The organism is Streptomyces sp. NBC_01317, assembly GCF_035961655.1.
GTDB lineage: Bacteria > Actinomycetota > Actinomycetes > Streptomycetales > Streptomycetaceae > Streptomyces.
Genome location: NZ_CP108393.1, coordinates 6,111,692 through 6,168,886, shown reverse-complemented (window position 1 = coordinate 6,168,886; position 57,195 = coordinate 6,111,692). Strand labels below are relative to the sequence as shown.

The window sequence follows — 57,195 nt, the reverse complement described above, 5'->3', positions numbered from 1 at the left end:
GCCCATCGAGCCCCCCATGGACCCGTTGCCCATGGAGCCGTTGCCCATCGACCCGTTGCCCATGGAGTGCCCCATCGCACCCGCGCCGGCCGGAGCCATCGAGGGCGACGGCGGCAGCGAGGGCGCCGTCGGCGTACGCGGCGGTGCGAGCGAGTCGTCCGCCTGGGTCTCCAGCTGGCGCAGCTGGCTCTCCAGGTAGGACTTCAGCCGCGTGCGGTACTCCCGCTCGAAGCCCCTGAGGTCCTCGACCTTGCGCTCCAGCGTGGCGCGCGCGGACTCCAGGGAGCCCATCGCCACGCGGTGCTTCTCCTGGGCGTCCCGCTCCAGCGCGTCCGCCTTGGCACGGGCGTCCCGCTCCAGACCCTCGGCGCGGCTGCGTGCCTCACCGACGATCTTGTTGGCCTCGGAACGTGCCTCGGCGATCGCCTGGTCGGCGGTCTGCTGCGCCAGCGAGAGCACACGGGCCGCGCTGTCGCCGCCGGGACCCTGACCGAGCTGTTGCTGCTGCGGGTGACCGCCCATGGGGCCGCCCATCGGTCCGCCCATGGGACCGCCCTGCATCTGGCCCTGCATGGGTCCGCCCTGCATCTGACCCTGCATCGGGCCACCCTGCATCTGGCCCTGCATGGGACCGCCCTGCATCGGGCCGCCCTGCATCTGACCCTGCATGGGGCCCTGCATCTGGCCCATGGGGCCGCCCTGCATGGGACCGGGGCCGTGCTGGCCCTGCTGGGGGCCGTGACCCTGGGGACCACCGTGGCCGGGGTGCGCGCTCGGACCCGCGGGAAGCTGCGGAGCACCACCGGGCAGCTGGGGCGGGCCCATCTGCGGGGGCTGCTGCTGCTGCGGCGGTCCGGATATGGCGGCGGGCACCGGGGCGCCGGGCCGATCCTGCTGTTCGGGAGGCTTGCGCATCCCTTGCTGCTGCTGGTTCTGCGCGGCGGCCCGCGTGGCGGCGGCCAGCTTGGCGCGCAGATCCTCGTTCTCACGAAGGAGGCGCGTCAGTTCGGCCTCGACCTCGTCGAGAAAGGCATCGACCTCGTCCTCGTCATAGCCTTCTCGGAGGCGGACGGTCGTGAACTGCTTGTTCCGCACGTCCTCGGGGGTCAACGGCATCTCTTCTTCACCTCTACGTAGTCGTCGGCAGTCGGCAAGACCGTATCGTTCACATTCCCCTCACCAGGTCGCTCACGTCGCGAGACCGCTCACGACCGTGATGAGGATGTACACGATGATCATCAGAACGAAGAAGGACAGGTCGAGTGCCACGCCCCCGAGACGCAGCGGCGGAATGAACCGCCGCAGAAGCTTGAGCGGTGGATCGGTGACAGTGTAGGTGGCCTCCAGGACGACCACCATCGCCTTGCCGGGTTGCCACGAGCGGGCGAACTGGAAGACGTAGTCCATGACCAGCCGGAAAATAAGCACGACGAGGAAACACACCAGAACGATGTAGATCACCTCTAGTGCGACGCCCATCCCGTGCTTCCCTCTCCCCTGGTCCCCGGTCCGGCCTTGCGACCGGATCGTTCCCGCCCTGCGACCGGGTCGTTCCCGGTGCCGTGTTCTCAGCTCTGGTTGAAGAATCCGCCCTCTGCGATGCGGGCCTTGTCCTCCGCCGTGACATCGACGTTAGCAGGAGACAGCAGGAACACCTTCTGCGTCACCCGTTCAATGCTGCCATGGAGACCGAAGACAAGACCCGCGGCGAAGTCGACAAGTCGCTTCGCGTCCGTGTCGTCCATCTCCGTGAGATTCATGATGACAGGAGTGCCCTCACGGAAGTGTTCCCCGATGGTACGGGCCTCGTTGTAGGTCCTCGGGTGCAACGTGGTGATGCGGTAGGGCTCCCGCTCGGACACGACCTTGGGCATGATCACCGGTGCGTTCTTCTCCAGGCTCGGACGTTCAGGTGTGATGGATGCCACGGGGGCGATTCGCGCCGGACGTCCGTTTTCTACCGCTAGGGGCACCGGCTCGCGCTCGCGCTGCGCGGGTGGTTGGACCATCCGCACCGGTTCTTCCCGCTCCTGCTGGTGCACGGGCTGGTGGCGCCGGTGCTCCCGCTCGGGCTCCGGCTCGGGTTCGAAATCGTCGTCGGGGTCAAAGCCCCGGCCGTCGTACCCATCGTCCTCCACGAGGCCGAGGTAGACCGCCATCTTGCGCATCGCGCCGGCCATGCTCTGAGTCCTCCGCTCTGTGGTGGATCGGCCTCGTCACCAAGTGCCCGCGATCCACTCGGTCCACCCGTCTATCGGCGGGAATGACCATATTTTCTGCTGTGGTCCGACTTGCTTCGCGACGTTACCCGAGCCGAGGTCGGTCTCCGAGCACCGCCGTACCGACGCGTACATGTGTCGCTCCGGCCATGACGGCTGCTTCGAGGTCCGCACTCATCCCTGCTGACACCATGTTCGCAGCCGGATGGTCCGCGCGCAGGCGGGATGAGAATTCCAGCAGCCGCTCGAACGCCTCCTGTTGCCGTCCCGCGTACGGTCCGGCCAGCGGCGCCACGGTCATCAGACCGCCGAGCCGCAGACCCGGCGCACCGGCCAGCGCGGTGGCCAACTCCTCGATCCCGCCGGGCGCCACACCCCCTCTCGCGCCGCGCTCGCCCGAACCGGCGTCGAGCGCGACCTGGATCAGGCAGACCAGTTCGCGCTCCGCCCGGACCGCCGCGGCGGAGAGGGCGGAAACGAGCTTCACCCGGTCGACAGACTGCACGACATCGGCGTAACCGGCCACGGAACGAACCTTGTTCGTCTGCAACTGACCGACGAAGTGCCACGTCAACGACAAATCCTGACAGGCGGCGGCCTTGGGCCCGGCGTCCTGGTCGCGGTTCTCGGCGACCTCCCGCACCCCCAACTCGTGCAGGATCCGGACGTCGCTCGCGGGGTAGGTCTTGGTGACCACGATCAGGGTCACCTCCTCCCGCGCGCGCCCGGCGGCGGCGCAGGCGCCGGCGATCCGGTCCTCCACCTTCGCGAGGTTGTCCGCGAGTTCGGTTCCGCGGTCCGTCATGCCGGACCGCCCAGGCCGCTCGGGCCGCCAAGGGCGTCCAGCCAGACATAGCCGGCGAGCCGGCCCGTGGTCCGGTCGCGGCGGTACGAGAAGTGGTCGCCCGACTCGCGCGTGCAGAAGTCCGACCGCCCCCGGTCCTCGATCCCGAGCGCGGCGAGCTGCGCGTGCACCCCCGCGACGACGTCGACGGCCGGGGTGCCCCACCCGGTCTCGGCCCAGGACTCCGGTACGACCGCGGCGACGTCGTCGCGCAGCGCAGCCGGGACCTCGTAGCAGCGTCCGCAGACGGCCGGTCCGGTACGGGCGGTGATCCGCGACGGTTCGGCGCCGAGCGCGACCATGGCCTCGACGGCGGCCGGGACGACCCCGGCGACCAGCCCGGGGCGTCCGGCGTGGGCGGCGGACGCGATCCCGGCGACCGGGTCGGCCAGCAGCACGGGCACGCAGTCCGCGGTGAGGACGGCGAGGGCGAGTCCGCCGCGCGCGGTGACCAGCGCGTCGACCGGCGGAATGCCGGAGAGGGATACGGGGACCGAGGGGCTCGCGGGGGTCGTCGCGTCCGCCGCGTGCCAAGGGCCGTCCACGACCGCCACCTCGCGGCCGTGCACCTGGTTCATCCAGACCACCTGCCCCGGATCGAGGCCCAGGGACTTCGCCGCCAGTTCGCGGTTGGTCCGTACGGCGGCCGGGTCGTCGCCGACCGCCCCGCCCAGATTGAGCTGTTCGTACGGAACGGCGCTCACCCCGCCCCACTTGTCGGTGAAGGCGAAGTGCGCGCCGCTCTCGGTGTCCTGCCGCTCTATCACTTCAAGAAGTCCGGAACATCCAGCTCTTCGACCTGGGTGTCCTGGTACGGACGGGCCGGCGGGACGTGCGGCGAGCTGATCGGCGGGAGCGGCTTCTCGTTGACCGCCTGCGCCGGTTCCGGCTTGGCCGGGCTGTCGTCGCGCGGCGGGACCGTACCGAGTCCGCCGGTGGACCTGCCGCTGTCCACGGACCGCGGCGGGGCCTGCTGCTCCTCGCGCTTGCCGGCGCCGAGCACGGTCTCGCGGCGCGTCGGCGGCTGTCCGCCGTCGAAGCCCGCCGCGATCACGGTGACCCGCACCTCGTCGCCCAGGGCGTCGTCGATGACGGCACCGAAGATGATGTTGGCCTCGGGGTGGGCGGCCTCGCTCACGAGCTGCGCGGCCTCGTTGATCTCGAAGAGACCGAGGTCGGAGCCGCCGGAGATGGAGAGCAGGACACCGCGGGCGCCGTCGATGGACGCTTCGAGCAGGGGCGAGGAGATCGCCATCTCGGCGGCGGCCACCGCGCGGTCGTCGCCGCGGGCCGAGCCGATGCCCATGAGCGCCGATCCGGCCTCGGACATCACGGACTTGACGTCGGCGAAGTCGAGGTTGATCAGACCCGGTGTGGTGATCAGATCGGTGATGCCCTGGACACCCGAGAGCAGCACCTGGTCGGCCGACTTGAAGGCGTCCAGCACGCTGACCTGACGGTCCGAGATGGACAGCAGCCGGTCGTTGGGGATGACGATGAGGGTGTCGACCTCTTCGCGGAGTTCGGCGATCCCGTCCTCCGCCTGGTTCGCGCGGCGGCGGCCCTCGAAGGTGAACGGGCGGGTGACCACACCGATCGTGAGGGCGCCCAGCGAACGCGCGATGGCGGCGACCACGGGCGCGCCACCGGTGCCGGTGCCGCCTCCCTCGCCTGCGGTGACGAAGACCATGTCGGCCCCCTTGAGGACCTCCTCGATCTCCTCACGGTGGTCCTCTGCCGCCTTGCGACCGACTGCCGGATTGGCTCCGGCGCCGAGGCCCCGGGTGAGTTCGCGGCCGACGTCGAGCTTGACGTCGGCGTCGCTCATCAACAGGGCTTGCGCGTCAGTGTTGATCGCGATGAACTCGACGCCCTTGAGACCGACCTCGATCATTCGGTTGATGGCATTGACACCACCGCCGCCGACACCGATGACCTTGATGACTGCGAGGTAGTTCTGCGGTGCTGCCACGTCGAAGGCCTCTCGCCTCGAGTTACGTGTCGTCGCTTCGCTGAAGTCGCGCTGCGAGACTGATGCCGATGGGACGGTCCGGAACGCCGACCCAAACCCTGACGTCGAAAGTTCAGGGTTACCTGTGTGTCCGCTTCTAGGACTCTTCCGAACAGGACACTAAGTCGACAAGTGGCGCACGTTCAACGAACACGCCGAACCTCCCGTTTTTCTTTTCACCCTATGTGATCACCCATAGCGCTGACCAACCAGGGTGCTGGCCAGCACATATGAGCGTCAACTCCGTGACGAGGCGGGCGCGGTGGGCGCGCTGACGTCGAAGTGGGCCGCCCCAGGGGCTGCTTTCATGAGAGCGGTGAGCGCACGCGCCTTGGCCGCGCCGTCCTCGCCGCTTCCCCACATCACCGTACGTCCGCCGGTCAACTCCAGCGAGATCGAGTCGTACGAACGCACCCGGACCGCCCTGGTGTCCGCGGCGACTTTCCCGGGGAGTTCGCTCCTGACGCGGACGGCTTCGCGGGTCAGCCGGCCGGCCGGAAAGCGCTGCTGTCCGGCTGACTGTTCCCCCGTCAATTTCAGTAGGGGCACGCCCTTCGGGGCCTTCCCGACCGTGGCGAAACGAGTTCCGCCGGCGTCCACTTCGATGAACTTTCCGCCCTTTTCGATCAGCAGGACCGGCTGACGTTCGGTCACTTTCAGACTGATTCCGTGCGGCCACGACCGGATCGCTTCGACCGTCTCGATCCGCGGCAGCCTCCGCCGGAGCCGCTCCTCGATCGCGCCGGTGTCCACGGAGACCAGCGGCGATCCGATCGGTACGGCCGCCGCCCGCTCCACCCGCGCGACGGTGAGCACGTCCGTGCCGGACGTGCTCACCCGCTCGACCCGCAGCCAGTGCGAGCCGTACAGCACCCAGATCCCGGCGGCGGTCAGGACGGTCCCGGCGGCCAGTGCGATCAGCACGTACCGGCCGGGGAGCCGGAAGCGGCGGCCGGGCGGGGAGCCGCCCGGTCCGGAGCGGCCGGACTCCGCCTGCGCTCGCGCGTCCCGTGCGGCGGTCGTCGGTCCGGCCACGCTCCCTGCCTCCCTGGTTCGGCGCCTCGCGGCGCGTTACGCCTGCCGGCGTGCGGCAATCGCCTCGTACACCATGCCGACAAGCAGATCATCTGCGTCCCGGCGCCCGAACTCGGCGGCCGCGCGGGACATCTCGTACAGCCGGTGCGGATCGGCCAGCACCGGCAGGATGTTGCCCTGCACCCACTGGGGCGTCAGTTCGGCGTCGTCGACGAGCAGTCCACCGCCCGCCTTCACCACCGGCTGGGCGTTGAGCCGCTGTTCGCCGTTGCCGATGGGCAACGGCACATAGGCGGCGGGCAGCCCGACGGCGGTGAGTTCGGCGACGGTCATCGCGCCCGCACGGCAGAGCATCATGTCCGCCGCCGCGTACGCGAGGTCCATCCGGTCCACATACGGTACCGGGATATAGGGCGGCATTCCGGGCATGTTGTCCACATGCGGCAATTCGTTCTTCGGGCCGACCGCGTGCAAGATCTGGATCCCGGAGCGCTGGAGCACCGGAGCGACCTGCTGCACCACCTCGTTGAGCCGGCGTGCGCCCTGCGAGCCGCCGGAGACGAGCAGTGTCGGCAGGTTGGGGTCGAGGCCGAAGGCCGCGCGCGCCTCGGGACGGACCCGGGCCCGGTCGAGGGTGGCGATCGTCCGGCGCAGCGGGATGCCGATGTAGCGGGCGCCCCGGAGCTTGCTGTCCGGCGTGGAGACGGCGACCGCCGCCGCGTACCGCGACCCGATCTTGTTGGCGAGGCCCGGCCTGGCGTTGGCCTCGTGGACGATGATCGGCACGCCCAGCCGCTTGGCGGCGAGGTAGCCGGGCAGCGCGACATAGCCGCCGAAGCCGACGACGCAGTCGGCCTTCGTGCGCTCCAGGATCTGCTCGGCGGCCTTGATCGTGCCGCGGAGCCGTCCCGGGACGGTGATCAGTTCGGGGGTGGGTCGGCGCGGCAGCGGTACGGCCGGGATGAGTCCCAGTTCGTACCCCCGCTCGGGGACGAGCCTGGTCTCCAGGCCGCGCTCCGTGCCGAGGGCCGTGATCCCCACGGTGGGGTCCTGCCTGCGCAGGGCGTCCGCGAGGGCGAGCGCGGGCTCGATGTGGCCGGCGGTCCCCCCACCGGCGAGTACGACATGCACCGAAATTCACCGCTCTCCGGACGGACGCTTCTTGACGCGCCGTCTCATCGTCTTCCATCTCACCCCGGCCCGCTTCCTGCTGAAGACAGGCTGCCGCATGGCCAGGGCCGCCTTCGCGGCGGGATCGTCCCGCGCGAAGGCGATCAGCAGCCCGACGGCGAACATGGTCGGCAGCAGAGCCGATCCTCCGTAGGAGAACAGCGGCAGCGGGACTCCGGCGATCGGCAGCAGACCGAGCACCGCACCGATGTTGACCACGGCCTGGGCCGTGATCCACGTGGTGACACCTCCCGCGGCGTACCTCACGAAGGGATCCTCCGTGCGTCCGGCCACGCGGATACCCGCATAGCCTAGAGCCGCGAACAGGGCGAGCACCGACAGCGTCCCCACCAGCCCCAGTTCCTCCCCGGTGACGGCGAAGATGAAGTCGGTGTGCGGTTCGGGAAGTTGGCCCCACTTTTCCACACTGGCGCCGAGCCCCGAACCGAACCATCCGCCGGAGGCAAGAGCATAGATGCCGTGCACGGCCTGGAAGCACTCGCCGTTGGGGCCGACATCGATCGCCCCCACGCAGGAGAACCGCGACAACCGGTTCTCGTTGGTCTTGATCAGGACGAACCCGACCACACCCGCGAGGCCCAGCACCCCGCCGAACAGCCGGGTGGGCGCCCCGGCCAGCCACAGCAGGCCGAAGAGGATCGCGGTGAGGATGATCGCCGTACCCATGTCGCCGCCGAGCATGATCAGCCCGAGCAGCATGAAGGCGACCGGGACCAGCGGCACCAGCAGGTGCTTCCACTGCGAGAGCAGCCGCTTGTCCTGCTTGCGGGCGAGCAGGTCGGCGCCCCACAGGATCAGCGCGAGCTTGCCGAACTCGCTGGGCTGGAGCTGGAAGGGGCCTCCTACGGAGAGCCAGTTCTGGTTGCCGTTGACGGACTGCCCTATCCCGGGGACCTGGACCAGGGCCATGAGGAAGACCGTGCCGACGAGCAGCGGGTAGGAGAAGGCGCGGTGGAGCTTGGCCGGCATGCGGGAGGCGATCAGCAGCAGGGCGGTGCCGATGCCGGCGGCGAACAGCTGCTTGCGGAAGAAGTACGCGCCGGGCAGCGACAGCTCCAGCGCCTTGATCATGGACGCGGAGTACACCATCACCAGTCCGAGGACGGTGATCAGCAGACTGCTGCCGAGGATCAGGTAGTACGCGGTGAGCGGGCGGTCCCAGGTGCGCCGGGCCTGTTCGAACCTGCGCCTGATCCCGCCGCCGCGGGGCGGCCTGGGGGCGCGGGGGCCGCTCCCCCGGCCGCGGGCGGCGGGGGGACGCCGTACGGGCGCTCCGGGGGCCTTGCCGCGCAGCGCGAGCCCCGGCAGGCGGGCGAGGAACGTCCTCTGGTCCGCGAACGTGGGGCGGCGGACGGGAAGGCGGACGGGCGCCGGGGCCCGTCCGGGCGCCGGGGTGCGGCCGAGGCCGGCCAGGACGGCGATCCTGGCGAGGGGCCCCCGTACCGCCAGGGACCCCGCTGCGGCCTCCGCGCCGTCGCCGGGTCCCCTGCCCGCTCCCGGCACCCCCGCGAGGGCGGGAGTGCCCGTCAGGCCCGCTCCGCGTGGCGCGGGGCGCGGGTCCCGTCCCACGGTGTCGTCGGCCGGCATCGTCGCTGTCCCCTCCAGTCGTGCCCGGCGCGGCTGCCGGAGTCCCCCAGGACCCGGCCGCGGCGCGGGTGCCGCGGCCGGGGTCCTCGGGACCGCTCGGCACGGCACCGGAGGGCCGGGCCGGTCAGGCGTGCTCAGCGGCGAGTGCGCGGACGGCGTCCGCGAACGCCTCGCCTCGTTTGTTGTAGTTGGTGAACATGTCCATCGAGGCGCAGGCGGGGGCCAGCAGTACGGTGTCCCCCGGCTGAGCGAGCCGTGCCGCTTCGCGGACGGCGGCGGGCATCGCTCCAGTGTCGGTCCGGTCGAGGTCGACCACCGGGACTTCGGGGGCGTGTCGCGCGAGGGCTTCCCGGATCAGCGCACGGTCGGCGCCGATCAGGACCACCGCGCGCAGCCGCTTCGCGGACCCGGAGACCAGGTCGTCGAAGGCCGCGCCCTTGGCGAGGCCGCCCGCGATCCAGACGATCGGGTCGTAGGCCGCCAGGGACGCCTCCGCGGCATGGGTGTTGGTCGCCTTGGAGTCGTCGATGTACGTGACGCCGCCGGTCCTGGCGACCAGTTCGATCCGGTGCGGGTCGGGCCTGAAGGCGCGCAGCCCGTCGCGTACGGCGGTGGGCCCGACGCCGTACGCGCGGGCGAGGGCCGCCGCCGCGAGGGCGTTGGCGATGTTGTGCGGGGCCGGCGGGTCGACGTCGGTGACGTGGGCCAGCTCCTGGGCCTGGTCCCGGCGGTTCTCCACGAAGGCGCGGTCGACCAGGATGCCGTCCACGACGCCGAGTTGGGAGGGACCGGGGGTGCCGAGGGTGAAGCCGATCGCCCGGCAGCCCTCCTCGACGTCGGCGGCGCGGACGAGGTCCTCGGTCGCCGGGTCGGCCGCGTTGTAGACGCACGCGATCCGGTTTCCCTCGTAGATCCGGCCCTTGTCGGCGGCGTACGCCTCCATGGACCCGTGCCAGTCGAGGTGGTCGGGGGCGAGGTTGAGCACGGCGGCGGAGTGGGCGCGCAGGCTCGGCGCCCAGTGCAGCTGGTAGCTGGAGAGTTCGACGGCGAGCACGTCGTACGTCTCGTCGCCGGCCACGGCGTCCAGGAGCGAGACGCCGATGTTGCCGACGGCGGCCGTGCGCAGTCCCGCCGCCGTCAGGATCGAGGCGAGCATCCTGACGGTGGTCGTCTTGCCGTTGGTGCCGGTGACGGCGAGCCAGGGGGCCGCGCCGGGCCCCCGCAGCCGCCAGGCCAGCTCGACGTCGCCCCAGATCTCCACCCCGGCCGCCGCGGCGGCCGTGAACAGCGGCTTGTCCGGCCGCCAGCCGGGGGCGGTGACGACCAGTTCCGTACCGGCGGGCAGGGTGTCCCCGTCGCCGAGCCGGACCGTGACGCCCAGCTTCTCCAGCTCGGCGGCCTGGGTACGGGACCGTTCGTCGTCGCCGTCGTTGACGACGGTGACCTCGGCGCCGAGGCCGCGCAGCACCCGGGCCGCCGGGATCCCGGAGACTCCGAGACCCGCGACGGTGACCCGCTTGCCCTGCCAGTTCACGTGACCGCCTTGTTCACTCGACCGTCCGGATCACTTGTCGGACCGGATCACTTGTCCGCCGCCCAGCCCGCGTAGAAGAGGCCGAGGCCCACGATCACGCACATGCCCTGGATGATCCAGAAGCGGACCACGACAAGGACCTCGGACCACCCCTTGAGTTCGAAGTGGTGCTGGAGGGGAGCCATGCGGAAGACCCGCTTGCGGGTCATCTTGAAGGAGCCGACCTGGATCACGACGGACATCGTGATCAGGACGAAGAGGCCGCCGAGGAGCGCGATCAGGAACTCCGTACGGGAGCAGATCGCGAGGCCCGCGAGGGCGCCGCCGAGCGCGAGCGACCCGGTGTCCCCCATGAAGATCTTGGCGGGTGAGGTGTTCCACCACAGGAAGCCGAAGCAGGAGCCCATCAGGGCGGAGGCGACGACCGCGAGGTCCAGGGGGTCCCGTACCTCGAAACAGGCGTTGGGGTTGGTGAGCGTCACCGCGTTGGCACAGGACTCCTGGAACTGCCAGAGCCCGATGAACGTGTACGCGCCGAAGACCATCACGGACGCGCCGGTGGCCAGGCCGTCCAGACCGTCCGTCAGGTTCACGCCGTTGGACATCGCGAGAATCATGAACAGCGCCCAGACCACGAACAGCACCGGGCCGATCGACCAGCCGAAGTCCGTGACGAACGACAGCTTGGTGGAGGCCGGGGTGAGTCCCTGGGTGTCGGCGAACTGGAGCGAGAGCACCGCGAAGGCGATGCCGACGATCAGCTGGCCCGCCATCTTGGCCTTGGCCCGCAGGCCCAGCGACCGCTGCTTCACGATCTTGATGTAGTCGTCGAGGAACCCGACCAGTCCCATCCCCGCCATCAGGAAGAGGACCAGCACACCCGAGAAGGTGGGGTTCTCGCCGGTGATCACCTTCGCCAGGGCGTAGGCGATCAGCGTGGCCAGGATGAAGGCGATGCCGCCCATGGTGGGCGTGCCCTTCTTGCTGCCGTGGCTGCGCGGGCCGTCGTCCCGGATGAACTGCCCGTATCCCTTGCGGGCCAGGAGCTTGATCAGCAGCGGTGTGCCGATCAGGGTCAGGAAGAGCCCGATGGCTCCCGCGAAGAGGATCTGCCTCATCGGCCGGAGACCTCGCCCTCGGTGGTGCTCTCGAGGAGTGCCAGGGCGACCCTCTCAAGACCTGCCGACCTGGAAGCCTTCACCAGCACGACGTCTCCCGGACGCAGTTCACTGCGCAACAGATCGACCGCCGCCTGTGCGTCGGACACGTGCACCGACTCCTCACCCCACGAACCCTCGTTGTAAGCGCCCAGTCGCAGCCAGGACGCTTCCCTGCCCCCGACCGCCACGAGCTTGCTGACGTTGAGCCGGACGGCGAGCCGTCCGACCGCGTCGTGCTCGGCGAGCGATTCGTCCCCGAGCTCGGCCATCGGGCCGAGCACCGCCCAGGTACGCCCCCCCTCGGCCCGTGTGGCACCGCCCATGGCGGCCAGCGCACGGAGCGCGGCTCTCATGGATTCGGGGTTCGCGTTGTAGGCGTCGTTGACGATCGTCACGCCGTCCGCGCGCTCGGTGACCTCCATACGCCAGCGGGAGAGGGTCCCCGCCTCGGAGAGCGCTTCGGCGATCTCGTCGACGGACATGCCCAACTCATGGGCGACGGCGGCCGCGGCGAGCGCGTTCGACACGTGGTGCTCACCGTACAGCCGCAGCGTCACGTCCCTGCACCCGGAGGGTGTTCGAAGGCGGAACGCTGCCTGTCCGTTGGCTGTGAGGCGCACGTTCTCTGCCTGTACGTCTGCTTCGTCTGCCTCTCCGAAGAGGATCACGCGTGCTTCGGTACGGGATTTCATCGCGCGGACGAGGGGATCGTCGGCGTTGAGGACGGCCACACCGCCGTGGGCGGCGGGCGGCAGGGACTCGACCATCTCGCCCTTCGCCTCGGCGATCTGCTCGCGTCCGCCGAATTCGCCGATGTGCGCGGTGCCGACGTTGAGGACGAGGCCGATCCGGGGCGGGACGAGTCCGGTGAGGTAGCGGATGTCCCCGAGGTACCGGGCGCCCATCTCCAGGACGAGGTAGCGGGTGTCCTCGACGGCGCGCAGGGCGGTCAGCGGGACGCCGATCTCGTTGTTCAGGTTCCCGGCCGGCCAGACCGTGGGTCCCTTCGTACGGAGCAGCTGGGCGATGAGGTCCTTGGTGCTGGTCTTGCCGGCGGAGCCGGTGAGCGCGACGGTGGTGGCGCCGAGGCGTTCGACGACGGCGCGGGCGAGGGCGCCGAGGGCCTGGACGACGTCGTCGACGACGATCACGGGGACGCCCGGGAGGGGGCGGCCGGCCAGGACGGCCACCGCACCCTCCTCGACGGCGCCTCGCGCGTAGTCGTGGCCGTCGACCCGCTCGCCGGCGAAGGCGGCGAAGAGGCTGCCTTTCTCCACCGCGCGGGAGTCGATGACGACGGGTCCGGTGACCCGGACCGCCGGATCCGGTATGTCGTGCGACTGCCCGCCGACGATGGCGGCGATCTCGCTGAGGGAGAGGGCGATCACTGGGTCATCCCTGACTGTTGTTCTCGGGGCGGGGCTCGTCGCCGGCGGCGGCGCGGCCGGGCGCGTGGCCGAGGGAGCGTACAAGGGCGTCGCGCAGGACCAGGCGGTCGTCGAAGGGCCGTACCACCCCGGCGATGTCCTGCCCCTGCTCGTGGCCCTTGCCGGCGATCAGGACGGTGTCGTCGGCCCGCGCGCGGGAGACCGCGGTGGCGATGGCGGAGGCCCGGTCGGCGTCGACCAGGATGTCGCCGCGTTCGGCCGGGGGGACCCCGACGGCGCCCGCGAGCATCGCGGCGAGGATCGCGAGGGGGTCCTCGGAGCGCGGGTTGTCGGAGGTCAGGACGGCGGTGTCGGCGAGCCGGGCGGCGGCGGCGCCCATCGGCCCGCGCTTGGTCTCGTCGCGGTCGCCGCCGCAGCCGAGGACGAGGTGCACCTTGCCCTTGGTGACCTTGCGCAGGGAGCGCAGGACCGATTCGACGGCGTCGGTCTTGTGGGCGTAGTCGACCACGGCGAGGTACGGCTGTCCCGCGTCCACGCGCTCCAGCCGGCCCGGCACCCCGGGGACGGCTGCGACGCCGTCGGCGGCGGTCTGCGGGTCGATCCCGGCCACGGCCAGGGTGACGACCGCCGCGAGGGTGTTGGCGACGTTGAACGGTCCCGGCAGCGGCGCGGCGGCCCGTACCCGCTGCCCCTGGGGGCCGACGGCGGTGAAGGTCGAGCCCTGGGCGCCGGTCTCGACGTCCTCGGCGCGCCAGTCGGCGTCCTGGCGGCCCTCGGCGGAGAAGGTCGTGACCGGTACGGTCGCCTCCGTGACGAGGCGCCGTCCGTACTCGTCGTCCAGGTTCACGACGCCGAGGCGGCTGCGCCGGGGGGTGAACAGCTGGGCCTTGGCCTGGAAGTAGTCCTCCATGCCGGAGTGGAACTCCATGTGCTCCGGGCTGAGGTTGTTGAACACCGCCACGTCGAAGACACAGCCGTCGACCCGGCCGAGGACCAGGGCGTGGCTGGAGACCTCCATGGCGACCGACCCGACGCCGCGTTCGCGCATGACGGCGAAGAGGGCCTGGAGGTCGGTGGCCTCGGGGGTGGTGCGCTCGGACTTGATGCGTTGGTCGTCGACGCGCATCTCGACGGTGCCGATCAGGCCGGTACGGTGGCCGGCCGCACGCAGTCCGCCCTCGACCAGGTACGCCGTGGTGGTCTTGCCCGAGGTGCCGGTGATGCCGATCTGGAGCAGGTCCTCGCCGGGCCGCCCGTAGATCTCGGCGGCCAGCTCGCCCATGCTTCCCCGGGGGTCGGGGACGACCAGGACGGGCAGTCCGGTGGCCGCGGCCCGCTCGGCCCCGGCGGGGTCGGTCAGGATCGCGGCGGCGCCGAGTCCCGCCGCCTGGGCGGCGAAGTCGGCGCCGTGGACGCGGGCGCCGGGGAGGGCCGCGTACACGTCGCCGGGCCGTACCGCCCGTGAGTCGTGGGTGATGCCCGTCGCCTCCCCCCCGGATTCCGGGGCCTCGGCGCCCAGCCGGACGGCGAGCTCGGCGAGGGAGGTGGGCCGGACCCGGTCCGGACGGGGCGCCCCCGGCCGGTTCACGGGGGCGTCCTCGGGGGCGGTTCTGTACTGATCAGCGTGTGGCACGGCGGTGAGCGTACCGGGCCCGGAGGGGCGCGGGCCAAGTGAGCGGCCCGTGCCGCCGGGGCCCTCGGGAGGGGTCGGGCGGTTCCCGGAATCGGGGGTGATGGTTGTCACTGGGGCTTTCCCTGGGGTCACGCGCCGGACGGCGACGGGCCGGCTGTGGGCCGGCCCGTCTAGAAGGTGACCGGCAGTCGGGCGGGGGCGGTTCCGGTCGGTTCGACCTGCAAGGTCTTGAGTGCGAACTCCATGACCTTCTTGTAGATGGGTCCGCAGATCTGGCCGCCGAAGTAGCTGCCCGTGGTCGGGTTCTGGATGGCGCAGTAGACGGTGATCCGCGGGTCGTCCGAGGGCGCGAAGCCCGCGAAGGAGGCGGTGTAGCCCTTGTAGCGGCCCAGCTCGGGATCGACCCGGTTGGCCGTACCCGTCTTGCCCGCGACGCGGTAGCCGGGGATACGGGCCTTGGTGCCGGTGCCTTCCTCGTTGCCGACGACCGATTCCAGCATGGTCGCGACGGTCTTGGCGGTCTTCTCGCTGACGACCCGGGTCTTCTTGGGCGCGGGGGCCGGGGTGAAGCGGCCGTCGGGGCCCTTCGCGCCGCGGATCAGAGTGGGCTCGGTCCGTACGCCGCCGTTGGCGATGGTCGAGTAGACCGATGCGGCCTGCATGGCGTTGAGGGAGAGTCCCTGGCCGAAGGGGATGGTGAACTGCTGCGAGGTCGACCAGTCCTGCGGCTTCGCGAGGATGCCCTGGGTCTCGCCGGGATAGTTCAGCCCGGTCGGCCGCCCGATGCCGAACTTGTCCAGGTACGAGTAGAGGACCTGGTTGGCCTTCTGCTGGGTCGCGCCGAGCTGTCCCGTCGCCAGGATCGTGCCGATGTTGCTGGACTTGGCGAGGACTCCGTTGAGGGTCAGGTTCCAGGTGGGGTGGTCGATGTCGTCCTTGAAGAGCCGGTCGCCGCGGTGGAGCCGGTTGGGGACGACGACGTGGGTCAGCGGGGTGGCGACGCCTTCCTCCAGTACGGCGGCCATCGACATGATCTTGGCGGTGGAGCCGGGTTCGTACGCGTCCTGGAGCGCGGCGTTGCCCATGTCGGCCGCGTTGGCCTCGGAGAAGTCGTTCGGGTCGAAGCCGGGGGCGTTGGCCATGGCCAGCACCTCACCGGTCCTGGTGTTCTGGACCACCACGTAGCCGCGGTCGGCCTTGGACTTCTGGACCTGGTCGGCGATGGCCTGCTGGGCGGCCCACTGGATGTCCCGGTCGATGGTCAGCTCGATGTCGGAGCCGGGCACGGCGGGCTTCTCCCGGGAGGTCGCGGTGGGCACGCGGTGCCCGCCGGACTGGGCGAAGGTGACCTGTCCGTCCTCGCCCGCCAGCTCCTTGTCCAGCATGGACTCCACCCCGCCGGCGCCGTGGCCGGCGGCGTTGACGTATCCCAGTATCCCGGCGGCGAGATCGCCGTTGGGGTAGACCCGCTTGCTGCTGGCCTCCTGGAAGACACCGGCCAGCACGCTGCTCCTGGCCTCCTTCGGGGGCACGCCCTGGTTGGCCTTGCCCGCCTTGCTGGCGAGGACGCTCTTGAGGTCCTTGATCTGGTTCCAGACCTGCGGCGTCTGACGGCGGGCCAGCACGGCGTAGCGGGACTTGGGGGTCTTGAGCTTGGTGATCAGGTCGCCGGTGTCGACGCCGAGGATCGGGGCGAGGAGCGCGGCGGCCTGCTCGGGGGCGTCGGGGACCCTGGTGGAGTCGGGGGTGAACATCAGCGGGTCGGCGGTGATGTCGTAGGCGTCGACGCTGTCGGCGAGGGCGATCCCCGAGCGGTCGGTGATCTCGCCGCGCTCCGCCTCCAGGGTGTGGCTGAGGTAGCGGCTCTTCTCGGCCTTGGCGGCGTACGCGCGGGCGTCGACGGCCTGCACCTGGAGCAGCCGTACGACGAACACGAGCATCACGAGCGTGAGGCCGAGGCTGACCAGGCGCAGCCGGGGGCGGGGGTTGCCGAGTCTGATCCGGTGCGGCGGGCGGGCGCCGGCGCGGCGGCGGGGCGGTGCGGGGTGGCCGGGGGTCCGGGGGCGCGCGGCGTTCCCGTTCCTGGCGGGGCCGGGGACCCGGCGGTGCGGTGGTTCCTTGGGGGGCACTGCGTCACCTGCCGGAGGTCGTCGGGTCGGGGGCGCCGGGGGTGGGCACGGGCGCGGAGGCCGTGGGGGTGGGTGTGGCGGCCGGGTCAGGGGCTGCGGCGTTCGGCGCCGGTACGGGCACGGTGGAGCCGGGGGGCGGGGTCGCGGGCGCGGGCTGTTCCAGCACCGAGGGCGGTACGGGAGGCAGCGCCTCGGCTCGCCCGGGGACGCCGCGGACGGTCCCGTCGGGGTCGAGGAAGGCGGGGCTGCCGCCGGGGACCATGCCCAGCTCGCGGGCGCGGCGGCCGAGGGCGTCGGGCGCGGAGTGGTCGTCGACGTCCCGTTGCAGCGCCTGCTGCTCGTCGGTGAGGTCGGTGGTCTGTTTCTTCAGCTCGCTGAGCCGGAACGAGCCCTCGTTGAGGGAGGAGTTGAGGAGCAGCAGGGTGATCAGGCCGCCGCCGAGGAGCAGGACGACCAGCAGGACGAAGGGGGTACGGGCCGCCGAGGTCGCCCCGGCGGGCATCATCCGGGCGAGCCGTGCGGCGCGCCCCTTCAACTGCTTGGCCGGTCCGCTCACGACACGTCCTCCCGGATCCTCTCCGCCCCCCGCAGCCGGGCGGAGGCGGAGCGCCGGTTGTCGGCGATCTCCTCCTCCGTGGGAAGTTCGGCGCCGCGGGTGAGGAGTTTGAGGCGGGGCTGGTAGCGCTCGGGGACGACGGGCAGTCCGGGGGGCGCGGTGGTGGCGGCGCCCGCGGCGAAGACCTGTTTGACGACCCGGTCCTCCAGGGACTGGTAGGAGAGGACGGCGATGCGGCCGCCCACGTCGAGGGCCCTGACGGCGGCGGGCAGTGAGGACTCCAGTGCGGAGAGTTCGCCGTTGACCTCGATGCGCAGGGCCTGGAAGGTGCGCTTGGCCGGATTGCCACCGGTGCGCATGGCCGCCTGGGGCAGTGCGTCGCGGATCAGGGCGACGAGCCGGGCGCTCTTGGTGAAGGGTTCCTTCTCGCGTTCCTTGACGACGGCGGAGACGATGCGCCTGGCCTGTTTCTCCTCGCCGTACGCGCGCAGGATCCGTACCAGCTCGCCGGGCGGATAGGTGTTGAGGACCTCGGCGGCGCTGATGCCGGAGGACTGGTCCATCCGCATGTCGAGCGGGGCGTCGTGGGCGTACGCGAAGCCGCGCTCGGCCTCGTCCAGCTGCATGGAGGAGACGCCGAGGTCGAAGAGGACGCCCTGGACCTTGGGGATGCCCAGCCGGTCGAGGACCTCGGGGAGTTCGTGGGAGACGGCGTGGACGAGCGTGGCGCGGTCGCCGTACGGGGCGAGCCGCTCGCCGGAGAGCCGGAGCGCTTCCTTGTCGCGGTCGAGCGCGACCAGCCGGACGGCCGGGAACGCCGTGAGCAGTGCCTCGCTGTGGCCGCCGAGGCCCAGCGTGCCGTCGACGACGACGGCGCCGGGGCGGTCGAGGGCGGGGGCCAGCAGGTCCAGGCACCGCTGGAGCATCACCGGTACGTGTCGGGCCTGGTTCATGCGCCCCTCTCAGATCCGGCGCGGCCGGTACGTACGGCCGGGTCCCGTCCACCAGGGAGGGGGAGGTCCGCCGGCGCCGGGAAGGGCGTCGGCGGCCCCGGCCGAGCCGGCGGGAGGAGGCCGAGCCGCACGTACGCCGCACACGCGGGGGAAATCGGGATGGGTTTGGGTGGGGGAAGGCTGGATGTGTTCGGAAGGTGTCCGTGAACTTCGCGTCACTTTAGTCCACTCGCCCTTCCGGTCAATCAACCGGCTGGCGCGTCGCGCGGGCCGCTCACCACAGCAGCACAAACGCCGCGGATCACCCCATCGGACGACCGCGGCTGACCCATGTGGGGTAGCTCACATCCAGCCACGTTGACGCTCTTTGTTCTGTCTTGGGGCGGGCTTCGACGGGCTGTGACCATTACCGTCTTACGTATGTCGACTTCCGCTCACCTCCCCGCAGAGCCCTCCGTGGCTCCCGCCGGCGCGGCCCGCACCGGCGGGACGGTCACCGACCGGCTCATCGACGCCAACCACCGCTACGCCGACGCGTTCACCGACCCCGGCATGGACGCCCGCCCCGTGCTGCGCGTGGCCGTGGTCGCCTGCATGGACGCCCGGCTCGACCTGCACGGCGCGCTGGGCCTCGCGCTCGGCGATTGTCATACCATCCGCAACGCGGGAGGCGTGGTCACCGACGACGTCATCCGTTCCCTGACCATCAGCCAGCGGGCGCTCGGTACGCGTAGCGTCGTCCTCATCCATCACACCGGCTGCGGCCTGGAGAGCCTCACCGAGGAGTTCCGGCACGACCTGGAGATCGAGGTCGGCCAGCGGCCGTCCTGGGCGGTCGAGTCGTTCCGCGATGTCGACCAGGATGTACGGCAGTCCATGCGGCGGGTCCGTACCTCACCCTTCCTGGTGCACACGGACGACATCCGCGGCTTTGTCTTCGACGTGAAGACGGGTCTCCTGCGGGAGATCGAGACCGCCGACTGACACGGGCCGACACCGGCCGACCTCCGACCGACCACCGACCGGCCCTCCGACCGGCCCTCCAACTGTCGTCACCACGGCCCCCAATCACGGCAAAGCCGACGTATCCCACCCACTTATCCACAGGCGAGTGACACGAAGCGGTAACGGCAACAAGAATGCGTGTGTGACGGCGCACCGGAACCATCCGGGGGCGGCGTCCGTATTTCGAGGTGGGCCGGGCCGTCTGATGAGCGCCGGCCCGTATGAACGGGCCGAGGAGGGCCGGGTGACGACCTATGACGATCGAGCGAGCCTCACTGATCTGACCACCACAGCGGAGCGTGTGCGCGCATCGGTGGAAGGTGTGATCGAGGGCAAGCCTGAGGTCGTACGGCTTTCGCTGACCGTGCTCCTCGCCGAGGGGCATCTTCTGATCGAAGATGTCCCCGGCGTGGGCAAGACGATGCTCGCGAAGGCGCTCGCGCGCTCCATCGACTGTTCGGTGCGGCGTATCCAGTTCACTCCCGACCTGCTGCCGTCGGACATCACCGGGGTGTCCATCTACGACCAGCAGCGGCGGGAATTCGAATTCAAACCGGGGGCGATCTTCGCGCAGATCGTGATCGGCGACGAGATCAACCGCGCCTCTCCGAAGACCCAGTCGGCGCTGCTGGAGTCGATGGAGGAGCGCCAGGTCACCATCGACGGGCATTCCTACGAACTGCCCAGCCCGTTCATGGTGGTGGCCACCCAGAACCCGGTGGAGATGGAGGGCACGTACCCGCTCCCCGAGGCGCAGCGCGACCGCTTCATGGCCCGGGTGTCGATCGGCTACCCCAGCGCGGAGGCCGAGTTGCAGATGCTGGACGTGCACGGCGGGGTCTCGCCGCTGGACGACCTCCAGCCGGTGGCGCACGCGCACGACATCGTGAAGCTGATCGACGCGGTGCGCGGCGTGCATGTCGCCGAGTCGGTACGGCGGTACGCGGTGGAGCTGGTCGGCGCGACCCGCAACCACCCGGACCTGAGACTCGGCGCCTCGCCGCGCGCCACGCTCCACCTGCTGCGGGCGGCGAAGGCCTCGGCCGCCCTGAGCGGCCGGGACTACGCGCTGCCGGACGACGTGCAGGCCCTGGCGGTGGCGGTGCTGGCGCACCGTCTGCTGCCCACGGCCCAGGCGCAGTTGAACCGCCGTACCGCCGAGCAGGTCGTGCTGGAGATCCTCCAGCGCACGCCCGTGCCCACCGCGGACGGCGGCCTGGCCGCGGGAGCGCACCCGGTGCCGGGCGGCCCGCTCTACGGCCAGCAGCCCGGCGCACGGCGGCTGTGATGGGACCCGGGGGGACCGACGCCCCGGACGCCGGGGACGGGGGCGGCCTGCGGGCCGCGCTGTCCGGGCTGACGACGCGCGGGCGGTCGTTCTTCGCCGCCGGGATCGCCGCCGCCGTCTGCGCCTACGTCCTGGGGCAGTCGGACCTGCTGCGGGTGGGGCTGCTCCTCGCCGTGCTGCCGCTGATCTGTGTGGCGGTGCTGTACCGCACGCGCTACCGCGTCGCGGGCAGCCGGCGACTGTCGCCCTCCCGGGTGCCGGCGGGCTCGGAGGCACGGGTGCACCTGCGGATGGACAACGTGTCGCGGGGCCCCACGGGGCTGCTGATGCTCCAGGACCACGTGCCGTACGTGCTCGGCCCGCGCCCCCGGTTCGTGCTGGACCGGGTGGAGGCGGGAGGGCGGCGTGAGGTGTCCTACCGGGTCCGCTCCGACCTGCGCGGACGGTATCCGCTCGGGCCGCTCCAGCTGCGGCTGAGCGACCCGTTCGGGATGTGCGAGCTGACCCGGTCGTTCAGCGCGTACGACACCCTGACCGTCATCCCCCGCACCGAACCGCTGCCCGCGGTACGGCTCGCGGGCGAGGCGGCGGGGCTGGGCGACGGGCGGAACCGCTCGCAGGCCCTGGCCGGCGAGGACGACGTCATCCCGCGCGGCTACCGGCACGGCGACGACCTGCGCCGGGTGCACTGGCGCTCCACGGCCCGCTACGGCGAGCTGATGGTCCGCAGGGAGGAGACACCCCAGCGGGCCAGGTGCACGGTGCTGCTGGACACCCGGCGGGTCGGCTACCAGGGCGCGGGGCCCGACTCGGCCTTCGAATGGGCGGTGTCGGGCGCGGCCTCCGCCCTCGTGCACATGCTGGAACGGGGCTTCGCCGTACGGCTGCTGACCGACACCGGCAGTTCGGTGCCGGGCGAGGGGGCCGACGGGTTCGCCGGGGCGACCCAGGGGTCCGCCGACTCGGCGGGCCTGATGATGGACACGCTCGCGATCGTCGACCACTCCGACGGGGCGGGCCTCTCCCGTGCGTACGACGTGCTGCGCGGCAGCACCGAGGGGCTGCTGCTGGCCTTCTTCGGCGATCTGGACGAGGAGCAGGCGGCCATCGCGGCCCGGATGCGGCAGCGCAGCGGCGCGGCCGTCGCGTTTGTCCTCGACAGCTCCGGCTGGGCGCAGGGCGCGCCCGGCCTCGCCGGTGACGACCAGGTCGGGAAGCGGCTGCGGCAGCTGCGGGAGGCCGGCTGGACCGCCCTCCTGGTGCCCTCGGGGACGGCGTTGTCCGACCTGTGGCACCAAGCGGCGCGCCAGCGGGTGGAATCGACCGTCACCGGCGGTTCGAACGGCTTCTCCGGAGGATGGTCATGAGCGGTCGCGGAAGGCTGGCGCTGTGCGCCTTCGCCGCCACGCTGATGGCGGCGGGCGCGCTGCTGCCGCTGGTCGAACCGGCCACGTGGATGCTCCAGGCCGCCGTCATGGTCGCGATCGTCAGCGGCACGGGCGCGCTGGGCCGGCGGGTGCCGCTGGCCAGGGCGCTGACCGTGGCGCTCCAGGCGCTGCTGACCCTGCTGATGCTGACGGTGGTCTTCGCCGGGCAGCAGGCGTTCCTCGGCATCCTGCCCACTCCGGACGTCGTCACCCGCTTCGGCGACCTGCTGAGCGCGGGCGGCGACGACGTCGGGCGGTTCGCGATACCGGCCCCGGCGACCGACGGCATCAAACTGATGCTCATCGGCGGCGTGGTGGTCATCGGGCTGGCCGTGGACGCCCTCGCGGTGACGTTCCGCAGCGCGGCTCCGGCCGGGCTGCCGCTGCTGGCGCTGTACTCGGTGGCCGCCGGGCTCTCCGGCGGGGCGGGCGGGGCCTGGTGGTTCCTGCTGGCCGCCTGCGGCTATCTGCTGCTGCTCCTGGCCGAGGGCCGGGACCGGCTGTCCCAGTGGGGCCGGGTGTTCGGCGGCACCCCACGGGCCGGGCGGCTGCCCGGCGGCGACGGCGCGGGAGCGCCGCCACCGATCCGTACCGGACGCAGGATCGGCGTCGTCGCGCTCGGGGTGGCCCTGGTCGTCCCGCTGGCCCTGCCCGCCCTCGACGGCGGCCTGCTGGCCGGCACCGGCGGGGGCACCGGTTCCGGACCGGGCGGCGGGGGCACCATCTCGGCGGTGAACCCGCTGGTGTCGCTCCAGGACAACCTGAACCAGCCCGAGGACCGCGAGGCGCTGAGCTACCGGACGAACGCGCCCGACACCCAGAACATGTATCTGCGGATCATGGCGCTGGACAAGTTCGACGGCACGTCCTGGCGGTTCTCGCAGCGCGGCATCGAGGACGTCCCCGACGAGTTCCCGACCCCGCAGGGGCTGGACTCCGACATCCGTACCACCGAGGTCACCACCAGCATCTCGGCCGCCCCCTGGTACCGGCAGGACTATCTGCCGATGCCCTATCCGGCGACCAGGGTCGACATCGACGGACGGTGGCGCTACGAGCCCACGGGCCGGACGCTGGTGGGCGAGAACGGCCAGTCGACGCGCGGCGAGCGGTACGAGGTCGGCAGTCTGCTGGTCGAGCCGACCCGTGAGCAGCTCGCCTCGGCGCCCCCGGCCCCCTCGGCGCTGCGCCGGGAGTACACACAGGTCCCGCGCAGCCTGCCGGCCGTGGTCAAGGAGACCGCCGAGAAGGTCACGGAGGGGTCGGCCAACGACTACGAGAGGGCCGTCAAGCTCCAGGACTGGTTCGCCGTGGACGGCGGGTTCACCTACGACGTCCAGGTCGACTCGGGCACCGGCGTCACCGCGATCACGCGCTTCCTGAAGAACAAGGAAGGCTTCTGCGTCCACTTCTCCTTCACGATGGCCGCGATGGCCCGCACGCTCGGGATCCCGGCGCGGGTCGCGGTGGGCTTCACACCCGGTACGGCCCAGCCGAACGGGACCGTGTCCGTGGGGCTGCGCGACGCGCACGCCTGGCCCGAGCTGTACTTCGAGGGCGTCGGGTGGACCCGGTTCGAGCCGACGCCGAGCCGGGGCAGCACTCCCGACTACACCCGGCCCGAGGCCCCCTCCGGCAGCGCGAGCGACCCGCAGCTTCCTGACTCCACGGCCTCGGCCGCGCCCTCCGCGGCGCCGTCGGCCTCGCAGAGCTGCGACGCGCAGGCGCGGCGTCTGGACGGCTGCGGCGCGGCCGCCCCGGGCGCCTCGGCGACCCCGGACGACCCCGGGAGTTCCTGGTGGTCGACGGCGGGGGTGGCCGGCCTGTGGCTGGCCGGCGTGCTGGTCCTCCTGCTGCCGCTGCTGCCCTTCCTGCGACGGGAGCGGGTGCGCGCCCGGCGGCTGGGTTCGGGGGGCCGTACGGAAGCGGACGTCACGGGACGGACGCTCGCAGCGTGGCGTGAAATCACCGATACGGCGTGGGACTACGGCATCCCGCCGGACGATGCGCGGACCCCCCGGAAGGCGGCCGAGCGGATCGTGCGGGAGGGGCACCTGGAGCCGGCGGCGGCGCAGGCCGTGCACCGGCTCGCGGACGCGGTGGAACAGGTGCTGTACGCGCCGGTACCCCGGCCGGGTACGGGGCTGGCCGAGGACGTCCGGCTGGTCCACGAAGGCCTGCGCGCCCCGGCGGGGCGCACGGCCCGGCTGCGTGCGCTCCTCGCTCCGCGCTCCACCATTCGGGTGATATGGGCACTCTCGGAGCGGTGGACGGTTCTCACGGACCGGTGGACGGCCCACCGCCTCCATCCGTCCCGCTGGGCGGACACGATCCGCCGCCGCCCCTCCCGCCAGGGGGGCTGAGGGGGCCGGGTCACGGACATGAAGGAGGGGCGGACGCGTCGCGCGTCCGCCCCTCCTTCATGAAGAACCTCAGGGACTCACTGGCCCTGTTCGTCGCGGCGGCGCTGCCACCGCTGCTCGATGCGGTTCATCATCGAGCGGCGCTGTCGTGGTTGTCGTCGGCCGGGAGCACCGCCTCCGGCAGCCGGTTGCTCGCCCGGTTTGGGCGCCTTCCGCCAGCCGGTGACCGCCAGGACCGCACAGCCGAGCATGACGAGGAACCCCACCACGCTGATCCAGATCTGCTGAGCGACCATTCCGGCCATGAGGAGCGCGATACCCACCAGGAAGCCTGCGACTGCCTGATAGACCCGTCGTCGGGTGTATGTACGCAGCCCGCTTCCCTCAAGCGCTGTCGCGAACTTGGGATCTTCGGCGTACAGCGCTCGCTCCATTTGCTCGAGCATTCGCTGCTCGTGCTCCGAGAGCGGCACGGAGTCCTCCTAGTCGTCGGTCGCGGGGGGCGACCGGGATGCGGCCCCTTCAAGGATAGGCAGGGAATCGGCCCCCGTGAAACCCGCCCTCAACGCCATTTCGCCAATCCGGGCCGCCATGCCGTTTCAACCGCTGAGGCGTTGATTCCCCAACCATCGATCCGTCATGCCGGATGGTGTACACCGATCATACGGCGCCCGGCGCTTTCACGGGGGTCCAGTGACGCACTGCATGCGCGGCTGCATCGCTGATCAGCCATACGATCAGCCCCTCGCGGGGTCCTCCCGGGAGCCCGGAGGGCTCCCGGTCGCGCCGGGGGTCAGGTCCGCTTCTCGCCCAGGACGTGCAGCTGTGTGGCCACGGCGTGGAACGCGGGCAGCTCGGCGGCGGCCGTCTCCAGCCGCAGCAGCGCCTCCAGCGCCCCCGGCTGGGTGTCCACCAGACCGCCCGGCACGAGGTCCGCGAAGACCCGCACGCCGTGCACCGCGCCGACCCGCAGGCCCGCGCCGCCGACCAGCTCCGTCAGCTGCTCGGCCGTGAAGCGCCGGGGCACCGGATCGCCCTCGCCCCAGCGGCCCGCCGGGTCGGTGAGCGCCTGCCTGGCCTCGCTGAAGTGCCCGGCGAGCGCCCTGGCGAGCACGGCCCCGCCGATCCCCGCGGCAAGCAGGCTGAGCGCGCCGGCCGGGCGCAGCGCGTCCGACACGGTCCGTACGCCGTCGGCCGGGTCGTCCACGTACTCCAGGACGCCGTGGCAGAGCACCGCGTCGAAGCCGGCCCGCCCGACCACGTCGAAGAGCCCGTGGATGTCACCCTGCACACCGTGGACCCGGTCGGCCACCCCGGCCTCGTCCGCCCGGCGCTCCAGCGCGAAGAGCGCGTTCGGACTCGGGTCGACCACGGTCACCCGGTGTCCGAGGCGGGCGACGGGCACGGCGAAGTTGCCCGTGCCCCCGCCGGTGTCGAGGACGTCGAGGACGTCCGTCCCGGCGGCTTTGGCCCGGCGCTCCAGGGCCTCCTTGAGGACCTCCCAGACCACGGCGGTGCGGAGGGAGCCCCGGGGGCGCGATGGTGTCTCCCCACCGAAGACAGGGGAAGGGTCCGACACGGCAGTTGACTCCTCGGCGCGGTGCCGCCCCGGGCGGCGGGGCGTGAACGGTGCGGGCTCCGCCCACCCTATTGCCTCGGCCGCCCCCGCCCCTCACCCCACGGCGTCCCCCCGTCCCGGTAACTCCGCCCGGGGCTGGGGCAGGACCGGCGCGAGCACCAGCATCCGCTCCACCAGGCGCAGGAACATGGCCACGTCACGCAGGAGGTCGTCGGCGTCGCGGCTGCTCGCCGCGCCCTGTATGCCCGCCTCGGCGCGCGCCCTGCGCGCGGCTCCGGAGGCGAACAGGGCGCTCCACTCGGACAGTTCGGGCGCGATCTCGGGGAGCACCTCCCAGGCGGTCCTGATCCGGCGGCGGCGCGGCGGGGTGGTCTCGGGGCGGCCCCGGGCGGCGAGGACGGCGGCCGCGGTGCGCAGGGCGGCGAGGTGGGCGGTGGCGTAGCGCTCGTTCGGAGTGTCCAGCGTCGCGGCCTCGTCCAGGCCGTCGCGGGCCTTGGAGAGCAGGTCGAGGGCGGCCGGCGGGGCCGTGGCCCTTCGCAGGACGGGGTGGACGTCGCTCGGTGGTCCGGTCAGTGAGGGGGCAGGGCCACCCGTAGGGCGCCGACGTGCGGCACCGGCGTGGGAGCTGGCCATGGCGGAACCTCCTGTCCTCGTGTGACGGCTCTGTGGCCGTATGTGTTCATCGTGGAGCACGCCACTGACAATCACCTCTGACCTGCGACGTTGCTTCCTACACAGGTGCGGACGAGGTTTTTCGCGGCGGCCGGAAAAGCACCCCGCCCAAGAGCCCGGACACACGAGAGCGCCGGTTCGGCGGGACTCGGTCCTCCCGAGCCCCGCCGAACCGGCGCGTTCCCCCCGTTCCCCCGTGCCCCGTTCTCCCGTCCCCCGTTCCCCCGTTCCCCCCTGTCCGGCTCCCCCGCCCCCGTACCCCGTACCCCCGTTCCCCCCACCACGTCAGGGGTGCAGCACCGTTCCGCAGCCCCGTGCCGGCGGTGCCGGCGCCGCGCCCCTTCCGTGGTCCCCACTCTCCCCTCCGCGCCGGTGGCGGCCCATCCGCGCGCCTACTCATCTCACGCGGTGAGTAGCCGTACTCAGAACCGGGTTCCCGTCCCCACCCCGCGGCGGCCCCGCCGTGGCTACGATCGCGTCCGTGTCCGTACTCCCCCTCGTCTTCACCAGCGGCTGGGCCAGCGGGATCAACGCCTACGCGGTGGTCCTGCTGTTCGGCGTGTTCGGTGCCACCGGGCTGACCGACGAGGTGCCCGCCTCGCTCCAGCGCACCGACGTGCTGATAGCCGCCGGCCTGCTCTTCCTCTGCGAGGCCGTCGCCGACAAGATCCCGTACGTCGACACCGTCTGGGACACCGTGCACACGGTCATCAGGCCCGTGTCGGGCGCGGTGGTCGGGGCGTTGCTCGCCGGTCAGAGCGGTTCGCTGCCCGACCTCGCGGCGGGCGCGGTCGGCGGCTCCACCGCGCTGGTCAGCCATCTGGTGAAGGCCGGTACGCGGATGGCCGTGAACACCTCCCCCGAGCCGTTCAGCAACATCGCCCTGAGCACGCTGGAGGATCTGGGCGTCGCCGGGATCATCACGTTCGCGCTCTTCCATCCGGTCGCCGCCGCCTCGATCGCCGCCACGCTGTTGGTGCTGGGCGTCGTGACGGTGGTCTTCCTGGCCTCCCGGATCCGCCGTTTCCTGCGGCGCAGGGCGCGGGGCCGCGTTGTCAGTGGCCCCGGATAAAGTCCCTGGCATGGCACGGATTGTGGTGATCGGCGCGGGCATGGGCGCCATGGCGGCGGCGGCCCGGCTGGCCGTGGCGGGCCACCGGGTGACGGTGTACGAACGCGCGGCGACGTACGGCGGGTCGGTCGGCCGGTTCGCGCGCGCGGGTTTCGTCTTCGACACCGGGCCGGGGCTGCTGCATCTGCCGGCGGTGTACCGCGACCTGTTCGTCAAGACCGGCAAGGAGCCGCTGGAGGCGTGCGTCGAGCTGCGGCAGGTGGACCCGGCGGCCCGGCACGTCTTCGCCGACGGTACGGACGTCCTGCTGCCCGACGCGTCACGGGCCGGGGTCGTCTCCGCCCTCGACGCGGCGCTGGGCGGGGGCGCCGGGGAGCGCTGGGGGGAGTTCCTCGGACGGGCCAGGGACACCTGGGACCGGTCCAGGAGGCCGCTGTTGGAGGAGCCGTTGCCCGCCGACCGGGGGCCGCTCGCGCACGATCCGTATCCGGCGGTACGGCAGAGACGGCTGCTGCGCGGCGCGCGCCGGGCCGGGACGGTCGCGCAGACCGGCGCCTGGGAGCTGGCCGACCCCCGCCTCGCCGCCCTGCTGGACGGGTACGCGCTGTCGTACGGCCTCGATCCGCGGCGCGCCCCGGCGAGCGCGGCTGTGCTGCCGTATCTGGAGCAGACCTTCGGCAGCTGGTATGTGGGCGGCGGGATGAGGGAGTTGGCGCGGGCGGTGTACGAACGGTGCCTGGCGCGCCGGGTGGAGTTCGTCTTCGGGACCGGGGTGACCAGGATCGTGGAGAAGGACGGCGCGGCCACGGGCGTCGAGTTGGCGGACGGCACGGTCGTGGCGGCGGACCGGGTGGTGGCGGGTGTCGCGCCGGGTCCGCTCGCCGGGCGGGAGGTCCGGGAGGCGGGCGACGTACGGCCGGAGGGGCGGGACGTGCGACCGGGGGGCAGGGACGCCTCCCTGGCGCCCGGGCGGTTCACGGTGCTGCTGGCGCTGCGGGGCGGGCGGCCCGGGGACGCCGCGCACCGGACGGTGGTGCACTCCCCCGACGGCGCCGCCGAGACGGCCGATCTCTTCGCCGGGCGCCCGGCGGCGCGGCCCACGGTCACGGTGCTGCGTCCCGACGACCCGGCGACGCGGCCCGACGCGGACCACGAGGCGGTGACGGTCACGGCGACCGTCGCCGCGCAGGGCCCGGTCGACTGGACGGACGCCGGGCTGCGGGAGCGGTACGCGGACGCGCTGGTCACGGCGGCGGAGGCGGCCGTGCCCGGGCTGGCCGGGCGGGTGGAGTGGCGCGAGATACGGACGCCCGCCGACACGGCGGAGCAGACGGGGGCGGCGGGCGGTTCTGTACCGGCACCCGCGCTGGCCGGGGCGGACGGGCACTTCCTGTATCCGGCGAACAGCACCGCGCTGACCGGGCTCCACCGGGCGGGCGGCTGGGCGCATCCCGGGGGCGGCCTCGCTCACGCGGGCATGTCCGGCGCGCTGGTCGCCGGGCTGATCGTGGAGGGGGCGGACTTCCGCGGCTCGCGGTAGCCGGTCCGTACCGGTACGAGCCGGTCAGTACCGGTACTGCTGCTCGTTGTTGTTGTAGCCGGGGTCGTAGCCGTAGTCGCGCGGCTCCTCCTGCGGCATCGGCGGGACCTGCTGGTCGCCCTCGCGCTGCTGCGGGACCCACACCCCGCCGGGCGGGGTGTCGGCGCTGTACTGCTGCTGGGCGGCGTAGGGGTCCGCGTACTGCTGCTGGCCGCCGTAGCTGTCGTACGCCCCCTGCTGCTGACCGCCGCCGTCGGACGTGCCGATGTACGGGTCGGAGTAGGCCGCGTACGGCTGGTCGGTGCCGTAGCCGTACTGCGCGTAGGCGTCCTGACCCACGCCCTGGCCGACGCCCTGGCCGGTGTCCTGCGCCGCGTAGACGCCCTGGCCGGTGCCGTACGCGTTCGGGTCGGCGTACGGGTCCTGCGCCGCGTACGGCTGCTCCGGCGCGGCCTGCCCGTACCCGGCGAAGGCGTCGAACGCCTCGCCGTACGGGTTCTGCTGGGCCTGGTCGTCCTTGTAGACGCCGTACTGCCCAGTGTCGTCGGGGAGCGGCTGCGGTTCGTACACCGCCCCCATCGTCGCCGTCATCGCGGCGTCCAGGGCGGGCACGGCCATGGCCGGTTCGTACTCCAGGTCCGAGACCTGGAGCGTGGGCTCCTGCTCGCCCCCGCCGACCGCCCTGCGCCGGCGGCTGGCTCCCGGGCTGCCGCCCAGCGCCCAGCCCGTCGAGAAGCCTCGGCGGAAGGAGAGCGTCACATACGCCTGCCCGACGGCGAACGCGATCGCGCCGAGCGCGATGACGAAGACGGACGGCATCAGGACACCCAGCACCACACCCATGAACCCGGTGAAGGCGAGAAGTCGCCAGCGCAGCCGCGCCTTGTACTGGAGCAGCACCTCACCCAGCAGCCACAGCGCCACGATTCCGAATGCGATGTAGAGGACCGTCCAGCCCATGCCCGCCCCTCTCCTGCGGCCACCACCCCGGGACAGGGCGGCCACGGCCGGTCACGACTGCTCGCGCAGTCCGAGATTCTCGTAGATTTCGAGCGTCGCCGTGGAGTTGTTGAGTGTAATGAAGTGCAGTCCGGGGACGCCCTCGGCGAGCAGTCCCGCGCAGAACTCCGTCGCGAACTCGATGCCAATGGAGCGTACAGCGGCCGCATCGTCCTTGACGGCGAGGATCCGCTCTTTCAGCGCCGACGGGACGGCCGCGGTGCTGAGCTGGGGCAGCCGCTCCAGCATCCGCACGCTCGTGACCGGCATGATTTCCGGAATGATCGGAGTTGCGCAACCGGCGGACTCGACCCGGTCACGAAGGTGGAGATATCCGTCAGGTTCGAAGAACATCTGCGTGATCGCGTAGTCGGCGCCGGCCCGGCACTTGTCCACGAAGTGGCGGATGTCCGTGTCCCAGTCGGACGACCGCGGGTGCATCTCGGGGAAGGCCGCGACCCCGACGCAGAAGTCTCCCGACTCCTTGATCAGGCGCACCAGTTCCGCCGCGTACCGCACGCCCTGCGGGTGCTTGACCCACTCGCCCATGGGGTCGCCGGGCGGGTCGCCCCGTACGGCGAGGATGTTGCGGATCCCCGCGTCGGCGTACTGCCCGATCATGTTGCGCAGTTCGGCGACGGACTGGCCGACGGCCGTGAGGTGGGCGACCGGGGTGAGGGTGGTGTCGGCCGCGATCTGCTCGGTGGCCTTCACCGTGCCGGCCCGGGTGGAGCCGCCCGCGCCGTACGTCACCGACACGAAGCTGGGGGCCACCGCCTCGACCCGGCGCAGCGCGTTCCAGAGGTTCCGCTCGCCCTTCTCGGTCTTGGGCGCCCAGAACTCGAACGAATAGGTGGTCTCGCCCGCGGCGAGCAGTTCACGCACGGTCGGTGCGTGATCTGTTCTGGTCGAAGGTGTACCGAAGGCCATACGTGCAGGTTATCGAGGGTGTGGCGGTCTCCCAAGCGAGCGGGGGGCATTTGACCGGTTTGCCGGTCCCCGGTCCACGCCTCGGACACCCGGGAGGCCGCTCGCGGGGGACGAGCCGCCGGTCAGCGGGACCGCTCACGCACCCGCTCGGCGAGCGAGGCCGTCGCCGCCGCCGGGTCGTCGGCCTCCGTGATCGCCCGTACGACCACCACCCGGCGGGCGCCCGCGTCCAGCACCTGGTCGAGGTTGCCCGCGTCGATGCCGCCGATCGCGAACCAGGGGCGGCCGGTGGCCAGGGCGGCCGTGTACCGCACGAGGTCGAGGCCGGGCGCGTGGCGGCCCGGCTTGGTCGGGGTGGGCCAGCACGGACCCGTACAGAAGTAGTCCACCCCCGGCTCCGCCACCGCCGCGTCGACCTCCGCCTCCGCGTGGGTGGACCTGCCGATCAGCGGCGCCTCGCCGAGAAGGGCGCGGGCGGCGGGGACCGGGAGGTCACCCTGGCCCAGGTGCAGCACGTCGGAGCCGATGGCGTGGGCCACGTCGGCGCGGTCGTTCACCGCCAGCAGGACGCCGTGGCGCCGGCTCGCCTCGGCGAAGACCTGGAGGTGTTCCAGTTCCTCGGCCGCCTCCATGCCCTTGTCGCGCAGCTGCACGATGTCCACGCCGGACGCCAGGACGGCGTCGAGGAACTCGGGGAGGTCCCCCTGCTTCCTGCGGGCGTCCGTGCAGAGGTAGAGCCGGGCGTCGGACAGCGCGGTACGTACCGCGGTCATGTCTGTGGGCATGAAGGATCCCCCCGTCGGTTCGCGGGGGACAGCGGTACGGGACCGCGAGGGCGGTGCCGTACCGCCGCGCGCCGCGTGCGGTGCTGTGGTTCAGCCGGTCCAGCCGATTCAGCCGATTCAGCCGGTCGGACGGTTCAGACGGCGAGCGCCTGGGCCCGGCGCTTCACCTCCGTGCCGCGATTCTCGCTGAGCGCCTGCGCGGGCGTGCCCGGCAGGGTGGGGTCGGAGGTGAAGAGCCACTCCAGCATCTCTTCGTCGGTCCAGCCGTCGTCCCTCAGGAGCGTCAGGGTCCCGGCGAGACCCTTGACGACCTTGCCGCCGTCGATGAAGGCGGCGGGCACCTGGAGCGCGCGGTTCTCACCGCGGCGGACGGCGATCAGCTGGCCTTCCTTCACCAGCTGCCGCACCCGCGTCACCTCGACATCGAACAATTCGGCGATATCGGGCAGGTGGAGCCAGGCAGGGACGAGAGCATCGATCTTTGCGTCAATCTCGGTCACGAGGACAAGCGTGCCATCCCGGACGGGCGGACGGTAGTTGGGTTGCCCCGGCCGAGGGGGGACGCGTTCCCCGCCCGCTCAGAGGACGGCCTTCTTCAAGGGGATCGCGGGATCCGCCAGCCGGTGGGGGTCCAGGCGGGTGGCGGTTTCCAGCAGTTTCCTGGCCTGGGCCAGGTCCCGGGGCCGGCCCACCGCCAGCAGGGCCACCAGCGCGCCCTCCCGCAGCCACGCCACCGACCACGCCGCCTCCGCCGGGTCGCCGCGCCACACCAGGGTGTCGGCGGACGCGTGGTGGCCCGCGTACTGCACGAAGCGGCCGAACTGCTCCGACCAGAAGTACGGCACCGGGTCGTAGACCCCTTCGGTCTCCCCGATGATCCGGGCGGCGACGGTACGGGGGCCCTGGAGCGCGTTGTCCCAGTGGTGGACGAGCAGCCGCGCGCCGTACCGGGCCGAGGGGAAGGAGGCGCAGTCGCCCACCGCGTACACCCCGGGCAGCGACGTCCTGAGCCGTTCGTCCGCCGTGACGGACCCGTCCGGGCCCAGCTCCACGCCCGAGCCCGCCAGCCAGCCCGTCGCGGGCCGCGCCCCGATGCCCACGACCACCGCGCCCGCCGGCAGCCGCCGGCCGTCCGCGAGGACCACCGCGCCCGGCTCGACGGACGCCACGCGCGCGTCGGTCAGCAGTGCGGCGCCGCTCTCCGCGTACCAGCCGGCCATCGGCGCGGCCACCTCCGCCGGGAGGACACCCGCGAGCGGCCGGTCCGCCGCCTCCACGACCGTCACGGCGCACCCCGCCTCCCGCGCGGCCGTCGCGAACTCCGCGCCGATCCAGCCCGCGCCCACGACCACCACGTCGTCCTGCCGCCCCAGCACCGGCCGCAGCCGCTCGGCGTCGTCCAGCGTGCGCAGCAGATGCACGCCCGGGACGTCCTCCGTGCCGGGCAGCCTGACCGGCTCCGCGCCGGTCGCGACGACCAGCACGTCGTACGGCACAGGACCGTCCGCCGTGTCGAGTTCCCGTACGTCCGGCCGCAGCCCGGTCACGGCGAGACCGAGCCGCAGGTCGACGGAGAGCGCCGCGAAGTCGAGGTCGAAGGACGACCCGTCGGCCTGGCCGAGCAGGACCGCCTTGGAGAGCGGCGGCCGGTCGTACGGCGGATGCGGCTCCGCGCCGATCAGGGTGATCCGGTCGCGGAAGCCGCCCTCGCGCAGGGCGACCGCGGTCTGCACCCCCGCCATCCCGGCCCCGACGATGACGACGTGCCGCTCTTCCGGGTGTCTCCGCTGCTCGCTCACCCGATCACCTTAGAGAACGGACGGACCATCAGAAGGCAGCTCCTCCACCACGCTCGTCCCGCTGCCCTCCCGCGACTCCCACTCCCACGTCTCCTCCAGCCGGACCCTGCCGTCCGGCAGGTCCACCACCAGGGAGACGCAGTGCCCGGAGGACGTCCCGCCGTCCCTCCTGAGCTGTACGTAACGGAAGTCCAGCCGGTCCCCGTCACGGGTCCCCACCAGATGGCCCCGCTCCACGTCACCGCCCTCGTAGGCGGCCCAGATCCGGCCGTCCCGCTCGCCGTACGTGAAGCGCGTGCGGGTACCCACCTGACCCGGCGCCTGGTCGGCGACGGGGGCCAGGACAAGACCGTCCAGCGAACGGGCCACGGTGATTGCTCCCTTACCGGGCGGAGGACAGGGCGTTAGTCTGGCGGGTGACACTACCTCGCGGGAGCCCGGACGCACCGGGCTGAGAGGGAGGCTGACGGCCTCCGACCGTACGAACCTGATCCGGGTCATGCCGGCGAAGGGAGGGGCTGGACGCCCATGCAGTCGTCCCATACGGGTCAGCACCCCGAAACCCACACCTCCGACGTCCTGGTGGTCGGAGGCGGCATCATCGGCCTGGTCACGGCGTGGCGGGCCGCGCAGCGCGGACTCCGTACCGCCGTCGCCGACCCCGAACCGGGCGGCGGGGCCGCGCAGGTCGCGGCGGGCATGCTGGCCGCCGTCACCGAACTCCACTACGGCGAGGAGACGCTCCTCGGGCTCAACCTCGCCTCCGCCGCGCGCTACCCCGCCTTCGTCGCCGAGCTGGAGGCGGCGAGCGGCCAGGACACCGGCTACCGGACCTGCGGCACGCTCGCCGTGGCCCTCGACGCCGACGACCGCGCGCATCTGCGCGAACTGCACGGCTTCCAGCGGCGTTCCGGGCTCTCCTCGGAGTGGCTCTCCGGCCGCGAGTGCCGGCGGCTGGAGCCGATGCTCGCGCCCGGCGTACGCGGGGGCCTGCGGGTCGACGGCGACCACCAGATCGATCCCCGCCGGCTCGCGGCGGCGCTGGTGACGGCGTGCGAACGGGCCGGGGTGGTCTTCCACCGCGCCTTCGCGAGCCGCCTCACCGTCGTACGGGACCGGGCGACCGGCGTCGTCCTGGCCGACGGCCGCGTCCTCTCCGCCGGCCAGACGGTCCTGGCGGGCGGGAGTCTCAGCGGGAAGCTGGCGGGTCTGCCGACCGATGTCGTACCGCCGGTACGGCCCGTGAAGGGCCAGGTCCTGCGGCTCACGGTGCCCCGGCCGTACGCGCCGTTCCTGTCCAGGTCCCTGCGGGCCGTCGTACGCGGCAGCCACGTCTATCTCGTGCCGCGCGAGAACGGCGAACTCGTCGTCGGCGCGACCAGCGAGGAACAGGGCTGGGACACCACGGTCACGGCGGGCGGGGTGTACGAGCTGCTCCGTGACGCGCACGAATTGGTGCCGGGCATCACCGAACTGCCCTTCACCGAGGCGAGCGCCGGGCTGCGGCCGGGTTCGCCCGACAACGCGCCCCTGCTCGGGCCCACCGCCCTCCCCGGCCTCCACCTGGCCACCGGCCACTACCGCAACGGGGTCCTCCTCACCCCCGTCACCGGGGACGCGATGGCCGACGTGCTGACCACCGGCGAACTCCCCGAGGTCGCGCGCCCCTTCACCCCCCGCCGCTTCTCCCCCGCCCCGGTACGTCAGGAGCAGCTCGCATGACCGACACCGTGAACGCTTCCGCGACCCTCACCATCTCCGTCTCCGTGAACGGCGAGCCCCGCGCGGTCGGCGCGGGCACCACGCTCGACGTGCTGGTCGCGACGCTGACCCCCGCGCCCTCGGGTGTCGCCGCCGCCGTCAACGAGACGGTCGTCCCGCGCTCCCGCTGGTCCGGCACCCTCCTGCGCGACGCCGACCGGGTGGAAGTCCTCACCGCCGTCCAGGGAGGCTGACCATGGCCGACGACCGGCTTGTCATCGGCGACACCGTCCTCGACTCCCGCCTGATCATGGGTACGGGGGGTGCGCCCAGCCTCGACGTCCTGCGCAGGTCCCTGATCGCCTCGGGCACCGAACTCACCACCGTCGCGATGCGGCGCCTCGACCCGACCGTGCAAGGGTCCGTGCTGTCCCTCCTCGAATCCCTGGGGATCCGGGCCCTGCCCAACACGGCGGGGTGCTTCACCGCCGGGGAGGCGGTCCTGACCGCGCGGCTCGCCCGCGAGGCGCTGGGCACGGACTGGATCAAACTGGAGGTCGTCGCGGACGAACGCACGCTGCTGCCCGATCCGATCGAGCTGCTCGACGCGGCGGAGACGCTGGTCGACGACGGCTTCACGGTCCTGCCGTACACGAACGACGACCCCGTGCTGGCCCGCAAGCTGGAGGACGTGGGGTGCGCGGCGATCATGCCGTTGGGGTCGCCCATCGGGTCCGGCCTGGGCATCCGCAACCCGCACAACTTCCAGCTCATCGTGGAACACGCGAACGTCCCGGTGATCCTGGACGCGGGCGCGGGCACGGCGTCCGACGCCTCGCTGGCGATGGAGCTGGGGTGTGCGGCGGTGATGCTGGCGTCCGCGGTGACGCGGGCGCGGGAGCCGGAGCTGATGGCTTCCGCGATGCGGTACGCGGTGGCGGGGGGCCGGTTGGCCTTCCGGGCGGGCCGAATCCCCCGCCGCCGGTTCGCCCGTGCGTCCTCGCCCTCGGAGGGCGTCGCCACACTCGACCCGGAGCGGCCGGCGTTCACGTAGCCGTTTCGCCCGGTGACCGGTTGCGCTTACTGATGTCCTCAATCGCCGGACGGGCTGGGTGTGTCGTGGTGACGGGGGGCGGGGCCTGCGGAGGTACGTATGTCCGGACTGCATGTTTTACGGCGCCTCAGGAACCCCGGACATTCACGGTAGCCATGCGCCACAAAACACGCTTTACGTCCGGACACACGCACCTCCTCCGACCCCACCCCCCTCACGCCGAGGGTGAGCTCAACGACCCCGCCGGCCCGGGGAGCCTCGCCTCTGCCCGGTGGACGGTGCCGCTTACTGATGTCCTCAATCGCCGGACGGGCTGGAGTGTGCCCCTGCCCGGGGCGCGGGCGCGGCTTACCGATGTCCTCAAACGCCGGACAGGCTGGAGTGTGCCCCTGCCCGGTACGCGAGCGCGGCTTACCGATGTCCTCAAACGCCGGACGGGCTGGACGCTGCCCCCGGTGTTCTCCAAGGCCGGAGCGGGCCGGGGTTGTCTTGAACGCGGGCGTGGAAGGGGGACGGGCAGGGGTCGTGTCCGGAACGTAAAGCGTGTTTTGTGTCGCGTGGCGAACCCGAATAAAACAAGGTCCTGAACGCGACGTAAAACATGCAGTGCAGGACACGACCCCTGCCCGGCCCCCGGCAACAACCCGCACCCAGCCCACCGGGGCCGCAGCGGGCACAACCCAGCCCGTCCGGCGATTGAGGACAATCAGTAACCCGCACCCGCCCGCACCGGGCAGACGCACAAACAAAGCCCGTCCGGCGACTGAGGACAACACGGACGCGCGCCGCGCGTCACAGGTGCGCTGCAAGAAGACCGCGCCCCGGCGCACCCACACCCCCGGCTCGTACACTCGCACCGTGGACACGACCCTTCAGGACCCCCTCGTCGGGCACCTGCTCGACGGCCGGTACCGCGTCGACGCGCGCATCGCGGTGGGCGGCATGGCCACCGTCTACCGCGCGTTCGACACCCGGCTCGACCGGGTCCTGGCCCTCAAGGTGATGCACCCGGCGCTCGCCGGAGACGTCGCCTTCGTGGAGCGGTTCATCCGCGAGGCCAAGTCCGTCGCCCGCCTCGCGCACCCCAACGTCGTCGCCGTCTTCGACCAGGGTGCCCAGGGCGCGTACGTCTACCTCGCGATGGAGTACGTCCAGGGCTGCACCCTGCGCGACGTCCTGCGCGAGCGCGGCGCGCTCCGGCCCCGGGCCGCGCTGGACATCCTGGAGCCCGTGCTCGCCGCGCTCGGCGCCGCCCACCGCGCCGGGTTCGTGCACCGGGACATGAAGCCGGAGAACGTCCTCATAGGGGACGACGGCCGCGTCAAGGTCGCGGACTTCGGGCTCGTACGGGTCCTGGGCGACGTCACCAACACCACGGGCACGGTCCTCGGCACGGTGTCGTACCTCGCGCCCGAGCAGATCGAGCACGGCACCTCCGACACCCGCGTCGACGTGTACGCCTGCGGGGTCGTCCTCCACGAGATGCTGACCGGCGGCAAGCCGCACGCCGGTGACACCCCGGCGCAGGTGCTGTACCTGCACCTCAACGAGGACGTGCCCGCCCCGTCCACCGCCGTGCCGGGCCTCGCCGTCGAGCTGGACGGAATCGTCGCGGCGGCCACGGCCCGTGACCCCGGCCACCGCCCGTACGACGCCGTCGCGCTGCTCGCCCTGGCCCGGGAGGCCCGCTGCCGGCTGAGCGACGCCCAGCTGGACGCCGTACCGCCGAAGGCCAAGCCCGTCCCGGACGGCGGTGCCGAGGGGCGTACGGCGGTGATCCCGCGCGTGCTGCCTCCCGAGGAGCCACCGCGCGCCAACCGGCGGAAGCCCGACGGAGTCCACCGCACCAGCCGGCTGGAGATGGCGCCCCCGGACCTCCCTCACGCGCCACCTCGCGGCGCGGCCCGCGCCACCCGCCCGCCCCGCCGGGGCGTCATCGCCGCGCTCGTCGCCGTGCTGCTCGTCCTGGGCGTCGGCACAGGCGTCTGGTACATCAATTCAGGCCAGTTCACCCGCGTGCCTTCCCTCCTCGGGCAGACCGAGCAGGAGGCGAAGAAGCGGCTGGCCGACGCCGGCCTGGACGTGAAGGTCGGGAACGACTTCAGCGACACCTTCGAGCGCGGCACGGTCATGGGCAGCGACCCGGACTCCCGCGCGCGGGTCCGCGGCGGCGGTCCTGTGACCATCGTCGTCTCGCGCGGCCCGGAGGTCGTGAAGGTCCCCGACCTGGAGGGCTCGACACTCGCCGAGGCGAGGCGGGTGCTCAGGCAGGCCGGCCTGGCCGCCGGTGTGGTGACCCGGTCGTTCGACGACACCGTCGAGCAGGGCGCCGTGATCCGTACGGACCCCGCCTCCGGGGCCGAGGTGCGGCCCGACTCGGGGATCAGGCTCGTCGTGAGCAAGGGCGGCCCGGTCGAGGTGGAGGACGTGACGGGCGAGACCGAGGAGGACGCCACCGCCCGGCTCACGGACGCCGGCCTCAAGGTGCGTATCGCTCCCGGGCGCGTGAACTCGTCGGAGGACGCCGGTTCCGTAGCCCGGCAGTCCGTCGCGGAGGGCACCGAGCTGGCCCGGGGCGACACGGTCACGCTGACCCTCTCCAAGGGGCCCCGGGAAGTGACGGTGCCCGACGTCACGGGCCAGAAGCTCGACGAGGCCGAGAACGCCCTGGAGGACGCCGGCTTCGAGGTCAGCGTCGACCGGAGCTTCCCGTTCCTGGACGACACCGTCTCCGAGCAGTCCGTCGAGGGCGGCGGCACCGCCCCCGAGGGCAGCACGATCACCATCAAGACCAAGGGACTCTGAACACCGATGCGCAACCCTGTCGGCGGCCACGTACCGGTGGCCGGCGGCCTCGCCACGACCGGTCTGGCCTACGCCCGCGAGTTGGGCGCGGAGGCCGTCCAGGTCTTCGCGGCCAATCCGCGCGGCTGGGCGACGCCCGCCGGGAACCCGGCGCAGGACGAACAGTTCCGCGGCGAGTGCGCCGCCGGGGAGATCCCGGCGTACGTCCATGCCCCGTACCTGATCAACTTCGGCTCGCACACGGAGGCGACGGCCGACCGGTCCGTGGACTCACTGCGCCACAGCCTGCGCCGGGCCCGCGAGATCGGCGCGCTGGGGGTGGTCGTGCACACCGGCTCCGCGACCGGCGGCCGCTCCCGCGAAGTGGCGCTCGCGCAGGTACGGGAGCGGATGCTGCCGCTGCTCGACGAGCTGACCGAGGACGACGACCCGTTCCTGCTGCTGGAGTCGACCGCGGGTCAGGGGTTCTCGCTCTGCTCCAGGACGTGGGACTTCGGTCCGTACTTCGAGGCGCTGGACTCCCACCCCAAGCTGGGGATCTGTCTGGACACCTGCCACATCTTCGCGGCGGGCCACGACCTCGCGGAGCCGGACGGGACACACCGGACCCTGGACCTGCTGGTGGAGACGGTCGGGGCCGGGCGGCTCAAGCTGATCCACGCCAACGACTCCAAGGACGTGGCGGGCGCGCACAAGGACCGCCACGAGAACATCGGTACGGGCCACATCGGCGAGGACCCGTTCCGCGCGCTGTTCACGCATCCGGCGACCGAGGGCGTACCCCTGGTGATCGAGACACCGGGCGGCAAGGAGGGGCACGCGGCGGACGTGGCGCTGCTGAAGAAGCTCCGCGACGAGTAGGACGGGCGGGTAGGACGGGCCCGCGGACACGCCCTACAGCTCCGGGCCCTCTCCCGGGCCCTCCTGGTACGAGTAGCGCTGCTCCGCCCAAGGGTCGCCGACATTGTGATAGCCGCGCTCCTCCCAGAAGCCGCGGCGGTCGGCGGTCATGTATTCCACGCCCCGGACCCATTTGGGCCCTTTCCACGCATACAGCTGCGGTACGACGAGGCGCAGCGGAAATCCGTGCTCGGCCGTGAGCAGTTCGCCGTCCTTATGGGTGGCGAAAATCGTGCGGTCGGCGGCGAAGTCGGCGAGTCGCAGATTGGCACTGAAGCCGTATTCGGCCCAGACCATCACATGGGTGACGCCGGGGGCGGGCGGGACCAGTTCCAGGACGGTACGGGCGGGCACTCCGCCCCATTCGGCCCCCACCATGCTGAACTTCGTCACACAGTGCAGATCACCGATCACCGTGGAGAACGGAAGCGCGGAGAATTCCTCGTGATTCCAGCAGCGTTTGCCGCCGTCGAGCGTGGCGCCGAAGACCCGGAATTCCCAGCGTTCCGGCCGGAAGCGGGGGACGGGGCCGTAGTGGGTGACCGGCCAGCCGCGCTGGAGGCGCTGACCTGGTGGAAGTTCGGCCTGATCCGGCTCTTGACGTTCCCGGTTCGGCTGCCCCATACCTTCCATGGTGACAGACCGGAAGGGGTGGTCATGACCAGGTCTCGGCGGATTCGGGCAACTGGTAGTAAGCATGCACTTACTGGACGCCTCCCGGTGGCAGTGCGAGGATTCCCGCATTCCTGCCCGTCACCCGCCTGGAAGGAGCCGCCGCGATGCAGGGCGACCCCGAGGTCCTCGAATTCCTCAACGAGCAGCTGACCGCGGAACTGACCGCGATCAATCAGTACTTCCTGCACGCCAAGATGCAGGAGAACTTCGGCTGGACGAAGCTCGCGAAGTACACGCGCGCCGAGTCGTTCGACGAGATGAAGCACGCCGAGCTGCTCACCGACCGGATTCTTTTCCTGGACGGCCTGCCGAACTACCAGCGGCTGTTCCATGTCCGGGTGGGGCAGACGGTCACGGAGATGTTCCAGGCGGACCGTGAGGTCGAGGTGGAGGCGATCGACCGCCTCAAGCGCGGGATCGACGTCATGCGCCAGAAGGCGGACCACACGTCCAAGCGGATCTTCGAGTCGATCCTGGCGGACGAGGAGCACCACATCGACTATCTCGACACTCAGCTCGCGCTGGTCGAGAAGCTCGGTGAGCCGCTGTATCTCGCCCAGGTCATCGAGCAGCCGGACAGCTGACCCTCAGGCCGCCGGTACGGATCCGGCGTGCGCGGCTTCCGTGAAGACGGATTCCACGAGAGCGGATTCCGTGAGAGTGGATTCCGTGAGGACGGCTTCCGCCCGTACGGGTTCCTTGAGCAGCTCGCGGCGGGGGCACACCGCTCCCCGGCCGAGGAGGGACTGGATCCGGCGCACGCACGAACCGCAGTCGGTGCCGGCCTTGCTGGCCGAGGCGATCTGGCGCGGGGTGCAGGCGCCGCTGTCCGCGTGCTCCCTGACCTGCTTCTCGGTGATGCCGAAACACGAGCACACGTACACGCGGTTCACCTCCGGCGGGAAACAGTGGGGCAATGGCGGCGGGCGGTCACCCCGACCGTCCCGGTGAGGCAAACCTAACCTTACCCGCCACCGCCCGCACGCAAAAGTCCCGGAACGGACGATGGGGCGCGGATCACATCGATCCGCGCCCCCTCGTCCGTTCCTGTCGCCTACCGCTACTGCGCCCGGTACATCTCCGCCACGAGGAACGCGAGGTCCAGCGACTGGCTGCGGTTGAGCCGCGGGTCGCACGCGGTCTCGTAGCGCTGGTGCAGGTCGTCCACGAAGATCTCGTCGCCGCCGCCCACGCACTCCGTGACGTCGTCGCCCGTCAGCTCCACGTGGATGCCGCCCGGGTGGGTGCCGAGGCCCTTGTGCACCTCGAAGAAGCCCTTGACCTCGTCCAGCACGTCGTCGAAGCGCCGGGTCTTGTGCCCGGAGGCCGCCTCGAAGGTGTTGCCGTGCATCGGGTCGGTCACCCAGGCCACGGTCGCGCCGGAGGCGGTGACCTTCTGGACCAGCTCGGGAAGCTTGTCCCTGACCTTGTCCGCGCCCATCCGGACGATGAAGGTCAGCCGGCCCGGCTGGCGGTCCGGGTCGAGGCGGTCGACGTACGCGAGCGCGTCGTCCACCGTCGTCGTCGGGCCCAGCTTGACGCCGATGGGGTTACGGATCCTCGAAGCGAACTCGATGTGCGCGCCGTCCAGCTGGCGGGTGCGCTCACCGACCCAGACCATGTGGCCCGAGACGTCGTACAGCTCGCCCGTCCGGGAGTCGACGCGGGTCAGCGCCGACTCGTAGTCCAGCAGCAGGGCCTCGTGCGAGGAGTAGAACTCGACCGTGCGGAACTCCGCCGGGTCGGTCCCCGCCGCCTTCATGAAGTTCAGCGCGTTGTCGATCTCGCGCGCGAGCTGCTCGTAACGCTGCCCGGAGGGCGAGGACTTCACGAAGTCCTGGTTCCAGGCGTGCACCTGGCGCAGGTCGGCGTAACCGCCGGTGGTGAAGGCGCGGACCAGGTTGAGCGTCGCCGCGGAGGCGTTGTACATCCGCTTGAGCCGCTCCGGGTCCGGGATCCGGGACTTCTCGTCGAAGGCGAAGCCGTTGACGGAGTCGCCCCGGTACGTGGGCAGGGTCACGCCACCCCGGGTCTCGGTGTCCTTGGAGCGCGGCTTCGAGTACTGCCCGGCGATCCGTCCGACCTTGACCACCGGCACGGACGCCGCGTACGTGAGGATCGCGCCCATCTGGAGGAGGGTCTTGAGCTTGCCGCGGATGTGATCGGCGGAGACACCGTCGAAGGCCTCGGCGCAGTCGCCACCCTGGAGCAGGAACGCCTCGCCCTTGGCGACGGCGGCCATCCGGGCGCGCAGCTGGTCGCACTCGCCGGCGAAGACGAGCGGGGGGTACGACTCCAGCTCGGCCACCACTCCGCGCAGGGCTTCCCGGTCCGGATACACCGGCTGCTGGGCAGCGGGAAGATCTTTCCAGGTCGGCACTTGGGTCGGGGGGTTCTGAGCGTTCACTGTCACGCGTTCAGATTACGTGGTCGCGGCCTGTGCCACGGCCGATGCTCAGAGTATGGAATGCCACACACTTCCGGGGCGGTCGATGCGCTAAGGTGCCGTCCATGTTCGCGCACGCACAGCAGACCTGGTGGTGGACCGCTCACTCGGCGGCCCACTGATTCAGCGCGCGACACGAATCGAGAAGGCCGCCCGAGGGGCGGCCTTCGGTGTTTCCGGGTCTTCTCGGGAAGCGGGCCGTTCCTCCCCACCCGGAAGGAACACCGCCCATGACCGCCACCCCGACCGCCGCCCTCCTCGGCCGGCTCCTGGACCCCGCCTCCCCGCCCTTCGCCCTGCTCCGCCGCCGCACGCCGGGCCGTGACCACGACGTGGTGGAGCTGCTGATCGGGCCGGTGCACGAGGCCGCGCGCCTCGCCGACCTGCCGGACGGGGAGCGCCCCGCGCTCGCGCTGGTGCCGTTCCGGCAGATCAGGGAACGCGGCTTCGACGTACGGGACGACGGGACGCCCCTGGCCGTGCTGGTCGCGGACGAGCGGTACGAACTGCCGTTGGACGAGGTGCTCGACCTGCTGCCGGGGCACGCCGTACGGGTCGAGGGCGGCGCCTTCGACCTGGACGACGAGCGGTACGCGCGGATCGTACGCAAGGTCGTCGAGGACGAGATCGGCAGTGGCGAGGGCGCGAACTTCGTCATCCGCAGAACATTCGGGGGGCGGATCCCCGGCTTCGGCCGCGCCGACGCCCTCGCCCTGTTCCGGCGGCTGCTCGCCGGGGAGCGGGGCGCGTACTGGACCTTCGTCGTGCACACCGGGGAGCGCACGCTCGTGGGAGCCAGCCCGGAGGTGCATGTGCGGATGAGCGGCGGGACGGTCGTGATGAACCCGATCAGCGGCACGTTCCGCTACCCGCCCGGGGGACCGACGGCGGAGGGCCTGCTCGGCTTCCTGGGCGACCGCAAGGAGACCGAGGAGCTGTCCATGGTCGTGGACGAGGAGCTGAAGATGATGTGCACCGTCGGCGACCGGGGCGGGGTGGTGATCGGGCCGCGGCTCAAGGAGATGGCCCATCTCGCCCACACCGAGTACGAGTTGCGCGGGCGGTCCTCGCTGGACGTGCGCGAGGTGCTCAGGGAGACCATGTTCGCCGCGACCGTGACCGGGTCGCCGGTGCAGAACGCCTGCCGGGTCATCGAACGCCACGAGGTGGGCGGGCGCGGCTACTACGCGGGCGCGCTCGCCCTGATCGGCCGGGACGCGGGCGGGGCGCAGACGCTCGACTCCCCCATCCTGATCCGTACCGCCGACATCGACCGCGACGGCGGGCTGCGGGTGCCGGTCGGCGCCACGCTCGTACGGCACTCGGACCCGGCGGGCGAGGTGGCGGAGACGCACGCCAAGGCGGCGGGCGTGCTGGCGGCCCTGGGGGTGCGGCCCGGCAGGCCGCGGACCGCCCCGGAAGGCCCGCGCCTCGCGGACGACCCGAGGGTGCGGGCGGCGCTGGACGCCCGGCGCGCGGACCTCGCGCCGTTCTGGCTGAAGATGCGGACCGCGCCGGGCTCCCTGGCCGGCCACGCGCTGGTCGTGGACGGCGAGGACACCTTCACCGCGATGCTCGCGTACGTCCTGCGCTCCTCGGGCCTGGAGGTGACCGTACGGCGCTACGACGAGCCGGGCCTGCGGGCGGCGGTGGGGGCGCACCCCGGGCCGGTGGTGCTGGGGCCGGGTCCCGGCGATCCGGCGGACGCCGCCGACCCGAAGATGGGCCTGCTGCGCGGACTGGCCGCCGCGTTGCTCCGCGACCGGCGGCACGGGCTGCTCGGGATCTGCCTCGGCCATGAGCTGATCGCGGCCGAGCTGGGTCTGGAGACCGTACGCAAGCGGGTCCCCCATCAGGGCGCGCAGACCGGCATCGACCTGTTCGGCCGGGCGGAGACGGTCGGCTTCTACAACAGCTTCACGGCGGCCTGCGACGACACGGCGGCGGCCGAACTGGCGGCGCACGGCATCGAGGTGAGCCGCGGGGACGGGAACGGTGACGCGGCGGACGGTGAGGTGCACGCGCTGCGCGGCCCCGGGTTCGCGTCCGTGCAGTTCCACCCGGAGTCGGTGCTGACCCTGAACGGGCCGGAGATCGTACGGGAGTTGCTCGCCGGGGCGATGAGCGGCGCCCGCGCCCGGGTGTGAGGCGGACGTCCGGACCCGGGGCCCGGGGCCCCGGGTCCGGCCGGACGTCCGGCTCAGACGTCGTCGAGGCCGCGTTCGATGGCGTACCGGACCAGTTCGACGCGGTTGTGCAGTTGCAGCTTGCCCAGGGTGTTCTGGACGTGGTTCTGCACGGTGCGGTGCGAGATGACCAGCCGCTCGGCGATCTGCTTGTACGACAGCCCCTTGGCGACCAGCCGCAGCACCTCGGTCTCCCGGTCGGTGAGCTGGGGGGCCTTCGGCTCGTCCGGGGCGGCGGGCAGGGGCTCGGAGGCGAGCCTGCGGTACTCCCCGAGGACCAGCCCGGCGAGACCGGGGGTGAAGACCGGGTCTCCGGCGGCGGTCCTGCGGACGGCGTCGACCAGCTCCTCCGTACTGGCCGACTTGAGCAGGTAGCCGGTGGCGCCGGACTTGACCGCCTCCAGCACGTCGGCGTGCTCGCCGCTGGCGGAGAGCACCAGGACCCGCAGGCCCGGCTGGAGGCCGACCAGCTCCTTGCAGACCTGGACGCCGGGCATGCCGGGCAGATTGAGGTCGAGGACGAGGACCTGCGGGGCGGTGGCCCTCGCCCGGCGCACGGCCTGCGGGCCGTCCCCGGCCGTGGCGATCACCTCGAACCCCGCCGCGTCCAGGTCCCGGGCGACGGCGTCGCGCCACATCGGGTGGTCGTCGACGACCATCACCCTGATCGGTCCCGCCGTCCCCGTCATGTCCGTGCTCATCGCTCCGCCTTCCCCCGTGGAACCCTCAACTCGACTTCCGTGCCCTGCCCCGGGACGGAGATCAGCTCCGCCGTACCGCCCAGGTCCCGCAGCCTCCCACGGATGGACAGCGCGACTCCGAGGCGGCCCTCGCCCTCCGCCTGCGCGAGCCGGCCCTCCGGGATGCCGGGGCCGTCGTCCCGTACGGTCACGATCACCTCGTCCGGATCCTCCTCGACCAGGATCCAGGCGCGGGCGTCCGCGCCCGCGTGCCGGCCCACGTTGTCCAGGGCGGCGCCGACGGCGGCGGCCAGCTCCCTCGCGGCGGCGGGCGCCAGCAGGACGGGGGCGCCGGGCTCGGCGAAGGTGACCTTCGAGCCCGTGTACGGCGCGAGGAGCGAGCGCAGGTCGCACGGCTCCTGTACGTCGCCGAGGGCCGCGCCGGCCACTGCGCCGGGGTACGCGCCGGCCGCTCCTTCGCGGGCCGTGGGGACGAGCCCGCTGGAGACCAGGGTCCGCAGGGCGACCTCCTGCTCCCCCGCCATCCTGCCCAGTTCGGCCGCCTCGCCCCCCAGGGCCGTACCGCGCCGCTGCACCATCGCCAGCACCTGGAGGACGCTGTCGTGGATGTCACGGGCCAGCCGTTCGCGCTCGCGGGTCGCGGCCTCGATCTCCAGGGCGCGGGCGAGGATGCGTTCGGAGGCGCGGGCCACCTCCACGATGTAGCCGATCGCGATCGAGGCGATCCACACCAGCAGCACGTTGTGGAACGTGTCCCTGCTGGGGTGGGCCCGCTCGATGAGGTTGGCGACGGCGACGAAGGTGGAGGCGAGCGCCGCCCACCGCCAGCCGCCCTTGATCGCGAACGCGAGGACGGAACCGGCCGCCCATATCGTCGGCAGGGTGGGGCCGTCGACCTGCTGCGCCTGCTCGTCGGCGAGCGGGGTGAGCAGGATCCCGACCACCGCGACGGTGAGATCCGCGCCCAGGAACCGCTTGGTGCAGCTCGCGGCGTTCGCCACCCGGGGCAGGGTCGCGGCGGTCCAGACGGCGAGGAACGCGAGGAAGACGATCGCGACCCACGGGCGTTCGAACTTGTCGCGCTCGAACACGAACAGAAAGATCGCGTAGACGGCGGTCAGCACCCGGTAGCCGGTCAGTGCCCGCCACAGCGGCTGCTCGACCGACATCCGTACGACACGCTCACGCTTCACCACGGCCCCGCCCCCCGTTCCGCGGCCCCCCGGCCACGCCCGCCGTCACTCGCCGGACAGGCTTTTTTCCTTCGCCGCCTCGGCCAACTGCCGCTTCGCGGCGGTCGCGTAGACGTCCACGTACTCCTGACCGGACAACTTCATGATTTCGTACATGACCTCGTCCGTCACCGAGCGCAGGATGAACCGGTCACCCTCCATGCCCTGGTACCGGCTGAAGTCCAGCGGCTTGCCGATCCTGATGCCCGGCCGCATCAGCTTGGGCACCACCTTGCCGGGCGGCTGGATCTTCTCCGTGTCGATCATCGCGACGGGGATGACCGGCGCGCCGCTGGCGAGCGCCACCCGGGCCAGGCCGCCGGGCTTGCCCCGGTAGAGCCGGCCGTCGGGCGAGCGGGTGCCCTCGGGGTAGATGCCGAACAGCTCGCCCTTGGCCAGGACGTCGACGCCGCTCTTGATCGCCGCCTCACCCGCCCCGCGCGCCCCGGAGCGGTCCACCGGCAACTGTCCGACGCCCTTGAAGAAGGCCGCCGTCAACGTGCCCTTGATGCCGGGCGTGGTGAAGTACTCGGCCTTCGCGATGAAGGTCACCTTGCGGTCGAGAACGGCCGGAAGGAAGAAGGAGTCCGAGAACGAGAGATGGTTGCTCGCGAGGATCGCGGGCCCTTCGGCGGGAACGTTCTCGATGCCCTCCACCCAGGGCCTGAAGGCGAGCTTCAGCGACCCTCCGACGGAGAACTTCATTGCACCGTAGATCAACTCGGATGCCTCCTGTGTGCTGTCCGACTGACCTTAACGCGTGGGCGTCCCGCACTCTCCTTCCTGGGGGCCGAACGCACCTGGTCGGTGTCGGTCCGGTCGCGTACGGTGAAGTACATCTTCCGAGCCTCACGAACAGGAGACCCCGGTGCCGGTCCTTCCTGGAGCCGAGCCGTACCACCACGAGGGCGGCGAGGTCGGCGTCCTCCTCTGTCACGGATTCACCGGTTCCCCGCAGTCGATGCGCCCTTGGGGCGAGCATCTGGCGGAGCGCGGGCTGACGGTGTCGGTGCCGCTGCTCCCCGGGCACGGCACCCGCTGGCAGGACATGCAGTCCACGCGGTGGCAGGACTGGTACGCGGAAGTGGACCGGGCGCTGCGCGAGCTGCGGGAGCGGTGCGCGCGGGTCTTCGTCTGCGGGCTCTCCATGGGCGGGTCGCTGGCGCTGCGGCTGGCCGCCAAGCACGGGCCCGCGATCAGCGGGATCGTCGTCGTCAACCCGGCCGTGAAGATGCACGGGGCGGCGGCGTACGCCCTGCCGGTGCTCCGGCACGTGCTCCCCTCGGTCGGGGGGCTGGCGAACGACATCGCCAAGGACGGGAAGGTGGAGCTGGGGTACACACGGACGCCCCTGCACGCCGCCTACTCACTGGGGAGGCTGTTCCGTCTGGTGGACGCGGCGCTGCCGCAGGTGACCCAACCGCTGCTGCTGTTGCGCAGTCCGAAGGACCATGTCGTGCCCCCCTCCGACTCCGCCCGGGTGCTGTCCCGGGTCTCCTCGACGGATGTCCGGGAGATCTTGCTGGAACAGAGCTACCACGTCGCGACGTTGGACCATGACGCGGAGCGGATCTTCGAGGAGAGTCACGCGTTCATCGGCCGGCTCGCTCCGACTGTCGGGAAGAAGGGGAGCACCACCGGTGGCTGAGCAACATGACGCGGACCGCGAGCCGCAGCCGATCGACGAGGACGCCGCCTGGGCGGCGATCGTGGCCGGGTACGGCGACGAGCCCGCGGACCCCCCGGGCGCCAAGCCGTTCAAGTCGGTGGACGGACTGGCCCTGCTGGAGGGCGGGAAGAACAGCACCGGGGGCGGCCAGGAGCCGTCCCCGGACAAGGGCGCGAAGAGTTCTGAGAACAGCGCTGAGAACAGTGCCGAAAAGAGTCCCGAGAACAGCCACGACAGTGGCGCGGAGAGTGGCGCGGACAGCGGTACGGACGAGGTGAGGCCCCCGCTGGGGGGCTCGGTGATCTTCGCTCCCGGGGTGGGTTCGCCGGTGGCGGGCCCGCGCGACTACGTGGCGCCGGAAGACCCCGAGGACCCCGACGACGAGGGGCACTTCGTCCCGCCGGAGCCGCCGCCGCTGCCGGAGGCCGACGTCACGTCCAAATTCGCCTGGCTCGGGGTGGTGGGCGGCCCGGTGCTGATGCTGGTCGCCGTGCTGCTCCAGTGGGACATGACGTGGTGGCTCACCACGATCTGTGTCGGCGGCTTCCTGGGCGGCTTCGCCACCCTGGTGGCACGGATGAGCCACGGCGACGACGAGGACGACGATCCGGGGCGCGGCGCGGTGGTGTAGGGCGTACGGCACGGTGTCACGCGTCCCGGCCTCGGCCGGGACGCGGCTCCCCGGGGGCGGGACGCGCGACGGACTCAGGACGCGGGTACGCGTACCGCCGCCAGCACCGGCAGGTGGTCCGTGGCCATGCGCAGGTCGTGGTCGGTGAGGCCGGGCAGGCCGCGCGGCACCCCGCAGCCGAGCACCTCCACGCCCTCCGTGGCGAAGATCGCGTCGATGCGCCGGGGCGGTCCGCTCCGGACCCAGGTGTGCTCGCCGCCCCAGGGCGTGGCCGCCCAGCAGTCCTGGAGCTTGGCCGCCAGCAGCCGGAACGCATTCCTGCCCGGCGGCTCGTTGAGGTCGCCGCCCGCGACCGCGTGCGGGACGTCCAGCGCGTCGAGGCGGTCGAGCAGCATCCCCGCCTGCGCCTCGCGTTCACCGGCGTCCAGGCTCAGATGGCAGCTGAGCACGCCGAGCCTCGCCCGTCCGAACCGTACGACCGCCGTCGCGAACCCGCGCCGGTGCAGGCCGGGGGTGCGGGGCAGCAGGACGTCCTCGGTCCGCTCCACGGTGGCGCGCAGGGAACAGAGCAGCAGCGGGCCCGCCGCGGTGCCGCCGCCACCGAGCACCACCAGGTCGGTACGGGAGGCGAGCCAGGCGGCGCGCTTGCGCCAGCGGAAGAACAGCGGGGCCTCCTGGATCAGCACCAGGTCGGGCGCGCAGGCCTTGATCACCCGGACCAGCGCCTCACGGTCGTCCCGCATCGAGCGGATGTTGTAGCTGAGGACCCGGATCACGGCCGAACCGTCCGGCTCGGTACGGGAGTCGGGCAGCGGTGGCGGCATTTCCATGGTCACCAGATTACGTGAGCCACCCACGGGGTCCGCGCCGACACCGGGCGGGGACATGGCTGTGCCCGCCGCACCCCCCGCCAGGTCCTGTCCGGCGGGTGCGACGGGCACAGTCGTACCTGATCAGCCCTGATCAGCCTTGTCTTGCCAGATCCGCGGCGCCCACCAGCCCGGCCTCGCCGCCCAGTTGGGCGGCCAGTACCTGGGCGTGCGGCCGCCACTCGCCGCCGATCAGCCAGCGCCGGAAGGACTTGCGGATCGGGTCGAGGACCAGTTCGCCCTCGTCCGACACGCCTCCGCCGACGATGAACGCGGACGGGTCGAAGAGCGAGGCCAGGTCTGCCAGGCCCGCGCCCGCCCAACGGGCCAGCTCCCGGAAGGAGTCGACGGCCACCGGGTCACCGGCGCGGGCGGCGGCACTGACGTGCCTGCCCTCGATGCCCTCGGCGGTGCCGTCACCGAAACCGAGCAGTATCTCGGCGTTCTCCGGGGTCGCGTTGGCGCGCTGGCGCGCGTACCGGACCAGGGCGCGGCCGGACGCGTACTGCTCCCAGCAGCCCTGACTGCCGCACCCGCACAGCAGCCCGTCCGGTACGACCCGGATGTGCCCGAACTCCGCCGCCACGCCGAAGCGTCCGCGCCGCAGCTTGTTGCCGATGATGATGCCCCCGCCGAGGCCGGTGCCGAGGGTGATGCAGATGACGTCGTCGTGGCCCTGCCCGGCCCCGAACCTGTACTCGCCCCACGCGGCGGCGTTCGCGTCGTTCTCGACCACGACCGGCAGGCCGACGCGCTGTTCGACCTTGTCCTTGAGCGGTTCGTGCCGCCAGTTGATGTTCGGCGCGAACAGGACGGTGGCGCGCTTGTCGTCGACGTAGCCGGCCGCGCCGATGCCGACCGCCTCGATCTGGTGTCCCTCGCCCGCGCCGGAGACGGCGGCGCAGATCGCGTCGACGATGCCTTCGGCCGTCTGCGGGGTGGGCACCTTGTGCATTCCCCTGATGGTGCCCTCTTCGTCGACCACGCCCGCCGCGATCTTGGTGCCGCCGATGTCGACGCCGATGGTGAGTCCCATGAGTCCCTCAGTTTTCGGTCGTGCCCCGCTAAGGCCAACCGTACCCGAGGGCGGGCGCCCGCCTGTTCAGTCCAGGTCGATGCGGCCGTCCGGACCTGGTCCTTCGTCCCTGGGGTCCGTGGGGTCGTGGGAGCTCTTTGTGTCGTCCGTGACACCCGGGGCGTCCGGAAAGGCCTGCTCGCCGTTTCCGTACCCCTTCGCGCCGCCCGTACGCTCCGCGGGCGGCACCACGGGTCCGCTTTCGGGGCCCTTGGTCCAGCGGCTCTCCTGGCCCTCGACCGCGTCGCGGTAGGCGGCGAGGAGTTCGTTGCCCGCGGCGGCGAGGTGGTCGAAGACTCCGGGGTTGCGCTCGATGACCGGTTCGACGGCGGCCCTGGCCTGGTTGATCAACTGCTGGACGGCGCCCTGCGCGGCCATGCCGAAGAGCGGGTTCTGGAGCGAGGTGACCTTGTCGGTGACGGCGTCGACCAGCTTCCGCAGTTCCTCGGAGGCGGAGGCGGGCGGGCGGCCGTGGACGGCCCGGCGGCGGGCTTTCTCCGCCTCCAGGTCCTCGGCGCACGCCGTGGCCCAGGCGTCCGAGTCGGCGGCGGGGCGCTCGGTGGAATCGCTCACGGGGGTTCTCCTGCGTCAGGGACGGCGGAAGGGTGTACCTCCGACGGTACCCGAACGGCGGTACGTCCTTCAGTTCGAACACGGCCGCAGGGCGGCGCAGGGGCTCAGTCCGAACGCGGCCACAGGGCGGCGTCGGGGGTGAACCTGACGCGCAGCAGACCGTCCGCGAGGGCCGCGCCGGCGACCGTGCAGCGGCGCAGCACGGAGGGCAGCGGAACGATGCGGCGGAACGGGCCGACGGTGAGGACGAGTTCGTCGTCCCTGCGCACGAGGTGGAGTTCGCTCTTGGCGACGCCGGGCAGCGGGAGGCACCAGACCAGCAGCCCGTCCTCGGCGAGCCGGTCCTCGACCCGCCACGGGTCGTCGCGGCGCCCGGCCTCCTCCGGGCCGGCCGTCTCCACGGCGAGTCCGGCCTCCGCGTCCGTGTCCAGCCGTGCGAGGTCGCCGGGGCCGTGCGGGTCGCGGCCCAGGTGGCGTACCGGACGCAGGGCGGAGGCGGGCGTCCCGGCGCCGCGCCACGCGTCCAGGCTCTTGTGCTGCTGCGCGGCCAGGGTCGCCAGCCAGGGGTCGGCGGAGTCCGGTGGCAGCAGCCGGTTCGGTACGAGCGTGCCGACGGGCAGGCCGTACAGCGCGGCCCCCGCGTGGGCGAGGCGCAGGGCCTCCTCCCCGGCGGGTCCGGGTTCGGCGACCAGGCGCAGGGTGGTCCCCCGGTCCTCGATCACCGACTGGACGGCGGCCAGCTCGGCGTCCCGGTGGGCGGCCATGTCGTACAGCCACTGGGCGGGCAGGGGGACGCCGGCCAGCTGGGCCATCATCGGGCGCAGGGCGCGCGCGGCCTGCCGTTCGCGGGGCAGCAGCCGGCGCAGATAGCGGCGCAGCTGTTCGGGCAGGGCGAGGGTGGCGAGGGCCTCGCGCAGCGGGGGCAGATCCACGACGACGACGTCCCAGTCGCCTTCGGCGGCCCGGCGCAGGGCGTGCAGCAGGGCGAACTGGCCGCTGCCGGGCAGCTCGGTCAGCTCCTCCGCGCGCAGCGGGCGGGCGCCGAGGAGGTCGAGGGCGGGGGTGACGCGTTCCTGGAGGGTGAGCAGTTCCGTACGGAAGTGGTCACCGGAGTCGACGCGCGCGGCCCACAGGCCGTCCGCGGCCTGCGCGGGGTCGGCGGGGCCGGGGCCCGGGGGCGTACCGAGCAGGGTGTCGAGGGGGTCGGCGGAGAGGAGCAGGGTGCGGCCGCCGCTCCGGGCGGTGGCCAGGGCGGTGGCCGCGGCGACCGTCGTACGGCCCGCACCGCCGGGGCCGGTGACGAGGACCGTACGCATACGGGTCAGACTCCGGGGACGGATTCGACGCGCTTCTTCAGCCCGGCGAGCGCGCGGTCGATGATGACCTTCTCGGCCTTGCGCTTGATCATGCCGAGCATCGGGATCTTGACGTCGACGGTCAGCCGGTAGGTGACCTCCGTGCGGTCGCCGGCGCCGACGGGCGCGAGGAGGTACGAGCCGTCGAGCGAGCGCAGCATCTGGGACTTCACGAGCGTCCAGCTGACCTCGTCGTCGCCGGTCCAGGTGTACGCGAGGGTGTGGTCGTCCTTGATCGCACCGGCGTCCAGGACCAGTCTGACCTGCTCGGCGCGGCCCTTGGCGTCGCGTTGGAGCACCTCGGCCTCCTTCACCTCGCCGGTCCACTCCGGGTAGCGGGCGAAGTCGGCGATCACGCCCATGACGTCGGCCGGTGCCGCCTCGATCGTGATGCTCGAACTGGTGTGTTCCGCCATCGCCGTGCTCCTCAGTGCTGGGTACGCGGTGTGCAGGCTATCGCGACCGCGCCCGTCACCATTCCAGTGCCCACGGGCGCCCGGTGGCGGCGAAGTGGCCGACGTTCACGCACTCGGTCGCACCGACCCGCATCCGGCGCGCCAAGGGCTGATGCACGTGGCCGAAGAGCGCGTAACGGGGCTTCGAACGGTGGATGGCGGCGAGGAGCGCCCGGCTGCCGCGTTCGAAGCGGCGGGCGACGGTGTCGTACGTCAGCTCGGGCACGTCCGGCGGGATGTGGGAGCAGAGGACGTCGACCTCGCCGAGCGCCTCGACCTTGGCGGCGTACTCCTCGTCGGAGATCTCGTAGGGCGTGCGCATGGGGGTGCGCAGCCCGCCGCCGACGAAGCCGAAGACCCGTCCGCCGATCTCGGCGCGCTCGCCGTCGAGGACGGTGGTGCCCGGTCCGGCGTACTCGGGCCAGAGCGTCGGGATGTCGACGTTGCCGTAGGTGGCGTACGTAGGAGTGGGGAGGACCGCGAACATCTCCGCGTACTGGCGGCGTACGGCCCCCTCGATGGCGGCGGCGGGCTCGACGTCCAGCGTCGCCCACAGCGCGCGGCCGAACTCCCTGGCCTCGTCGAAGCGGCGGGCGGTGCGCAGCTCGACGATCCGGTCGGCGTTCCCGACGCCGAACAGGTCGGGGAAGATGCCGCGCGAGTGGTCGGCGTAGTCGAGGAAGAGCACGAGGTCACCGAGACAGACCAGGGCGTCGGCGCCGTCACCGGCCGTGGCGAGGGCCTGGGTGTTCCCGTGCACGTCACTGACCACGTTGACTCGCGTACCGGCTCGCGTACCTCTACCTGGCATGACGATCACCCTAGAACCTTTGCCCCCTCACCCGGGAGAGGGGGCCGGACCTGCGGTTACCCCGACGGTGTCGGAGGCGTGGACTACTGTGCGCGAGGTACCGTCAAAGTCGTGTGACGCGAGGAACATCTGGCCGGGGCCCCCTATCCGTAGGTCAGTACCGGTGGGTAACGTCCGGGCAGTCCGGTCGTGCTCGCAGCCACCGAGCACCTGCCCGATCTTGGACCGCGGCCGGCGCACCACACCGACGTGGCGCCGGCGCCCGATGAGGAGCAGCAGTCTTGCGCGAGTTCAGCCTTCCGGCCCTGTACGAGGTCCCCTCGGACGGCAATCTGACGGATCTGATCCGCCGCAACGCCGTCCAGCATCCCGACGTGGCCGTCCTCGGCCGCAAGGTGGGCGGTGTCTGGACAGATGTGACCGCGGTCCAGTTCCTGGCCGAGGTCAGAGCCACCGCAAAGGGCCTGATCGCGGCGGGCGTCCGGCCGGGTGACCGGGTCGCGCTGATGTCCCGTACGCGCTACGAGTGGGTACGGCTCGACTTCGCGATCTGGACCGCCGGCGCGGTGACCGTACCGGTGTACGAGACCAGTTCGGCCGAGCAGGTGCAGTGGGTCCTGGGCGACTCGGGCGCGGTCGCGGCGATCGTGGAGAGCGACGGGCACGCGGAGACGGTGGCGTCGGTACGGGACGCGCTGCCGGAGCTGCGGGACGTGTGGCAGATCGACAAGGGCGGGGTCGAGGCGCTGGTCACGAGCGGCGCGGAGGTCGACGACGCGACCGTCGACGCGCGCGCGTCGTCCGCGAAGGCCGACGACCCGGCGACGATCGTCTACACCTCGGGCACCACGGGCCGCCCCAAGGGCTGTGTCCTCACCCACCGCAGCTTCTTCGCCGAGTGCGGGAACGTGGTGGAGCGGCTCAGGCCGCTGTTCCGTACCGGTGAGTGCTCGATCCTGCTCTTCCTGCCCGCCGCGCACGTCTTCGGGCGGCTGGTCGAGGTGGCGGCGGTGATGGCGCCGATCAAGCTCGGCTGCGTGCCTGACATCAAGAACCTCACCCAGGAGTTGGCGGCCTTCCGGCCGACGCTGATCCTGGGCGTGCCGCGCGTCTTCGAGAAGGTCTACAACGGGGCGCGCGCGAAGGCCCAGGCCGACGGCAAGGGCAAGATCTTCGACAAGGCGTCGCAGACCGCGATCGCCTACAGCCGCGCGCTGTCCACGCCCCGGGGGCCCTCGCTGGGCCTGCGCATCCGGCACACCGTCTTCGACAAGCTCGTCTACAGCAAGCTACGCGCGGTGCTGGGCGGCGCCGGGGAGTACGCGATCTCCGGCGGCGCGCCGCTGGGCGAGCGCCTGGGGCACTTCTTCCGGGGCGTGGGGTTCACCGTCCTGGAGGGGTACGGCCTGACCGAGTCCTGCGCCGCGACGTCCTTCAACCCGTGGGACCGCCAGAAGATCGGCACGGTCGGGCAGCCGCTGCCGGGGTCGGTCGTACGGATCGCCGACGACGGCGAGGTGCTGCTGCACGGCGAGCACCTGTTCACGGAGTACTGGAACAACGAGACGGCGACGGCGGAGGCGCTGGCGGACGGGTGGTTCCACACGGGCGACATCGGCACGCTGGACGAGGACGGGTACCTCGCGATCACCGGGCGCAAGAAGGAGATCCTGGTGACGGCGGGGGGCAAGAACGTGGCCCCCGCGGTCATCGAGGACCGCATCCGCGCGCATGCGCTGGTCGCGGAATGCATGGTCGTGGGCGACGGGCGCCCCTTCGTGGGCGCGCTGATCACCCTCGACGAGGAGTTCCTCACGCGCTGGGCCACGGAACACGGCAAGCCCGCGGGGTCCACGGCGGCGACCCTCCGCCTCGACGCGGAGCTTCTGGCGGAGATCCAGGGGGCGGTGGACGAGGGGAACGCGGCGGTGTCCAAGGCGGAGTCTGTTCGAAAGTTCCGTGTTCTTTCTTCGCAGTTCACGGAAGCGGGGGGGCATGTGACGCCGTCCCTGAAGCTGAAGCGGAACGTGGTCGCGAAGGAGTTCGCCTCGGAGATCGAGGGCCTGTACGCGTCTTGACGTTGCCCCGGTGGTCGGTTGCGCTTACTGCTTGTCCTCAAGCGCCGGACGGGCTTGTTTGTGGCGTCTGCCCGGTGCGTTTGGCGCGGCTTACTGATGTCCTCAATCGCCGGACGGGCTGGGTTTGTCGTGGTGGCGGGGGGCGGGGCCTGCGGAGGTACGTATGTCCGGACTGCATGTTTTACGGCGCCTCAGGGACTCGTCCAGTTCACCGGTAGTCATGCGCCACAAAACACGCTTTACGTCCGGACACACGCACCTCCTCCGACCCCACCCCCCT

53 protein-coding genes and 1 riboswitch (1 of these 54 running past the window's edge) are annotated in these 57,195 nt (G+C 72.0%); of the genes, 16 read left to right on the top strand and 37 right to left on the bottom strand.

Annotated features, from left to right (window positions below):
- From OG349_RS26810 to rsmH, 16 genes are all read right to left on the bottom strand, one after another.
- On the bottom strand, positions 1–1,116 hold the 5' portion of the coding sequence (locus OG349_RS26810) for a DivIVA domain-containing protein (protein WP_327237025.1). It extends 159 nt beyond the left edge of the window; only the first 1,116 of its 1,275 coding nucleotides appear in the window; its start codon is at positions 1,114–1,116; the stop codon falls past the left edge of the window.
- A 72-nt stretch (positions 1,117–1,188) separates the two neighbouring features.
- On the bottom strand, positions 1,189–1,479 hold the full coding sequence (locus OG349_RS26805; protein WP_161312329.1) for a YggT family protein: 291 nt from the start codon (positions 1,477–1,479) through the stop codon (positions 1,189–1,191).
- Positions 1,480–1,568: 89 nt separating this feature from the next.
- Positions 1,569–2,180, bottom strand: coding sequence for a cell division protein SepF (locus tag OG349_RS26800; protein WP_161312328.1), 612 nt, complete (start codon positions 2,178–2,180; stop codon positions 1,569–1,571).
- Positions 2,181–2,304: 124 nt separating this feature from the next.
- Positions 2,305–3,024, bottom strand: a complete 720-nt coding sequence (locus OG349_RS26795) for a YggS family pyridoxal phosphate-dependent enzyme (protein WP_327237024.1) — start codon at positions 3,022–3,024, stop codon at positions 2,305–2,307.
- Entirely contained in the window at positions 3,021–3,830 is an 810-nt protein-coding gene (gene pgeF / locus OG349_RS26790; protein WP_327237023.1) for a peptidoglycan editing factor PgeF, read from the bottom strand. Before pgeF ends, OG349_RS26795 begins: the two co-directional genes overlap by 4 nt.
- On the bottom strand, positions 3,827–5,035 hold the full coding sequence (gene ftsZ / locus OG349_RS26785; RefSeq protein WP_327237022.1) for a cell division protein FtsZ: 1,209 nt from the start codon (positions 5,033–5,035) through the stop codon (positions 3,827–3,829). The genes pgeF and ftsZ overlap by 4 nt, the downstream gene beginning before the upstream one ends.
- 276 nt (positions 5,036–5,311) lie before the next feature.
- Positions 5,312–6,109 carry a cell division protein FtsQ/DivIB gene (locus tag OG349_RS26780; RefSeq protein ID WP_327237021.1) on the bottom strand — a complete coding sequence of 266 codons (798 nt, stop codon included), beginning with the start codon at positions 6,107–6,109 and terminating at the stop codon, positions 5,312–5,314.
- A 36-nt stretch (positions 6,110–6,145) separates the two neighbouring features.
- Positions 6,146–7,240 (bottom strand): undecaprenyldiphospho-muramoylpentapeptide beta-N-acetylglucosaminyltransferase, encoded by a 1,095-nt coding sequence (gene murG / locus OG349_RS26775; protein WP_161310645.1) that lies wholly within the window; start codon positions 7,238–7,240, stop codon positions 6,146–6,148.
- A gap of 6 nt (positions 7,241–7,246) precedes the next feature.
- Positions 7,247–8,887, bottom strand: a complete 1,641-nt coding sequence (gene ftsW / locus OG349_RS26770) for a putative lipid II flippase FtsW (RefSeq protein WP_327237020.1) — start codon at positions 8,885–8,887, stop codon at positions 7,247–7,249.
- A gap of 124 nt (positions 8,888–9,011) precedes the next feature.
- Complete coding sequence (gene murD / locus OG349_RS26765) at positions 9,012–10,421, bottom strand: UDP-N-acetylmuramoyl-L-alanine--D-glutamate ligase (protein ID WP_327237019.1); 1,410 nt, start codon at positions 10,419–10,421, stop codon at positions 9,012–9,014.
- 47 nt (positions 10,422–10,468) lie between these two features.
- Positions 10,469–11,539, bottom strand: coding sequence for a phospho-N-acetylmuramoyl-pentapeptide-transferase (gene mraY, locus OG349_RS26760; protein WP_327237018.1), 1,071 nt, complete (start codon positions 11,537–11,539; stop codon positions 10,469–10,471).
- Entirely contained in the window at positions 11,536–12,969 is a 1,434-nt protein-coding gene (locus tag OG349_RS26755; protein WP_327237017.1) for a UDP-N-acetylmuramoyl-tripeptide--D-alanyl-D-alanine ligase, read from the bottom strand. The genes mraY and OG349_RS26755 overlap by 4 nt, the downstream gene beginning before the upstream one ends.
- A gap of 4 nt (positions 12,970–12,973) precedes the next feature.
- The gene (locus tag OG349_RS26750) at positions 12,974–14,713 is read right to left on the bottom strand and encodes a UDP-N-acetylmuramoyl-L-alanyl-D-glutamate--2,6-diaminopimelate ligase (RefSeq protein ID WP_327237016.1); all 1,740 of its coding nucleotides are present in this window, start codon (positions 14,711–14,713) and stop codon (positions 12,974–12,976) included.
- A 59-nt stretch (positions 14,714–14,772) separates the two neighbouring features.
- Entirely contained in the window at positions 14,773–16,731 is a 1,959-nt protein-coding gene (locus tag OG349_RS26745) for a peptidoglycan D,D-transpeptidase FtsI family protein (RefSeq protein ID WP_327237015.1), read from the bottom strand.
- A 4-nt stretch (positions 16,732–16,735) separates the two neighbouring features.
- On the bottom strand, positions 16,736–17,287 hold the full coding sequence (locus OG349_RS26740) for a cell division protein FtsL (RefSeq protein ID WP_327237014.1): 552 nt from the start codon (positions 17,285–17,287) through the stop codon (positions 16,736–16,738).
- On the bottom strand, positions 17,284–18,240 hold the full coding sequence (gene rsmH / locus OG349_RS26735) for a 16S rRNA (cytosine(1402)-N(4))-methyltransferase RsmH (protein WP_327237013.1): 957 nt from the start codon (positions 18,238–18,240) through the stop codon (positions 17,284–17,286). The genes OG349_RS26740 and rsmH overlap by 4 nt, the downstream gene beginning before the upstream one ends.
- A gap of 420 nt (positions 18,241–18,660) precedes the next feature.
- Here rsmH and OG349_RS26730 point away from each other — a divergent pair, with 420 nt between their 5' ends.
- The 4 genes from OG349_RS26730 (at position 18,661) to OG349_RS26715 (ending at position 24,323) form a co-directional block, all read left to right on the top strand.
- Positions 18,661–19,224 carry a beta-class carbonic anhydrase gene (locus tag OG349_RS26730; protein ID WP_327237012.1) on the top strand — a complete coding sequence of 188 codons (564 nt, stop codon included), beginning with the start codon at positions 18,661–18,663 and terminating at the stop codon, positions 19,222–19,224.
- Between the two features lie 265 nt (positions 19,225–19,489).
- Positions 19,490–20,533, top strand: coding sequence for an AAA family ATPase (locus OG349_RS26725; protein WP_327237011.1), 1,044 nt, complete (start codon positions 19,490–19,492; stop codon positions 20,531–20,533).
- Entirely contained in the window at positions 20,533–21,900 is a 1,368-nt protein-coding gene (locus tag OG349_RS26720; RefSeq protein ID WP_327237010.1) for a DUF58 domain-containing protein, read from the top strand. The genes OG349_RS26725 and OG349_RS26720 overlap by 1 nt, the downstream gene beginning before the upstream one ends.
- Positions 21,897–24,323, top strand: a complete 2,427-nt coding sequence (locus tag OG349_RS26715) for a transglutaminase TgpA family protein (RefSeq protein WP_327237009.1) — start codon at positions 21,897–21,899, stop codon at positions 24,321–24,323. Before OG349_RS26720 ends, OG349_RS26715 begins: the two co-directional genes overlap by 4 nt.
- 77 nt (positions 24,324–24,400) lie before the next feature.
- Here the strand turns inward: OG349_RS26715 and OG349_RS26710 are convergent, their stop codons facing one another.
- The 3 genes from OG349_RS26710 to OG349_RS26700 form a co-directional block, all read right to left on the bottom strand.
- Complete coding sequence (locus tag OG349_RS26710; protein WP_161307326.1) at positions 24,401–24,796, bottom strand: DUF3040 domain-containing protein; 396 nt, start codon at positions 24,794–24,796, stop codon at positions 24,401–24,403.
- Between the two features lie 320 nt (positions 24,797–25,116).
- Positions 25,117–25,902 (bottom strand): methyltransferase, encoded by a 786-nt coding sequence (locus OG349_RS26705; RefSeq protein ID WP_327237008.1) that lies wholly within the window; start codon positions 25,900–25,902, stop codon positions 25,117–25,119.
- Positions 25,903–25,995: 93 nt separating this feature from the next.
- On the bottom strand, positions 25,996–26,535 hold the full coding sequence (locus OG349_RS26700; protein ID WP_327237007.1) for an SAV_6107 family HEPN domain-containing protein: 540 nt from the start codon (positions 26,533–26,535) through the stop codon (positions 25,996–25,998).
- A 520-nt stretch (positions 26,536–27,055) separates the two neighbouring features.
- Between OG349_RS26700 and OG349_RS26695 the strand changes: the two genes are divergently transcribed.
- A complete protein-coding gene (locus tag OG349_RS26695; RefSeq protein WP_327237006.1) occupies positions 27,056–27,646 on the top strand; it encodes a DUF4126 domain-containing protein in 591 nt (196 codons plus the stop codon).
- 10 nt (positions 27,647–27,656) lie between these two features.
- The gene (locus OG349_RS26690) at positions 27,657–29,186 is read left to right on the top strand and encodes a phytoene desaturase family protein (protein WP_327237005.1); all 1,530 of its coding nucleotides are present in this window, start codon (positions 27,657–27,659) and stop codon (positions 29,184–29,186) included.
- A gap of 24 nt (positions 29,187–29,210) precedes the next feature.
- Here OG349_RS26690 and OG349_RS26685 read toward each other — a convergent pair whose 3' ends face one another.
- From OG349_RS26685 to OG349_RS26660, 6 genes are all read right to left on the bottom strand, one after another.
- Complete coding sequence (locus OG349_RS26685; RefSeq protein ID WP_327237004.1) at positions 29,211–30,146, bottom strand: hypothetical protein; 936 nt, start codon at positions 30,144–30,146, stop codon at positions 29,211–29,213.
- Positions 30,147–30,197: 51 nt separating this feature from the next.
- Complete coding sequence (metF, locus tag OG349_RS26680; RefSeq protein ID WP_327237003.1) at positions 30,198–31,115, bottom strand: methylenetetrahydrofolate reductase [NAD(P)H]; 918 nt, start codon at positions 31,113–31,115, stop codon at positions 30,198–30,200.
- Positions 31,116–31,237: 122 nt separating this feature from the next.
- Positions 31,238–31,888 carry a thiamine phosphate synthase gene (thiE, locus tag OG349_RS26675; protein ID WP_442806424.1) on the bottom strand — a complete coding sequence of 217 codons (651 nt, stop codon included), beginning with the start codon at positions 31,886–31,888 and terminating at the stop codon, positions 31,238–31,240.
- A gap of 146 nt (positions 31,889–32,034) precedes the next feature.
- On the bottom strand, positions 32,035–32,400 hold the full coding sequence (locus tag OG349_RS26670; protein WP_161308845.1) for an Rv2175c family DNA-binding protein: 366 nt from the start codon (positions 32,398–32,400) through the stop codon (positions 32,035–32,037).
- Positions 32,401–32,478: 78 nt separating this feature from the next.
- On the bottom strand, positions 32,479–33,642 hold the full coding sequence (locus tag OG349_RS26665) for an NAD(P)/FAD-dependent oxidoreductase (RefSeq protein ID WP_442806423.1): 1,164 nt from the start codon (positions 33,640–33,642) through the stop codon (positions 32,479–32,481).
- Positions 33,643–33,708: 66 nt separating this feature from the next.
- Positions 33,709–34,068, bottom strand: coding sequence for a hypothetical protein (locus OG349_RS26660; protein WP_327237000.1), 360 nt, complete (start codon positions 34,066–34,068; stop codon positions 33,709–33,711).
- A gap of 50 nt (positions 34,069–34,118) precedes the next feature.
- Positions 34,119–34,230, top strand: a riboswitch (TPP riboswitch).
- Here OG349_RS26660 and thiO point away from each other — a divergent pair.
- The 5 genes from thiO (at position 34,228) to OG349_RS26635 (ending at position 40,120) form a co-directional block, all read left to right on the top strand.
- Complete coding sequence (gene thiO / locus OG349_RS26655; RefSeq protein ID WP_327236999.1) at positions 34,228–35,421, top strand: glycine oxidase ThiO; 1,194 nt, start codon at positions 34,228–34,230, stop codon at positions 35,419–35,421. It overlaps the preceding riboswitch by 3 nt.
- Positions 35,418–35,654 (top strand): sulfur carrier protein ThiS, encoded by a 237-nt coding sequence (thiS, locus tag OG349_RS26650; protein ID WP_327236998.1) that lies wholly within the window; start codon positions 35,418–35,420, stop codon positions 35,652–35,654. Before thiO ends, thiS begins: the two co-directional genes overlap by 4 nt.
- 2 nt (positions 35,655–35,656) lie before the next feature.
- The gene (locus OG349_RS26645) at positions 35,657–36,454 is read left to right on the top strand and encodes a thiazole synthase (protein WP_327236997.1); all 798 of its coding nucleotides are present in this window, start codon (positions 35,657–35,659) and stop codon (positions 36,452–36,454) included.
- A gap of 858 nt (positions 36,455–37,312) precedes the next feature.
- Positions 37,313–39,259 (top strand): Stk1 family PASTA domain-containing Ser/Thr kinase, encoded by a 1,947-nt coding sequence (gene pknB / locus OG349_RS26640; RefSeq protein ID WP_327236996.1) that lies wholly within the window; start codon positions 37,313–37,315, stop codon positions 39,257–39,259.
- 6 nt (positions 39,260–39,265) lie between these two features.
- Entirely contained in the window at positions 39,266–40,120 is an 855-nt protein-coding gene (locus OG349_RS26635) for a deoxyribonuclease IV (RefSeq protein WP_327236995.1), read from the top strand.
- Between the two features lie 33 nt (positions 40,121–40,153).
- On the opposite strand, the gene OG349_RS26630 is transcribed toward OG349_RS26635, so the two are convergent.
- Positions 40,154–40,783, bottom strand: coding sequence for a sulfite oxidase-like oxidoreductase (locus OG349_RS26630; RefSeq protein WP_327236994.1), 630 nt, complete (start codon positions 40,781–40,783; stop codon positions 40,154–40,156).
- Positions 40,784–40,938: 155 nt separating this feature from the next.
- Here OG349_RS26630 and bfr point away from each other — a divergent pair, with 155 nt between their 5' ends.
- Positions 40,939–41,418 carry a bacterioferritin gene (bfr, locus tag OG349_RS26625; RefSeq protein ID WP_161308610.1) on the top strand — a complete coding sequence of 160 codons (480 nt, stop codon included), beginning with the start codon at positions 40,939–40,941 and terminating at the stop codon, positions 41,416–41,418.
- Positions 41,419–41,421: 3 nt separating this feature from the next.
- Here bfr and OG349_RS26620 read toward each other — a convergent pair whose 3' ends face one another.
- Together OG349_RS26620 and OG349_RS26615 are read right to left on the bottom strand one after the other, a co-directional pair.
- Positions 41,422–41,727: a (2Fe-2S)-binding protein gene (locus OG349_RS26620; protein ID WP_327236993.1), complete on the bottom strand. Its 306-nt coding sequence runs from the start codon at positions 41,725–41,727 to the stop codon at positions 41,422–41,424.
- Between the two features lie 167 nt (positions 41,728–41,894).
- Positions 41,895–43,247 (bottom strand): class II 3-deoxy-7-phosphoheptulonate synthase, encoded by a 1,353-nt coding sequence (locus OG349_RS26615; RefSeq protein WP_327236992.1) that lies wholly within the window; start codon positions 43,245–43,247, stop codon positions 41,895–41,897.
- Between the two features lie 263 nt (positions 43,248–43,510).
- Here OG349_RS26615 and OG349_RS26610 point away from each other — a divergent pair, with 263 nt between their 5' ends.
- On the top strand, positions 43,511–45,427 hold the full coding sequence (locus OG349_RS26610; protein ID WP_327236991.1) for an anthranilate synthase family protein: 1,917 nt from the start codon (positions 43,511–43,513) through the stop codon (positions 45,425–45,427).
- Between the two features lie 53 nt (positions 45,428–45,480).
- On the opposite strand, the gene OG349_RS26605 is transcribed toward OG349_RS26610, so the two are convergent.
- The 3 genes from OG349_RS26605 to OG349_RS26595 are packed head-to-tail and all read right to left on the bottom strand — an operon-like array spanning position 45,481 to position 48,119.
- A complete protein-coding gene (locus OG349_RS26605; protein WP_327238736.1) occupies positions 45,481–46,155 on the bottom strand; it encodes a response regulator transcription factor in 675 nt (224 codons plus the stop codon).
- An 8-nt stretch (positions 46,156–46,163) separates the two neighbouring features.
- Positions 46,164–47,363 (bottom strand): MacS family sensor histidine kinase, encoded by a 1,200-nt coding sequence (gene macS, locus OG349_RS26600; protein WP_327236990.1) that lies wholly within the window; start codon positions 47,361–47,363, stop codon positions 46,164–46,166.
- Positions 47,364–47,405: 42 nt separating this feature from the next.
- The gene (locus tag OG349_RS26595; RefSeq protein ID WP_327236989.1) at positions 47,406–48,119 is read right to left on the bottom strand and encodes a lysophospholipid acyltransferase family protein; all 714 of its coding nucleotides are present in this window, start codon (positions 48,117–48,119) and stop codon (positions 47,406–47,408) included.
- A gap of 148 nt (positions 48,120–48,267) precedes the next feature.
- Between OG349_RS26595 and OG349_RS26590 the strand changes: the two genes are divergently transcribed.
- Positions 48,268–49,047, top strand: coding sequence for an alpha/beta hydrolase (locus OG349_RS26590; protein WP_327236988.1), 780 nt, complete (start codon positions 48,268–48,270; stop codon positions 49,045–49,047).
- Positions 49,040–49,699: a hypothetical protein gene (locus OG349_RS26585; protein WP_327236987.1), complete on the top strand. Its 660-nt coding sequence runs from the start codon at positions 49,040–49,042 to the stop codon at positions 49,697–49,699. Before OG349_RS26590 ends, OG349_RS26585 begins: the two co-directional genes overlap by 8 nt.
- A gap of 74 nt (positions 49,700–49,773) precedes the next feature.
- Here OG349_RS26585 and OG349_RS26580 read toward each other — a convergent pair whose 3' ends face one another.
- From OG349_RS26580 to OG349_RS26555, 6 genes are all read right to left on the bottom strand, one after another.
- Positions 49,774–50,529, bottom strand: a complete 756-nt coding sequence (locus tag OG349_RS26580; RefSeq protein ID WP_327236986.1) for an endonuclease/exonuclease/phosphatase family protein — start codon at positions 50,527–50,529, stop codon at positions 49,774–49,776.
- Between the two features lie 133 nt (positions 50,530–50,662).
- Complete coding sequence (locus tag OG349_RS26575; RefSeq protein ID WP_327236985.1) at positions 50,663–51,604, bottom strand: ROK family glucokinase; 942 nt, start codon at positions 51,602–51,604, stop codon at positions 50,663–50,665.
- 66 nt (positions 51,605–51,670) lie between these two features.
- Complete coding sequence (locus OG349_RS26570) at positions 51,671–52,216, bottom strand: DUF5304 domain-containing protein (protein WP_327236984.1); 546 nt, start codon at positions 52,214–52,216, stop codon at positions 51,671–51,673.
- A gap of 104 nt (positions 52,217–52,320) precedes the next feature.
- The gene (locus tag OG349_RS26565; protein WP_327236983.1) at positions 52,321–53,532 is read right to left on the bottom strand and encodes an ArsA family ATPase; all 1,212 of its coding nucleotides are present in this window, start codon (positions 53,530–53,532) and stop codon (positions 52,321–52,323) included.
- Positions 53,533–53,537: 5 nt separating this feature from the next.
- On the bottom strand, positions 53,538–53,987 hold the full coding sequence (locus OG349_RS26560; RefSeq protein ID WP_327236982.1) for an SRPBCC family protein: 450 nt from the start codon (positions 53,985–53,987) through the stop codon (positions 53,538–53,540).
- A gap of 55 nt (positions 53,988–54,042) precedes the next feature.
- Positions 54,043–54,837, bottom strand: a complete 795-nt coding sequence (locus tag OG349_RS26555; protein ID WP_327236981.1) for a metallophosphoesterase family protein — start codon at positions 54,835–54,837, stop codon at positions 54,043–54,045.
- Positions 54,838–55,118: 281 nt separating this feature from the next.
- Here OG349_RS26555 and OG349_RS26550 point away from each other — a divergent pair, with 281 nt between their 5' ends.
- On the top strand, positions 55,119–56,915 hold the full coding sequence (locus OG349_RS26550) for an AMP-dependent synthetase/ligase (RefSeq protein ID WP_327236980.1): 1,797 nt from the start codon (positions 55,119–55,121) through the stop codon (positions 56,913–56,915).
- Positions 56,916–57,195 lie beyond the last annotated feature (280 nt).

What these genes read in the sequence shown, in the direction of transcription:
- OG349_RS26805 (WP_161312329.1), bottom strand. Translation starts at nt 1,479, where the DNA reads ATGGGCGTCGCACTAGAGGTGATCTACATCGTTCTGGTGTGTTTCCTC.
- OG349_RS26800 (WP_161312328.1), bottom strand. Translation starts at nt 2,180, where the DNA reads ATGGCCGGCGCGATGCGCAAGATGGCGGTCTACCTCGGCCTCGTGGAG.
- OG349_RS26795 (WP_327237024.1), bottom strand. Translation starts at nt 3,024, where the DNA reads ATGACGGACCGCGGAACCGAACTCGCGGACAACCTCGCGAAGGTGGAG.
- ftsW (WP_327237020.1), bottom strand. Translation starts at nt 8,887, where the DNA reads ATGCCGGCCGACGACACCGTGGGACGGGACCCGCGCCCCGCGCCACGC.
- mraY (WP_327237018.1), bottom strand. Translation starts at nt 11,539, where the DNA reads ATGAGGCAGATCCTCTTCGCGGGAGCCATCGGGCTCTTCCTGACCCTG.
- rsmH (WP_327237013.1), bottom strand. Translation starts at nt 18,240, where the DNA reads ATGAACCAGGCCCGACACGTACCGGTGATGCTCCAGCGGTGCCTGGAC.
- OG349_RS26730 (WP_327237012.1), top strand. Translation starts at nt 18,661, where the DNA reads ATGTCGACTTCCGCTCACCTCCCCGCAGAGCCCTCCGTGGCTCCCGCC.
- OG349_RS26720 (WP_327237010.1), top strand. Translation starts at nt 20,533, where the DNA reads ATGGGACCCGGGGGGACCGACGCCCCGGACGCCGGGGACGGGGGCGGC.
- OG349_RS26715 (WP_327237009.1), top strand. Translation starts at nt 21,897, where the DNA reads ATGAGCGGTCGCGGAAGGCTGGCGCTGTGCGCCTTCGCCGCCACGCTG.
- OG349_RS26700 (WP_327237007.1), bottom strand. Translation starts at nt 26,535, where the DNA reads ATGGCCAGCTCCCACGCCGGTGCCGCACGTCGGCGCCCTACGGGTGGC.
- OG349_RS26690 (WP_327237005.1), top strand. Translation starts at nt 27,657, where the DNA reads ATGGCACGGATTGTGGTGATCGGCGCGGGCATGGGCGCCATGGCGGCG.
- OG349_RS26685 (WP_327237004.1), bottom strand. Translation starts at nt 30,146, where the DNA reads ATGGGCTGGACGGTCCTCTACATCGCATTCGGAATCGTGGCGCTGTGG.
- metF (WP_327237003.1), bottom strand. Translation starts at nt 31,115, where the DNA reads ATGGCCTTCGGTACACCTTCGACCAGAACAGATCACGCACCGACCGTG.
- thiE (WP_442806424.1), bottom strand. Translation starts at nt 31,888, where the DNA reads ATGACCGCGGTACGTACCGCGCTGTCCGACGCCCGGCTCTACCTCTGC.
- OG349_RS26665 (WP_442806423.1), bottom strand. Translation starts at nt 33,642, where the DNA reads ATGGCGGGGGTGCAGACCGCGGTCGCCCTGCGCGAGGGCGGCTTCCGC.
- thiO (WP_327236999.1), top strand. Translation starts at nt 34,228, where the DNA reads ATGCAGTCGTCCCATACGGGTCAGCACCCCGAAACCCACACCTCCGAC.
- thiS (WP_327236998.1), top strand. Translation starts at nt 35,418, where the DNA reads ATGACCGACACCGTGAACGCTTCCGCGACCCTCACCATCTCCGTCTCC.
- OG349_RS26645 (WP_327236997.1), top strand. Translation starts at nt 35,657, where the DNA reads ATGGCCGACGACCGGCTTGTCATCGGCGACACCGTCCTCGACTCCCGC.
- OG349_RS26635 (WP_327236995.1), top strand. Translation starts at nt 39,266, where the DNA reads ATGCGCAACCCTGTCGGCGGCCACGTACCGGTGGCCGGCGGCCTCGCC.
- OG349_RS26630 (WP_327236994.1), bottom strand. Translation starts at nt 40,783, where the DNA reads ATGGGGCAGCCGAACCGGGAACGTCAAGAGCCGGATCAGGCCGAACTT.
- bfr (WP_161308610.1), top strand. Translation starts at nt 40,939, where the DNA reads ATGCAGGGCGACCCCGAGGTCCTCGAATTCCTCAACGAGCAGCTGACC.
- OG349_RS26610 (WP_327236991.1), top strand. Translation starts at nt 43,511, where the DNA reads ATGACCGCCACCCCGACCGCCGCCCTCCTCGGCCGGCTCCTGGACCCC.
- OG349_RS26605 (WP_327238736.1), bottom strand. Translation starts at nt 46,155, where the DNA reads ATGACGGGGACGGCGGGACCGATCAGGGTGATGGTCGTCGACGACCAC.
- OG349_RS26580 (WP_327236986.1), bottom strand. Translation starts at nt 50,529, where the DNA reads ATGGAAATGCCGCCACCGCTGCCCGACTCCCGTACCGAGCCGGACGGT.
- OG349_RS26575 (WP_327236985.1), bottom strand. Translation starts at nt 51,604, where the DNA reads ATGGGACTCACCATCGGCGTCGACATCGGCGGCACCAAGATCGCGGCG.
- OG349_RS26565 (WP_327236983.1), bottom strand. Translation starts at nt 53,532, where the DNA reads ATGCGTACGGTCCTCGTCACCGGCCCCGGCGGTGCGGGCCGTACGACG.
- OG349_RS26560 (WP_327236982.1), bottom strand. Translation starts at nt 53,987, where the DNA reads ATGGCGGAACACACCAGTTCGAGCATCACGATCGAGGCGGCACCGGCC.
- OG349_RS26555 (WP_327236981.1), bottom strand. Translation starts at nt 54,837, where the DNA reads ATGCCAGGTAGAGGTACGCGAGCCGGTACGCGAGTCAACGTGGTCAGT.